This window comes from Paenarthrobacter sp. 10L412, assembly GCF_056395565.1.
In genome coordinates this window covers 57,672-114,278 of record NZ_JBFTJT010000015.1, presented here as the reverse complement: position 1 = coordinate 114,278, position 56,607 = coordinate 57,672, and the positions used below count along the sequence as shown (strand labels likewise).

Below are 56,607 nucleotides of genomic sequence, written 5' to 3'. Positions count from 1 at the left end.
GCCTTTTTGGCTTTTTCAGCATCCAGCGTGGACTTCCCGTTTGCGACCAATGCCGTGCCGTACTGGTTCAGGACCGTAGAGAGACGGTGCCCGGACTTATCCATCGCAAAGGCGTATTGTGAACCATTTGCCTTCTGCACCTTGGTAGCAGCGTCGATCATTTCCTCCCAAGTCCAGGGCTTCTCGGGATCGGGAAGGCTGACGCCGGCCTTCTTGAACATGTCAACGTTGACGAACGGGCCATTGAGTGTCAGGTCGGATGGGACGGCAAGCATCTTGCCATCCTTGCCGGTTGCGCCGACCACGGGGCCGGGGAGGAATTCCTTGGCATAGTCTTCGCCAAGGTAGCCTCGCAGATCCAGAAGGTCGTCACGGAAGTCAGTCAAACCTGTCAGCCTGACCACGTCAGGAGCGTTCCCACCAGAGAGTCTGGCTTGGACCGAGGTCACAAGGTCCTTGTAGGGCAAAGTCTCCAGATTGACCTTGACTTTGTACTTCTCCTCGAACTTCGAGATAAGCTGGGCGGTCGCGGCCGCGTCCGGCCCATCGGTGAAATAGACGTAGTTCAGGGTCTTGCCCGCAAACTCTGCCGGGTCCACGCTTTGCACAGCCGATGGAGATGCGCCCGAGCCCTGGCCATCGACCTGTCCCGGCGCACATGCGCCCAACATGGCAACTGCGGTGAGTGCTACCAGCAGACGAGCTGTTGTTCGAATTTTCTTAGCCACTTACATCCTCCTTGATGGTGGTCGCCCTTTGGGCGATGCGTTCTTAGGGGCAATACTTTGTTGGGGGCGGCACACTTCAGTGCTGCCGCCGTTCTTTTCCGCAGAATGGACGAGCCGCCTTCTACGAAGCACTAAAACCCGGTAGTACTTCGGCCTCGTCTCACTTTCCGGTCATGTCAGCATGTTTAGGTAGAATTGCAGACGGTAGGCAAGCGGTTGCCAAAAATTGCCATAATATTGTCCTTTCCGCAAGAATCGGGCACGGGGCGACGAAAGCTGATCGCATTGTTCACTTGGCCCCCGTGAGTCTGGAGGCGTCACGTGCCAGGTTCGTCATCTGTTCCCAGTCGTCGTGCTCCATTGCTGAGCGCGGGGTCAGCCAGCTGCCGCCAACGCAGGCGACATTTTTCAGCGACAGGTATCCAGGCGCGGCTTCAAGGCTCACCCCACCCGTCGGGCAAAACAGCACCTCAGGGAGGGGTGCTCCGATGGCGGCGAGGTAGTCCGGCCCGCCAGCTGGGCCCGCGGGGAAAAACTTCATGGCCTTCAGGCCACGCTCACGGACTGCCATCACTTCGCCAACTGTCGCCACCCCGGGAAGCACAGGGATCTTGAGCTGCAGCATGTGGTCCAGCAGGAACGGCGTTACGCCAGGACTGACTAGGAACTGCGCACCGGCGGCAACCGCGGCGTCCGCCTGACCGGGAGAGAGGATCGTGCCGGCGCCCACCAGGATGTCCGGCACTTCGTTGACGATGCGCTTGAGCGATTCGAGGGCGCTGTCCGTCCGCAGGGTGAGTTCGATGACGCCGACACCGCCGTCAATCAGTGCCCGGGCCACAGGAACCGCATGCTGCGGGTCGGCGATGGTGACTACCGGGATGACAGGGGACACGTGCAGGACGCTGGTTGCGTCAGCCATGGGTAATCTCTTCTCTCAGGCCGTCCAGCCCGGTGTCGATGATGTGGTACCAATGCATTAGCAGTTCTACGAAGGCGGCGTTGGCCGCGAGCTCTTCATCGAAAATGCTGCGCACGCCCAGGAGTGCCGGAACCACGGTGGCAGCGGACCGCTCCTTTGGCAGGGCCGCCTGGAGGTCCTCCGCGAGTGGATCGTTCAGATCCGTGGCACGGGTGGCGGCCACGTGGTGCATCCAAGCGGCCACCGCCAGCGCGGCCCAGCGCGGTTCGTGTCCGGCGTCGAAGGCGGCCCGGACAGTGGTCAGCAGCCGGAGGCCGATTTTCTGGGACCCATCGCTGGCCACCTTGGCGGTGGTGTGGCCCAGGGCCGGGTTGGCAAACCGATCGAGGACCTGGGCGCAGTACGTTTCACCGTCCAGGCCCTTGGGGAGGCGGATGGTGGGTAGCGCGTCCTCGGCCATCATCCGTTGGCATGCAGTGCGGAAGGCGTCTTCACCGACCGCTTCGCTGATGGTCGCCTTGCCGCTGACAAGTCCGAGGTATGCCAGCATCGAATGGCTGGCGTTGAGCAGACGCAGCTTCGCCGCCTCCCACGCTGGCACATCGCTGCTGAACAGCGCCCCGGCCTGCTCCCAGGCGGGCCGGTCCCCCGCGAAGTTGTCCTCGATGACCCACTGCATAAAGGATTCGGCCACTACGGCGGCCTCGTCCCGGAGCCCGAGTTCCCGTTCGACGGCGTCAAGGTCACCGGCGGTGGTGGCCGGTACCATCCGGTCCACCATGGTGCTGGGGAAGGTGACGTGGTTCTCCATCCAGGCAAGCAGCGGCCGGGATTGGTCCTCGGGGAGGGCGGTTGCGAACGTCCGGACCAGTGTGGCCGTCAGTTCACCGTTGCCTGGCAGGTTGTCGCACGAGACCACGGTGAGCGGTCCCTTGCCGGCCAGAGCCCGTTTCTGGATACCGCGGGTGAGCTGTCCGATGGCGCTCAGCGGCGGGTTCCCGGCAAGATCGGCCTGGACCTGCTTATCCGCGAGGTTCAGGGACCCGGTATGCGGATCGATGCGATAGCCCTTTTCGGTCACTGTCACCGTTACCACGCGCGTGCTGTCCGCGGCGATCCGGTCCACCACGGCATCCGGCTGGTCCCGGCCGGAGATGGCCTCCACGATGCTGGATACGACACGGAGCGGCTCCGTGCCACTCCCACGCTCAGCGACGCAGAAGAGCCCGTCCTGTGGCGCCAGCTGGCGTGCCACGGTGTCTGAACGCTGGGTGACCCCGATGATCCCCCAGCCGGAATCGCCGGTCGCGAGCATCGCTTCTTCAGTGAAAACCGCGGTGTGGGCGCGGGCAAACGCACCCAGCCCCAGATGGACGATTCCGGGCTGCAGCTTTTCCCGCTGAAGCGCAGGTGTCCGGCCGGCAGCCGCGAGGGATGAATTGCTCAGGCGTTCGATGGCACTGTCCCTTCAACCAAAGTCCCGGCGGCGTGCGCCCGGGTCTGCTCAAAACTTGGAATGAAGCCCGTGCCGCCCCTGCCGCCCACCACCAGGGAAGATGCGGCAGCGCCGAACCGGGCCGCCGTCGGGAAGTCGTTGCCGAGCACCAGGCGGGCCGTCAGGGTGCCAACAAACGCGTCGCCGGCGCCGGTCTGGTCCACGAGGGCAGGCGCCGGGATGGCTGGAACCCAGGCCGACACGCCGTCGGCTTGGAGCTGGACGCCTTTGGCGCCGCAGGTGACCGCAACGTTCCGGGCACCCAGGGTGCGCAGTTTCGCGGCTGCCTCAACCGGCGTCGAGCAGCCCAACAACGCCGAGGTCTCGCCTGGGAAGGACGGTGTGACCAGGAAGGCGCGGGGCGCCAGCTGCTGTAGTGCCGCCGTCGCCTCCCCCACTGAGGTAAGCCGCGGGCGGAAGTTGGGATCGAAGACGAAGTGTTTGGCGACGACAGCTGCCTTGAAAACCGCCGCCCGGGACGACTCGGAGATGGCGCAGGCGATGCCTCCCGCCACCACGGCGCCGGCAGTGGCGAAAACTGCCTGGTCGACGTCGTCCGGGCCCAGAGTGGAACCGACGCTCCCGGTGCGGGCGTAGGAAAACTCGCGTTCGCCGTCGGGATCGCTGTGCACAAGGTAGACGCCCTGCTGGCCCTTGCGGAATTTCAGGAGGGCGGTGGAGATTCCCAATTCGGTGATCCGGGCGGCAATGGCCTGGCCGAGGTCGTCGTCGGTCAGCACGGAGAGCAGGCCGACCTGGGCGCCCGCAGCGGCCGCAGCGGCGGCGACGTTCAGCGCGTCGCCCGAAATGCCCAAGTGCGCGGGCACACCGTGGCCGAAAGGCTGGTCGGTGGCGACTTCGACGAGGATCTCCCCCATCACCACCACGTCAAAGGATTCTTGGGCTGCAGTGTTCACCAGTCGTGTACCGATCCGTCGAGCCGCCGGTTCACCGGCAGGTACTTGGGGTCGAACGGGAACCGGGCGGCGGCTTCCTCGTTGAACTCAACGCCGACGCCGGGAGCGTCGCCGGGATGCATGTAGCCGTCATTAAAGGTGTAGGAGGTGGTGAATACCTCGTTGGCGGGGTCCCGGTGGCCCATGTATTCCTGGACGCCAAAGTTGGGAATGGACATGTCCACGTGCAGCGCGGCGGCGAAGGACACCGGCGAGAGATCGCCGGCGCCGTGCGAGCCGGACCGGACGCCGTAGAGATCCGCGAGGGAGAAGATCCGGCGCAGGTGCGTGATTCCGCCGGCGTGCGAAACCGAGGTGCGGATGTAGTCGATGAGCCGTTCGGTAATGAGCTGCTGGCAGTCCCAGATGGAGTTGAACACCTCGCCCACGGCGATGGGCGTGGTGGTGTGCTGGCGGATCAGGCGGAAGGCGGACTGGTCCTCGGCCGGCGTCGGGTCTTCGATCCAGAAGGGCCGGTACCGTTCCAGTGAGGCGCCCAGCCGGCCGGCTTCGATGGGGGTCAGGCGGTGGTGGACGTCGTGCAGGACGTGGACGCCGTAGCCGAATTCTTCCCGGATGTGGGCCATCATCTTCGGCGCGAAGTCCAGGTAGGCGGTGGTTTCCCAGGTGTCTTCCTGCGGAACGTTGCTGCTGGCCGGCTCGTAGAGCTTCCCGTCCACCGGAGCGATGCCATAGGTCTTGTCCAAGCCAGGCACGGCGGCCTGGGCACGGATGGCCTTATAGCCGAGGTCCAGGTGGTGCTGGAAATCCCTGCTGAGATCCTCCAGGGTGGTGCCGCTGGCGTGGCCGTAGACCATCACGCCCTCGCGGGCGGCTCCGCCGAGGAGTTCGTAGACCGGCATGCCCGCGGCCTTGCCCTTGATGTCCCAGAGCGCGACGTCGATCGCGGCGATGGCGGTCATGGTCACCGGGCCGCGGCGCCAGTACGCGCCTTTGTAGAAGTACTGCCAGGCGTCCTCGATGCGGCGCGCGTCCCGGCCGATCAGCAGCGGGCAGAGGTGGTCGCTGAGGTAGGACGCCACGGCCAGCTCGCGGCCGTTAAGCGTGGCGTCGCCGATGCCGGTGACACCGTCCTCGGTTTCAATAACGAGCGTCACGTAGTTCCGTCCGGGCGACGAAACCACAACCCGTGCGTCGGTGATCTTCATAGGTCGGTCCTACCTACTTCTGAGAGACGTGGCTGAGGTTGAAGGCACGGTCAGGCGACGAGCCCCACCGGGCGCCACTGTGTCCGGGGTCGATCATCGAGCTGCCAGTCGCACGGCGGCGGCAGTGAGGTCACGGGCAAGCATCTGCGCCTTGACGCTGATTTCCGCGGCTTTGAAGGCGTGGACCTGCGTCATCGCGGTCTCGGTCCGGTCCAGGCAGTCACGGATCAGTGCGCCGAAGAACGGGTACCCGACCCGACCCGTGGCGTTGATGTACTGTTCGCCGTCCTTATTAACCAGGAACAGGTGGTCGGCGCCGTCGTCGGCAGCGATGTTAACGTACTTTCGCAATTCGATGAAGCCGTCGGTGCCGAGGATGATTGTGCGCCCATCACCCCACGTGCGCAAGCCCTCTGGGGTGAACCAGTCAACGCGCACGAAGCCGGTACTTCCGTTGTTCATGACGATGTGCGCGTCACCGAAATCTTCGAACGCGGGGTATTCGGAATGTGAGTAATTGGCAACGGTTGCGCTGACGACTTCGGCGTCAGTGGCGCCCGTGAAATACAGCATCTGCTCAAAGTTGTGGCTGCCGATGTCGCAGAGGATTCCTCCGAACTGATCCTTGTCAAAGAACCAGTCTGGTCGGGAGTCGGGGGCGCCGATCCGGTGCGGGCCGAGGCTAGTGACCTGCAGAACGGTGCCGATGGCGCCCCGTTCAATGAGCTGCCCGGCGAGGACGGCCGCTTCGACGTGGATGCGCTCGGAGTAGTACACGGCATATTTCCGCCCCGTCCGGTCTGTGGCTTCACGCACCGCGTCGAGCTGCTCGAGCGTGGTCAATGGTGCTTTGTCGGTGAAGTAGTCTTTTCCGGCATCGATGACGCGCAGTCCGATCGCAGCGCGTTCGGAGGTAACTGCAGCGCTGGCGATTAACCGTACGTCCGGGTCGTTGAGGATCTCGGCCTCGCTGGCTGCGACCCGGACATCGGGGAACTTTGCACGGAAAGCGGCAACTCTGGCTGGATCGGCGTCGTAAACCGACTTCAGCGTGCCTCCGGCGCCGAGCAGACCTTCGGTCATTGCGTAAATGTGTCCGTGGTCCAGGTGTGCAGCCGCGAAAATGAATTCTCCGGGTTTGACCACGGGTTGGGGCATGGGTGCGGGCGCGTAGGTGGCGCCGTCGGAGTTGGGCATCTTGAACCTTCTCTTGTTCGGTCAGTCGGAGACTGCGCTTGTTGCGGCGCCCACGATGATGTCGCCGGCGAGTTCCTTTACGGACTCTCGTTTTTCGTAAAAGTGCGGGGCTCGTTGGAGAAGACCGCCCGCCCGGTAGTAAGGGTCGTCTGCGCGCAGCGGCAGGTCGACGACTTCGTGCTCGATGCCGGCTTTATAGATGGCAGTTACGATCTCGATGGCATTGCGGCCGTCGACCCCGTCCGCGGTGGGTGGGTGTCCGGCGCGGATAGCCGCCATTACGTCCCCGATCTGCCCAGCGTGGCCTTGATGAGGGAGCGGGACATGCGCGTTAGCCAGCGCGTTCAGTTCGTCGACAAGTGCAGGGTTGCCGCCTTCACGGGGGAATCCGTTGGGCTGGGATACTTCCGCAGTGACGCGCCATGGCTGTGAGATGCGCGCGTGTTCACCCTGGATAACGATTTCCTGCTCCTCGCCGTGGTGCACGACAGAGCTGGTCAGCTGCGCCAACCCGCGTCCGTACTTGAGGATCGCGACGGAGAGATCCTCAACCTCGGCGTTGTCGTGCTGCGCATTGGCGATCATTGCGACGGCCTGGCTGGGCTTCCCCATCAGCCACAAGGTGAGATCAATGTGATGAATGGCATGGTTGAGCGTGCACCCGCCGCCCTCCGATTCCCACGTTCCCCGCCACCACAAGTCGTAGTACGGCAGGCCACGCCACCAGGCGGAGTCGATGCGCACATGCGACACGGACCCGATCATGCCTGACACGACCGCTTCCTTGAGGATGACCATATCGTCACGGAAGCGGTTTTGCGCGACCACGGACAGGACCTTTCCGGACCGCTTCTGCGCGGCAAGCATCGCGTCGCATTCTTCCAGAGACGGTGCCATAGGTTTTTCGACCAGTACGTTCACGCCCGCGTCCAACCCCGCAATAGAGAGTTCGGCATGGCTGCTGGGCGGGGTGGCAATACTGATCAGGTCGACCCCGCCGGCAGCGATGAGTTTTGCCGGGTCATCGTAGGTGGCCGCGTCAGTCAAGCCGAACGCTTCGGCCTTGCTCGCCGCCTTCCCGGGATGGATGTCCGCCAATGCGACTATTTCGCACTCGTCAGGGAACTCCAGATACCCGCGAATGTGGGCATCCGCGATTCCTCCGGTGCCGATGATTCCGATTTTGAGCATTCGCTCGTCTCTCTCTCCATGAAGCAAAAAGGGTGGGAGGGGCCCACGAGGTGCCGTGGGGACCCAGGTGACGTCAGGCGGCCTTGTTAACGGAGGCTTTCATTGCTTCCGCAAGCATCGTTCTGTTCTTCTCAAGGGCAACCCAGTTCGAGTCCGCAGCAGGTTGCAGTCAGCAAGAGTCCCACACAAGGACGCAAGGATGGGTCCGAGGTTGAAGACCAAAGCGACACTCGCTGGCACACATCCTCCTCGATGGCTGGGACACTGAACACGTCCATGTAATACGTATTAGTAATACGTATCTGCTAGTATGAGACGCAGATCACCAGGCGTCAAGTGACACCGAACTAAAAACTGGCAGGAGAAGCGGCATGGGTAAAGTTCCAACCAGCCGTGACGTAGCGGCCCGCGCGGGCGTATCGCAGTCCACTGTGTCAAACGTCCTGACCGGGCGGCCTGGCATTTCCCAAGCGACCCGTGAGCGCGTACTTAAAGTCGCAAAAGAGTTGCGCTATCGTCCGAACCTGGCGGCGAGGTCCATGCGGACACAGCGCACCGGTCGATTGGCATTGGTGCTGCCGATCACCACCTGGTTCGCATCCAAAATACTTGCTGGCGCAACCCAAGCAGCCCAGAAGGCCGGCTACACCATCGAGGTCCACACCCTCCCAGGCGACTTCCATGCGAGGCAACAACGCCTTGATGAGATCGTCAACTCCGGGCAATTTGAAGGAGTCCTGTCCTTCGTGCCGATGCCACCATGCCCGTCCGGCGAGGGCGGAGCGACCGTCTTGTCCCTCGCCGAGTTTGATGACGATATGAAAGTGTCCGGGGACCTCACTGATCCCGCACCCCTTGTCACGATGATCGAAGAACTGGCCTCGCGCGGCCACCGGCGATTCCTCCACATCACCGGAGCGCTGGCCTACCCTTCGGCCAGGGCCCGAAGGGATGCCTACGTAATGACTATCGAGAAACTCGGATTGCATTCCCTAGGAGTCATCGAGGGAGATTGGACCGGCGAGTCAGGACTCAACGCGATTCGCAGTCTTCCCGATGACGCCCCTCCGCTGGCAGTCGTAGCATCCAACGATTTAGTGGCCACCGGGGTCGTTCGTGGCGCGCTGGAGCGGGGGTGGACTGTACCCGGCGATCTCTGCGTCACGGGGTGGGACGACCTGGTCTCCAGCGCACTCCAAGTGCCGTCAATCACCACCGTCTTCCTGGACTACCAGAGGCTCGGTGCCCGATCAGTTCAGCGACTAGTCGCCGCCTTGCGTGATGAACCAGAACCGCCTTCCGACGGAGGACTGCAGCGAATCATCTGGCGTGAGTCAACTGGTGACCTCATCATTGCTAAGACGCCTCATGGGAATGATTGATGCGGACTATGTACTGCTACCTGGCCGAGGGAGGGCTTTAATACGTACTCTCGACGTGGGCCTCGACCAACCGGACGTCTTAAGCCGGCCCTAAACAATGGCGATCATGACGTTCCAGCCCTGCCCTACCTGGACGCGTGGCATCCAGCCGTAGTCACCGGCTTCCGGATAGAGCCACAGCAGGCCGTCATTATCCCTTGCGAGCACGTCCGGCCTACCGTCACCCGTAAAGTCACCGGGCACCGTGATGGCGTCCATGACGTTCCAGCCCTGCCCCGACTGGAACCGCGGCAGCCAACCGCCGGCACCGTCGCCGGGGTACACCCACAGCAGCCCTGCCGAATCCCTGGCCAGGACATCAGGTTCCTCGTCCTCGTTCAGGTCACCGGCGCCAAGGACCGTCGTCATGCCGTTCCACCCCTGACCGACCTTGATCCTGGGGAACCAGCCGCCGGTCCCGTCGCCTGGATATAGCCACAGCACACCGCCCGGGTCCCGGGCCAGGAGGTCGGGGAAGCCGTCGCCGTCGAAGTCCCCCGCACCTAAAAGGGCCGTCATAGACTGCCAGCCTTGCCCGACTTGAACAGGTGCCAGCCAGCCAGCATCCCCATCCCCCGGATACAACCACAGCAACCCAGAAATGTCGCGGGCCAGCACGTCGGCCCGGCCGTCGGTGTTGAAGTCACCACCGGCGATGATGGCTGTCATGGCGTTCCAGCCCTGGCCAACACGTTCTGAGGCCAGCCACCCGCCTGAACCATTCGTGGGGTACAGCCAAAGCGCACCGTTGCCGTCACGGGCCAAAACGTCAGTTCGACCGTCCGAGCTGAAGTCCCGGTTTGAAGGGTCCCGGATGACGGCCACTGCTCCGACTGGCGAGGGGACATAGACAGAGTGTGATACCGGGTCCACCACGGGTCGACCGGGTTTGTGGAACGAAACAACAGAGGACACCGCGCTGCCATGAATTACGGAGACCGTGTGGAGCCCGGGACTTGTCACGTACGCGGTGTGGGTTGAAGAATCCACCGCAACATCCTGGGGAAAGGGAACATCAATCGTCCGCACGACCGCTCCGCCGTTGATCACTAGGACTTTCTTGTTGAACTCGCTGGGAACGTAGACGTCATGGGTTACCGAATCGACAGCAATTGACCAACCGCTGGCGGCCGGGATGGTTTTCGTGACGGCGCCATCGACAATGAGCGAAACCGTGGACTTGGAATAGTTGCCTGCGTACACGGCGTGGGTGGAGGTGTCCACGGCGATCGACCACACGTATCCTTCATCCTTCAAGGCGATCGTGCCAGTGACTTTATCCCCCTCGATGACTGTCACACCCGCCATTCCGTTGGCGATGTAGACCTTTCCGGCACCGGGGTCCAGTGCCAGCTCCTGAGACCCCTCAGGAACCGGAATGGTGGCCGTCACGGTTGTTCCGTTGATGACCGTGACAGTGTCGCTTGTTGAGTCGAGGGCGTACAGCGTGTGCGTCAGAGGGTTTACTGACATAGTCTTTGCAGCCACGGCGATCTTGCCCACCGTGACACTGTCCTTCACAACGGAGATGGCTCCGTCGGCTCCCACAAAGAGAGTCCGTGTCGTCGGGTCGTAGGCAACCGCGGACGCGGAGTCGCCAACTTCGAGCCAGTCGCTCACCTCCGGAGCTGCCACGGCAAGATTACTGCCCCCAGCAGCAGCGACAGAGAAAGAGAGGGTGATAACCAGAGCAATGCCAATACGACCCAGATGCCTAGCCAACATCATGCGACATCATTCCCCCAAGGATTTCGCACAGATTCATCCTGCTCAGACAATATGTCCAGACCCGCTGTCCGGCAAGCCGTTTGGACATTCATCGGGGAAATATCGGCGTCTTCGCTGCCCGTTTTATATCGGGCTCTGTCCGCATTCCGGTGCCTGTCATGACGAGCGGGATGCTCTCTGGCTCGCCGCAGGTCCAGCCATGCGCGAACGGCTTCTACAGCTCCGCGCGACCGATGACTACACGTATCTGTCTCTTCAGGAAATAGCCCTTCTGCAGGCATCCCAGGACGAAGAGCAGAGCACGTAGCATTCCTGTTGCCGCTGATCTGTCCGCTCGGCCGTTAATGGTGTCCCGTTTCCTTGGACAAGGAGCGGTTCGTCCCGCGCTCTCGGCCGTGAAGGGGCCAGGGTCAGGGAAGGTGCGTCTGGAGTAGCCAGGACATGGCCTCATCGCGGGAAGTGAAAAACCGAGTGGGGCACGGGAGCGTCCGCCGTGCCATTGCGAAGTTGGCAATGACACGAGTGACCGGACTTGAGCCAAGCAGGGCAATCCGTGAAGCGGCGCACTTGACGCTGAAAACTGACCTGGCCTGACGGGTCACCGCCTGAGTGTTCGCTATGTCGATCAACATCGGGTACTCGGCACCGGCGGCAAGCTCATTGACCGTTGCCATCGCCGCATGTACGTCGTCGGCCTCCAGAACAGTCCCCGGTTGCCACACCAGGTGGAGAACTTCTTCGGCATCGAGTTCCAGTGTGCCCTTGCCGCCATCAACGGTGATTGGATTCATTTTCTCCCCCAGAGTCTTGTGGAGCTAAGACTAACTGCCTGCTTGGATATGGGCACGGTGGTGTCAGGAAACGGGTGCCTGGAGAAGCCAGGACATCGCCTCATCGCGGGAGGTGAAATACCGAGTGGGACACGGGAGTTTCCGCCGTGCCATGGCGAAGTTGGCAATGACCCGATTGAGCGGGCTTGAGCCAAGCAGGGCAATTCGTGAAGCGGCGCACTTGACGCTGAAAACGGACTTGGCCTGAAGGGTCACAGCTTGAGTGTTGGCTATGTCGATCAGCATCGGGTACTCGGCACCGTCGGCAACCTCATTGACCTTTGCCATCGCTGCATGTACGTCATCGGCCTCCAGAACAGTCCCCGGTTGCCACACCAGGTAGAGAATTCCTTGGGCGTCGAGTTCCACTGTGCCCTTGCCGCCGTCGACGGTGATTGGTTTCATCTCTTGCTCCCCCAGAGTCTTGTAGAGCTAAGAGTAACTGCCTGTTTAAAGATGCGCAGCCAAACGACCGGTCAAATTTCGCGGCGTCCCATTTCCTTAGAACCCGGACATCCGTGGGCTCCGGGGACCTCTTGTGGACACGCGCAAATTCATGTCATTCTCTCGTGTCAACGAGTAGGGCGCCGGGAAGCTCCTATGACGTGACCTGACCGAGCGCCGGCTCTTGAGCGTCCGGGTACCGAAGCGGATACTGGTTGGGTCAACGGGCTTAGGCCGTTGTAAAAATACCGACAAGGATGACGGGGTGTTCGAAATGGGAGCTGCAGAAAACGCTGAACTCGTTCGGCGGGGGTACGAAGCCTTCAACACCGGGGATTTGGCGACCCTTGGCGAATTGTTCGCGGAGGACGCAGTCTGGTACGCGGCAGGAAGCGGCGTGCTGTCAGGCAAGAAAGACGGACGCGAAGCCATCCTGGCCTACTTTGGCGAGCTGGGCGCACGCTCCCAGGGGTCGTTCCAGGCGAATGTCCAGGACATCGTCGGCGGGGAAAACCACACCGTGGGGATCCAGCAAAGCCACGCGGAAAACAACGGGAAGACTTTGGACGTGGCGTCAGCCATCGTGTTCGTGCTCCGCGACGGAAAGGTTGTCGAGGGCCGGGAGTTCTTCGAGGACACCGCCAAGGCGGACGAATTCTGGACCTGAGTTCTGGCCCTCGAAGCAAGGATCCTCTAAGGCCATAAAGTGACCCAGAGGCTGGACTTTCGATGCTTGAAGACCTCAGTTCCGGCGGCCGATAGAAACTTGCGTTGGGGACTAGTCGGCCAGTACGGTGCCATAGCTGGCTTCCAAAGTCCGCATACGGTCATCGGCCGCCGGCCCAAGTTTGACGTGGACCGCAGCGATGAGGGCTTCCACCAACACCGTTGCCGGCACGATGCTGTCGAAGGAACCCGCCGCCTCCACCCGCGCCGGCAGAACGACGTCCGCGACAAATGAAACCGGAGAGAGCCACGGGTCCGTGATGAGGACAATCTTTGCCCCCTTCTCACGGGCTGCCTTTGCCAGGTCAACGGTGTCTTTCTGGTAGCGGCGAAAATCGAAGAAGACGCAGACATCGCGTTTGCTGAGGTCAGCTATGAACGTGGAGTCATTGTTAGGATGCTGGGCGTGCACCACGGTGTTGGGTCGCATCAGGCGAAGGTGCAAGTCCAAGTAGGTGGCCAGCAGGTGAGAGAACCTGCCACCGACCGAAGTAATGTCCAGTGACGTATTGCATAGAAGGGCAACGGCACGGTCGAACTCGTGCTCCGGAAGCGAGGCGACCGTGCTCTCGATGCCCTCGACCGCCGTCTCTGCCACTGACTGAGCCAATTCTGGAGCGGCTGAATCAACTCGTATTTTGCCTTGGAGGGTCAGCGGCGATGCCCGCCGCGCCTGCACTTCTTCGCGCAGGGCATCCTGGAAGTCCCGGTACTTGTTGAAGCCCAATCTGCTGACGAACCTGAGCACCGTGGGGGCACTGACATTTCCTTTCTTGGCAAATTCAATGGTGGACTCAAGCCCTGCCGTCGGGTAGTTGGCGAGGAAAACGCGGGACAGCTTGTGCTCTGCCGGGGAAAGCGAACCCTGAATTTGACGGATTCGGTCCGCCAGGGTCAACCGGGCAGATTGGTTCTCAGACTGTTCATATCGTCCGGACTGCGTCATGGCGTTCCTTTCTTGCATAGACGGCAAAGCTGGAAGTTAGTGTGAACTCCCCGCTTTTATCCCCATTCAATCAGGAAACCCAGAACGGGTTGACCGGTGCCTGCCGTCAGCTTGTTGGGGCAGCGACCAAGGGCAGGTCATGGACGGGCAGTAACGTCCTGGCGGCGCCAACGTATCCAGCCAGGAGCGCATGAGCTACATCATGGACGTGAGAGTCATGGGGCACGAAAGTGCTTGAGTGCAACCGTTCCCCGGTTCCGCTGGTACCCACGAACATCATCAATGAAGGCATTCTTTCCGAAAAATACGAAAAATCGTCGGAGCCTGCCGACCTGAGATTGCTGTCCACTTCCAAGCCCAGAGCCAGCAGTAGAGGAGCAGTCGCCTTAACGATGTGCGCATCATTTTCCAGGACGGGTTCGCCTTCGGTGACGCTGACTTCACCGCTGCAGCCGTGCGCAGCTGCAACCAGGTGCACTGTCTCGGCAAGACGCCGTAGCACTTCCTCCCTCACAGGGGTGGCCATGGTGCGGACAGTTCCCCGGGCAGCGGCAGTACCCGGTATGACATTGGCGGCGGTACCGGCCTGAAGGGTAGCAATGGTGAGAACGACCGAATCCATGGGATCCACGTTCCGGCTCACGATGTTTTGCAAAGAGACCACAACGTGGGATAGCGCCAGAACAGGATCCGCTGCAATGTGCGGGTAGGCAGCGTGTCCACCCCTACCATGAACGTTGATGACGAACTCGTCCGATGAGGCATTCACGGCCCCCGGTGTGCACGCCACTGTCCCTCCGGGTAGCAGGGGCTGAACATGGGCCGCGACTGTGGCACGCACGTCTTCCTCCGCGAGCATCCCTGTTGCGCAGATGTCCCTTGCCCCGGACGGGTAAGTTTCTTCCCTGGGTTGCAAGACCAGTGCCATGGGAGCTGCGCCCGGCGTTGAGTGGACAGCCCGGGCCAAGGCAACGACGGCAGCCAGATGGATATCATGCCCACAGGCGTGCATGACACCCGGCCTTTGGGAAGCCCAATCGACTTCGGAATCTTCCATGGCCGGCAGCGCATCCAGCTCAGCCCGGACAGCGACCGCCTTGCCGGGGCCGCCGATTCGCAGTACTGCCCCCGTTCCGGCCACAAACCTGGTTTGCAGGTCCCCAGGCAATGCGTTCAAGACCAGATCAAGGGTGGGCCCCTCGGAACCGGATAAATCCGGCAAGCTATGCAATCTATGGCGCAGTTCTATTGCACGCGGAATTTCCTCGTCGATGCGTCTCCTGAGCACCTCAAACAGTTCAGAGTTCACTTCTCCCCCAGCTCATAGACGCGCACTGCGTTATCCCTTCCGACCATGTGAACCACTCGAATGGCATCCTCCTCAGCCCAGTCCCCATCGCGAACCCAAGCCCCCAGGACCTTGCCCATTCCTTCGCGCCATAGTCGAGCCCCGAGGTAATGGAGCTCCGGAGGTCCCCATGCATCCGTTGAAAACAGGATCTTGGAGAACGGTGCCAATTCGAAAGACTCTTTGATCAGTTCCAGAGACTGAACGCCTGTGTAGTTGGTCCCAAGCCCGACATCGAAGTAGACGTGCGGGAATACCTGCGCAAGGTAGCCCGCGTGACGATGGAACGGGTAGCAGTGGAGAAGGAGTACGTCCACCTTCAATGATTCAATCAGCTTCAACCAGGGAACCAGCAGCAAGGGGTCGCAGCGGTCCAGACGCAAATCGGGATCACCGTATCCAGTGTGCATTTGAATGGGCAGGCCACGGTCGACGCCCGACCAGAGAAAGAAGCGCAAAAGCACAGGATCCGAAACACGGAGCGAGTAGCCGGCTGCTACCAAACGGAGCCAGGAAGCGGCCGCCTTCACCACTTCTTCTTTGGACGGCCGGATTGGATCAAAGTCGAACCCATGTCGGTAGGCGATGATGCTCTTGACTCCCACGGCGTTCTCCGTTGCCAGCGCTAGCCGGGCCGTATAGGCGTTAGCGAAATCTGCGGCTGATACGCCTTCCCACGCCAAAGACTCCGCTACGGATTCGAGTCTGACAACCTCACCTACGGTGGCTGAGCTGATGCGCTCCATCCCCGAAAGGCCGTGGATTTGATCACCGCGATATCCGGTTTCGACCAGGAAATGACCTATCCCCGCAGACTGGAGCAGACGAGAGGTTACTTCCGACGTCCCGAGCCCCACACGCCGTTCAAAGTACGCGTCGGCACTCGCATGTGCAGATAGGCCCAACAACGGCGCACACCAACGACGAATCGCGAATCCCAACTGCGAATCGAATTGCGTCATCCATTCAGGAATGGGCCTGTCCGACTCCGTCAGAAGTTCCTCCAGCGAGGATCGGTCAACGTCATCCTTCAACGCTCCATGGACATGGTGGTCCACCAAGGGGATTTCCTCGATGGTGGTCAGGAGATCTTCTACGGAATTAGTAGACATCAGATACCGCTTTGACTCGGGCAGCATCGTCGAGAGTGGCCACATGGGCGAGCTCATGCCGCTTGACCGCCAAATACGTTGCCAACAGATCAGGATGGAACCACGACGTCACGGTCTGGTCCTTTTCCAATGCCAGAAGTGCGTCCTCGAGTGTACGAGGCAGTCGAGGTACGTCGTTCAATTCAGCCGGGCCTGCCGTCTCGGGGAAAATATCAGGTTCGGGGTACTCGTCACCGCCTACGATTCCGGCCAGACCGGCCCGGAGCAGGACACCAAGCGTGAGCCACGGGTTGGCGGTTGCGTCAGCTGCCCTGTACTCAAGATTGAACTGGTGGTCCGGAGCAGATCCACCTGCCGAACTGGTCGGGCAGATTCGTAGAAGAGCCTCCCTGTTTCGTTCCGCCAGGAAAATTCCCCCTACACTCCATCGATCCGGCGCCAGGCGCATGAAGGAAACCGGGCTTGGCGCTGTCCAGGCCGTCAGCGCTTCGGCGTGGTGCAGGATTCCTGCGCTGAATCTTGATCCAACCTCGGAAAGGCGCCCCGGACAGGTGGCGTCGAACAGAACCGGAGTACCGACGTCGTCGACCAAACTAATGTGGACATGGACGCCGGTACCGGTACCGTTTGGTTCCTGAAGCGGCGCGAAGGAAGCTCTGAGGCCGCGTCGGATTGCCAAATCGCGGACCAATTCGCGCAAGAGCACCGCCCTGTCTGCTGCAGTAAGGGGGTCGCTCGGTTCCACCGTGATTTCAAACTGGTTCGCCCCATATTCGGGCAACCAGTTCTCGGGTGCGAGACCACAATCCGTCAAGAGGCGCAGCAGGTCCATTCCGAACGGATCGGCGTCCAGGTGCCTGCGCAAGGAAAACGGAGCCGATTGAGGCAGGCCCTCCACAACGAATTCGTGTTCGAAGGTGGCGATAACGCGCAGGCCCGTTTGCTCTCGAAAGTCGCTGATGGCTCGGCGCAGGAAGGTCCTCGGACAGCAGTCCCAGTCGGTTCCGTCAGGTTGTGTTTGGTCGGCGATCAGAATCCTGAGTCCGGCCTCTTTGGGGCCATCGGCCACGGTGATTTCCGTGGCCTCGTCCGGCATAAGGCGCAGGTCGCCGGTTGAACCGAAGGCGCTGCCCGGCGCAATGCTGCCGAAAGCCGAAATGCCAAGGTTGGCCGGCACCCAGCCCAGACCGGAGCGAAGGACGGAGCCGTAGGCTTCGCCGGGTGCGCCTCGTCCTTTGACCTGACCAGCGAGATCGCAGGTAGCAACGAATATATCGGGGGTGTTCACGGGCGCCTCCGGCCAGTCGTGGGTGGATTGATGCTGGATTCAGTACCCGAGACGCCGCAATAATCCATTGCAGATAGGGCGTACGTCTTTACTGCGGTAATGATCTGGTGGATTGGCACGAACTCGTTTTCCGCGTGCGCGGTTCGGCCAACCCCAGGACCGTAAACTAGCCCGTCGATGCCTTGGGCATCCATCCATGTGAGATCACAGACACCGAGGAACCCCTCTTGTTCAGGAGGGGTGGCCAGGTCAAACCCGCCGACGGAATCACTGTGGGCCTTCATGACCGCGGGGATGAGTTCATGGCTGGCCGGCGCGGTGTACGGCGGCCATAGGAGCTTCCAGTCGAATTCGGGTCGGTGGGCGCTCAGCCAGGGATCGTTGGCACAAGCTTGACGCACGGTTCGTTCGATCTCGTCGATGACTTCGTCGTTGCTTCGCTCAGGGTGGTGGTAGACGCAGTATTCCACTGTGAGCGTGTCGGCGAGGAAGAACGGGACCAGGACGCCCTCCGGGTTTCCACGGATCACCCCGGGCAAGAGATTGAAGTAGCCCGGCTGGAACAGGGGGTGCCTGTCACGCCGCGCCCAAGTATCTTCCAACTGCCGCAGGGCGTGATAAATGATCCAGAACTTATCGATGGTATTGACGCCTAAAGCTTCGCCTTCAAGGGTTGGATGGATGGTAAGACCCCGCAGTCCGGAGTGCGCAGCTTTGCCGACAAGGGACAGCGAGAACCACAGCAGCCCCGGCGTGGTGGGAACCAGATTGGGGGCTGCATCCGAGAAGTTCGACGGTTCGCAGACGATTGCGGCGTCGGCCCCGTATCCAGCCTGTAGGGCTGCCGTTGTACCCGAGAGGTGGTCACCGACTTCTTCTCCGACGACCGCCTGCAGTACGAGGTCTCCTTTGAGCCGGATACCTGCGCTGGCTAATGCGATGGCAGCATATGCCGTGGCGACTGTGCCGGCTTTGTTATCCGTAGCTCCCCTGCCATGAACCGCGTCATCGGTAATCAACCCGGAGAACGGCGCCTGGTCCCACAGACCTTCCCGGTTGGGCGGAACAACATCGACGTGCCCGTTGAGCAGCAGCGAGCGGCCACCGCCCGTCCCGGCAATCCGCCCGCAAGCATTGTCCCGGCCCTTCTCAACTGTGACGAGTTCCGTGGAGGCCCCGGCTTCGCGATGAAGATCGTTCATGAGGGCGCTCACCTCACCCTCGCCGCCCACAAGCTTCTGGTAGTCCTGACCGGGATACTTGGGGTTTATGCTCGGGATCCTGACTGCGTCGGCGACGGACTGCACGATCCTGGGCGCCAGACGATCCACAGCGTCCAGGACCGCCTTTCGCTGGTTCTGCTCTGCCCGGGCAGTGGCATCAATGGACATGCGTGCTCTCCTCGACTTCCATAGTCCGGCTTGCGGGTTTTTGGAGTGCTCTATGGGCGGATTTGTTCGGGTTTCCCGGAAGTAGCCTCCGCGCTCTGGTCCATACGTCTTCGAAGAGCCCGGAAATGCCGCGTGGAAGGAAAATGAGAACCAGAAGGGTTCCAACGCCGATGATGATCGCACGCACAGGCCCAAGGTCAGTGAGTTGGCGGTCGATGACGGTGACTATCAATGCCCCCAGGACCGGACCCCAGATGTGGCCGGTACCGCCGAGGAAGATCATGCTCAAGCCAAGGGTGACGAATCCGAAACTGAAGAGTGTGACGTCCGCAACGCGGAAGTACGCAACATAAAGGGCTCCTGTGACGCCGGCGACTGCTCCGCTGAGGATGAAGGCCAGGAGATGCTGCCTTATTCGGTTCATTCCGCGGCTCACGGCAAGGTTTTCATTGTCGCGCAGCGCGATGAGGCTCTTGCCGAACGGTCTGCTCAGGGCGGTCCGGAGCAGCGCCAGCAGCAGGACCACTGCTCCGCCGAGCAACCATAAATAGCCCAATCCCGAGTACTTTGCGAAGGAAAAATCCCCAACGCTCAGGGCAGGTACGCCTGTCAGTCCGCTGGATCCGCCGGTGATTCCGGGAATGGCCAACACCAGGTAGTAGCAGAGCTGCACGAAGACGAAGGTGATAAGTGCGATGTAGATGCCTCGCATGCGTATCACCGGGATATAGGCCAGGGCACCAGCCAGCCCACCGGCAACGGTTGCCAGTATGAGCCCAAGCCATGGATTCATATCCCATGTCACGGTGGCAACGGCCATCGCGTAGCCACCGACCCCGAAGAAGCCAACGTGTGCGAAGTTGAAGATACCGCCGATACCCAGCGTCAGGTTCCAGCTGGCCGCGAGCAGGGCGTAAATGAGCGCTGTCGCGGCCAGCAGGCGTGCAGAGCCGCTGATGACGACATACGGCAGCAAGGCGGCGGCAAGCAAGAGCAACGGCCACGTCGCGAAGCGCTTGAGGGATCCAAGAATGTTCATCACGAACGTCCTTTCACTAGACCTTGGGGGCGGACCAGCATGATGAGGACCAGCACGAGGAATACGGCTACAGGGCTCCATTGCAGACCGAGCCAGTACGTTGTGCCCGCCTCCAACAGGCCTATGGTGAAGGCGCCGACCAAGGTTCCCCACAAAGTCGCCGACCCGCCGAAGACCAGGACGACAAAGGCAGTCAGCAGGGGTTCAAAGCCCTTGGTGGGCGTAATGGTGGTGGTCGTTCCGTAGACGAAGGCAGCGGCGCAGGCCAGAATTGACGCCACCGCAAATACGCCGGCGTATATGCGCGCTGGCCTGATTCCGACGAGCATTGCCATGTCCCGGTTTTGTTCCACTGCCCGGACGGCCATCCCCCACTTCGTCTTGCGCAGCAACGTAATCAGTCCTACGACTAGAACTAATGCCAGGGCCAGGGCAATGAGGGTGGAGCTTGCGATTTTTACGTCGCCCAAGGCAAATGTTGAGGTGCTCACGGCCTTTATCTGCTTGTTCTGCGGTCCCCAGATTAGTTGTGCAGCACCTTCGACGGCGTTGGCGATGGCGAGGGTCGAAACCATGACCAAGAGAGTTCCGTTTGCCCTGCTGATGAACGGCCGGACCGCGACGAGGTCCAGGAGCATACCCAGTAAGGCCAGCAAGGGAATCGCAGCCGCGAAAGCGAGAAGTACCGGGAGCCCGACCTTCTCTGAGAACGTCCAGATAAGGTACGCGCCCAGCAGCAGGAGCGCGCCGTGAGCGTAGTTGAAGACCCCCAGCGTGGACCAAATGAGGGACAGTCCGCTTGCCATCAATGAGTACAGCGACCCGAGCACGAGGGCTGAGACGAGGATGGAAAGGAGCGCGTCAGACATGCTTGTCTCCCTCAATGTCGTTGATAGCGGATGACGGGTGGGAGCCGACGTACATATCCATGACTTCCTCGTGGCTGGGCTTGATGTCGGTGGTCCCGCTGGAGACGATCCGCCCGAGCTCCACGAGATGCCACCGGTCCGCGAGTTCGAAGAGGAACTCAATATCGCCATCGGCGACTATCAGGGATAGGCCCAGTCGTCGGACTTCGTGAAGTGTCTCAAGGATTTCGTACCGGATCTTGGGTGCCAGCCCGAGAGTTGGTTCATCCAGCACCAGAAGCTTGGGCTTGGCCATAAGGCCCATTCCGATGGCCACCATTTGGCGTTCGCCTCCGGACAGCGTGCCCACAAGTTGCCCTCGACGTTGCAGGAGCTTGGGAAACAGTCCCTGGACCATTTCAAGAGTCTCTTCCCGCTGGCCCCTGGCCGCCGGGATCCCACCTGCCAATAGCAGGTTCTCCCTGACGGTGAGCCTGGGAAAGAGCTGATTGCCTTGGGGCACATGCATCATTCCCTGGTTGACTACCTTATAGGCGGGCATCCCGGTGATATCGCTGCCATCGAAGACAATCTGACCCGAAGAGATCCTGCCAAGGCCCGAGATGGCGCGCAGGGCGGTCGTCTTTCCATGACCGTTGGGACCCAACAAGGCCAGGGCTTCACCCGGGACGACCTCCATGGAAAGTGATCTGACGACAGGCAGGCGTCCATATCCGGCCGCCAGGTCACTGACGCGGAGCAGGGGGCCAACCGTCTGCTGTTCGGCGTTCATGCTGCAGCCTTCCCCAGATATGCCTCCATGACCCGCGGATCCGAAAGAACGGCGTCGGGGGTTCCTTCAACCAGGACTTCGCCGGATGACATGATGACCATCCGTTTGGCCAGATCGCGGATAAGACTGAGTACATGCTCAATGATCAGCAGTGTCAGGCCGCCCTTCTGAAGTTCCCGCAAAAGCAGGATTAGTTCAGCCTGATCTTCATCGTTGAGGCCCCCGGCTGGTTCATCCAGCATCAAGAGCCGCGGCTGTGAAACGAGGGCGCTGGCGATCATTAGCTTCTTTTTTGCCAGCAGTGGTATGTCCGCCGCGGGATCATCTCTGTACTTGGTGATTCCGACTGTCTCCAAGGCAGTTTCCACGTCCCCTTTGGTGCGCCGCCCGCCGAGGTAGTGGTTGGCCACGGCGATGTTGTCCGAAACGCTCAACGACGGGAACAGCTGTTCCGCCTGGAAGGTTCGACGCATTCCCGAACGAGCGATTCTGTGCGCGGGAAGCCTGTCAATCCGCGTACCGTCAAAGAAAATCTCTCCGGCTGTCGGGCCGAACGGCACCCCGGAGATCAGGTTGAAGAGAGTACTTTTTCCCGCGCCATTGGGACCGGCAATTCCCAGGATCTCCCCCTCGTGAACATTCAGCGTGACGTCGTCCACTGCCACGAATCCCCCGAAGTGTCGACTGACCTGCCGTACTTCCAGGAGGTGCCCTGTGGACGGGCCGGCGACTGGTGACTTGGCGATCCTCATTTCATCCACTCGGGTCTCTGGAACTTGCCGTCGGCGAACTCTTCGGGAGCGATGTTCAGGCGTTTGCCGTTTTGGATTTGGTAGTACGTCATCGGGATACCGTCCTTGCCGGCTACCGCCAGATGGGTTGTTGGATCAAAATGGACACGCCCGAGGGTGGTTTGTTTGTCCAGCTTGCCCAATGCAGCTCCGACTTCCTCGCGTTTGTCGGGATCCCCGACTTCCTTGACGGCGTCGGCCCACAGATGGACCTGTTCGTAGAGGCCATAGCTATAAAGGCTCGGTTCGTTCTGGTATGTCTCCGTAAGCTTCCGGGTAAGGTCCTTGGTTTCCGGCAATGCCGGCAACGGGGCAAACGGCAGGTTGTAAAGCACGCCATCAGCGTTCTTCCCTGCAAGCTCAGTGAACTCCGGGACGCTGGGGGCGTACTGCGAAAACACCAGTGACTTCGTGGGGTTCTGGCGGAATTGAGTGAGGAACTTTGACGCATTTGCAGTCAGGTAGTCGAGGTTGATGATTACAGCCGGATCGACCTGCCGAATTTTGGTGATCTGCGTGGTCCAGTCGTCCACTTCCCCAAACGGAACAGTGTCAGGACCGGTGACTTCCCAGCCTTTTGTCTTGAAGTTCTTGTCCAGACCTGACGCTATGCCATTGGAATATGCATTGTCGCTGGAGATGATGTAAACCCGGCGGTTAGTGAGCGGGAACGTGCCATCGGCGTTCCATGCATCCAATTGTTCAGGAATTCCAGTGCTGTAGCCCTCGTATGAAGGGGCAACGGACCAGACACCGGGGTACTTTTCGGGATTCTTGGAAATGATCTCCTGCGTTTGGCCGCTGTTGCCGCTGAGCAGGTACGGAATCCCGGCTTCTGCGAGCTGATCGATTTCGAAGTTCGTCGTGCTGGCGTAGCCGGTGATCACTGCCGCAACATTGGGGTCTGAGGTCAGTTGTGTCACAGCGGCCGAGACCGCATCTGACTTCTGGTCCCGCACGTCAAGGGCTTTGAGTTCAACCTTCCTCCCATCGATGCCGCCCTCGGCATTGATTTCATCGACCGCGAGTCGTGCACCTTGTTCCATGAGCTTGCCGTCGGCAGCGGCCACGCCTGTGAGCGGGGCCAATAGACCGAGCGTGATGGCCTCTCCGGATCCCCCGGAGACACCACCTTCGCCAGTGGGAACGGTACAGCTCACCATCGACATGGCCACGAGGGCGGCGACCGAAAGAAGAAGGGAAGAACGTAAGTGGGGCTTGATTGAGGTGGGCATAGCGCTCCGTAGGAGATGGGGATTTTGGTCCGGGTTTGGGAGTCATATCTGGATACATTTGCTGGATGGAGACAACGATCGAGTCAGTCACCTAACCAACGGGCGATAAAGCACCAACAAGACCGAACAGGTCTTTGGGGTCGTCGGGATTGGCAACGAGATCGATATCTTCAAAGAACTCGGAACCATCCACGGAGTCCCGTACATAACGCAGGGCCGAGAAGTCTTCCACGGCAAATCCGACGGAGTCGAAGATGGTGACTTGATCTTCTGATGTACGCCCAGGTGCGGCGCCGAGGAGGACCTTCCAGAATTCGGTAACGGCGAAGTCGGCCGGCATCTGCTGGATTTCACCTTCGATCCGCGTCTGTCCCTCGTACTCGACAAAGACGTCACCCATCTCCAGGATCAACGGATCCAGTTCCGTCTTTCCGGGGCAATCTCCGCCAATCGCATTGAGATGGACGCCAGGAGCAACGTGCTGAACGCTGAGGATCGTGGCCTGGGCTTTGTCCGCAGTGCAGGTCGTGATGACGTCGGCGCCCTGAACCGCTTCCAGAGCAGATGCAGCAACATCTATTTCGAATCCAAGCGGAACCATGTTCCGGATGAACTTCTTCACTGCGGCGGAATCGGTATCCCAAACCCGCAGCTTCGCAACGCCCAATGCTGTTCTCATAGCCAGTGCCTGGAATTCTGCCTGGCTTCCGGTTCCAATCATGGCCATGACCCTGGAACCGGGCCGGGCCAGGGCCTTCGCAACCATGGCGGACGTGGCGGCGGTGCGCAGCGCGGTAAGGATCGTCATTTCTGCAAGGAACGTTGGATAGCCGTTGTGGACATCTGCGAGAACGCCGAATGCCGTGACGGTTTGGTAGCCGCGTGCAGGATTGGAAGGGTGCCCGTTCACATATTTGAATCCGTAGGTCTCATGATCGCTGGTGGGCATGAGTTCTATAACGCCATACGGGGTATGACTGGCTACCCGGGGCGTCTTATCGAACCGCGCCCAGCGGCGGAAGTCATCCTCTATGTACTGGATCAGATCTTTGATGATCGTCTCCGGCCCCTGGGATCTGACCCAGCTGATCATGTTGTGTACATCAACAAAGCGCGTCATCTGCGCTCCCTTCTGGTTCGTGCCGTTCACGTCCTCGGGATCGGCTGCTTCCATAATGCGTTACAAACCATCCAAAGTCACTAGTTTTGCGAAGTTTGTTACATTTCGTTCAAGGTCGACAGGTGTACCCGAGTGACATTCCTATTCCGGCTTCCCGCTCCACTTAGCACGAGCGCGAGCGAACGCTCGATAGGCTGTGCCCATGAACCCGATAACCACCTGGGCGCTTGGCATCGACTTACTGCTCTTGCGGGACGGCGGTCGGCAAAGCCCCCTCTTGGGTGGCAATGCTGTCGAGAACAGGTTCACCTATCGGCCTAACTGGGGCCTCCCCGGCTGGCCTTCCGGGGAGCAGACCGCAGCCCCGGTGTTGGGTTTCTCCCGGGAGAATATCCGCCCCGGGGAGTCGACACTCGCGGTGATAGTGCCGCTCTTTCTCGAGCACGTGCCCGGATGGTCTGATGTACGACCCGGCGACGAGCTGCGAATGTACGAAGGCCCTCGGGTCTGCGGGATGGGAACCGTCCTCTGGATCGACCAGGCGATTTGGCCTGTACCCGCAGATGATCAGGAGCGGCTGGCGGCTTGGCTCTCTGCGCCATTGGGCGAACGACGATGAAGGTCATGTGCATGCAGCTCCTCACCCATGACAGGCGGGGAACACTGGAATCCAGTCCCTGGCTGACCCTCGACGAGGAGTATCACGTACTCTCATTGACGGCGCACCCTGACGGTCGCGTAGAACTGGCAAGCCCGCATCGGCGAGGGCGGCGTGCTGGAGTTCGCACCGGCCAGCTGGCAGGTGCCCGGCTTCTGGGAGGACTACTACGACGGTGATCCCGCTGCCGCCGAGATCGTCAAGACTGAACTGAGCAAGATTCTGGGCACCCAACGCGACTCCAGCATGCCTGATCTCAGCGGCCCAATGACTTCGCTGGAGCTCCAGGCGGCGGCTGAGCAGCTGGTGACCGCACAAGGAACAGATCCGTGGAAGGGTCTGATGCTGGTGCTGCTGCACTACATCAAGGAATTATCTGTGCCGAAGGAGCTCTCGGACGTACTGGTCTCTGTGGATGCGTACTGGAGCTCGGGCAAGGGAACCCCGGAGACGCTGGAAGCAGCCAAAGGAAAATGCAGGGACTTCCTGAATGAGTTCGAGATGCACACGCACTTGGACAGTCCCGACACCCAAATGCGTGCCGTCCTCCGCGGCGCGCTGTCTAATTGCTTACTTGATGCGGCATTATGGGCGAACGGAGGACCTGTCCAGCTGCGGCTTTACGAACAAGAGCCTGATTGTCTGAACGCAGATTCCCACATTCAGGAACAACATAAACAGACTTGGAATCCTGCCGCTGGTCGCCGCGAAGTCAAGGATGTTGATAACAGTGAACGTCAGCGCGAGGCACGACAAGACAAGCGCAGCAATGAGCGGCAGCTTGTCTGTGCTGCGCCTGGCAGCGATGTTCCAAATACCAACCGCAGCCAGCGCCATGAAGTAGAAGATGTTGAGGGTTACGAAGACTGCTTGTTCAGACCTATCGCTCTCGGTGAGGGTTGCCAGCCCAGCCCCATACAACGAATACAACCAAATCATTCCCGCCGCGCTGATCACGGCGACAGCGATGAGGCCGATGCCAATGGAAGTACGGGCTTTGCGGTTTTTCTTCGGGTCCTCGTCTGCCGTCGCTGTGGGTAGGTCGCCAGGGCGCGGAATCTGAAGGCTCATACGGGAACTCCTCGGCGTGCAGGAAGCACCCTTTGCACCCCCATCGGAAACAATGTAGCAGTGAGCGCAGTCACATACGGAGCTTCTCGCCCACCCCGGGTTCATGATCCACGTGCGATAGCGATCAATGCGACGCTCTGGGCGCAAAACGAAGAAACCCCCGGAAAATCCGGGGGTTTCTTTTGGTGGGCGATACTGGGTTCGAACCAGTGACCTCTTCGGTGTGAACGAAGCGCGCTACCACTGCGCCAATCGCCCGGGTGCAACCTGCATCAACTCGCTGATGCATACAGAAGACTAGCCCACCGTGGCTGGATTGCAAAACGCGCTCAGCCCACCTTTCCACAACTGAATGACAAGCCTGGAATTACAGCCGTGAAACTCCCGAAGAGCCGCGTAAATTCAAGGATCCGAGCCCCTTAAGAAGCCAAGGCAACCAACCGATTTGGAGTTTCAAGCAACCTCCTATAGAGTTTTTACTCGTCGGAAAGCGACGGAATGCCTACTGGGCAGGCCGGCGCAACGGCACTGCGGACGTAGCTCAGCTGGTAGAGCACCACCTTGCCAAGGTGGATGTCGCGAGTTCGAATCTCGTCGTCCGCTCGCAAGGCACTGTCAAGGCAAGAATTCCTCGGAATCTGCTTACACGGTGGGTTGGCCGAGAGGCGAGGCAGCGGCCTGCAAAGCCGTATACACGGGTTCGAATCCCGTACCCACCTCGGTGAAAACCATGTCTTCCAGTCACGGCTGGATGCATGGGCGATTGGCGCAGCGGTAGCGCGCTTCCCTGACACGGAAGAGGTCACTGGTTCGATCCCAGTATCGCCCACCAGAACAAGGCAACTTGTTTGTTGTTGAAGGCCAGGCATTCGCCGGGCAGACAACATGTGCGGACGTAGCTCAGCTGGTAGAGCACCACCTTGCCAAGGTGGATGTCGCGAGTTCGAATCTCGTCGTCCGCTCTCCTTTCATAAGGACCCGGAAACGGGCGATTGGCGCAGCGGTAGCGCGCTTCCCTGACACGGAAGAGGTCACTGGTTCGATCCCAGTATCGCCCACCAGAACAAGGCAACTTGTTTGTTGTTGAAGGCCAGGCATCCGCCGGGCAGACAACATGTGCGGACGTAGCTCAGCTGGTAGAGCACCACCTTGCCAAGGTGGATGTCGCGAGTTCGAATCTCGTCGTCCGCTCCAATGAAAAAGGCAGCTCCTCGGAGCTGCTTTTTTTATGCCCACACGCGGAGTCAAATGCCATTCATTATTTGAAGTAACTGATACACCTAAGAAAAAGTCGCTTTATCTAATGTGATTCGTCTCGCACAATGTAATGCGAGCTCATCACCGTTCCACGCCAACTGGCAGGAGTACCCCATGAATCAACAGACGGCTTCCCAATCCGTCATGAGGCGCAAGCCCATCGACGACATAGAGGAAGAAAGCAAGCACAGTGGACTCTTCAAGAGTCTTGGCCTCTGGCAACTGACGGCCATCGGCGTCGGCGGCATTATCGGCGTCGGCATTTTCTCGCTGGCTGGCCTTGTAGCCCATGGCGACGCAAACAATCCGGGCGTAGGCCCTGCAGTGCTCGTCTCGTTCCTTATTGCCGGACTTGCTTCCGGCGCCGCTGCTCTGTCCTATGCCGAATTTGCCGGCATGATCCCCAGGGCCGGCTCCGCCTACACCTATGGCTATGTGGCTTTGGGCGAGATCATCGGCTGGTTTATCGGCTGGGATCTCCTGCTTGAATACATCGCCATTGTTGCCGTTGTGGCAATCGGCATCTCCGGCTACTTCGATGCTTTCTTGTCCGGCATCGGAATCCACATGCCCACCTGGATGACGTCCACAGCGGATGAAGGAAAGGGCGGCATCATCAACCTTCCGGCAATCCTGGTGTGCCTCCTGGTGACCTGGATCCTGAGCAGGGGAACCAAAGCTTTCGGCCGCTTCGAGTTGGTGGCTGTCGCCATCAAGGTGGTGCTGATCCTGTTCATCATCGGGTTGGGCATTTTCTACGTCAACACCGAGAACTTCAATCCGTTCATGCCCAGCGGCTTCGGCCCGGTCTTCTCCGGTGCAGCCACGGTGTTCTTCGCTGTCTTTGGTTACGACGCCATGAGTACAGCCGCGGAAGAAGCCAAGGACGGCAAGAAGCACATGCCCAAGGCGATCGTCCTGTCCCTGATTATTGCCATGCTGCTGTACGTGGCAGCTACGCTCGTCCTGACCGGCATGCAGAACTACAAGGATATCGATCCCAAGGCTGGCTTCGCATCGGCGTTCACCGGGGTGGGTCTGCCTGTCATCGCCACCATCATTTCGGTTTTCGCTGTCCTGTCCATCCTGACGGTCATGCTCACATTCCTTCTGGGCGTTACCCGCGTGTGGTTCTCCATGAGCCGCGACGGCCTGCTGCCGGGCTGGTTCGCCCGTACCGACCGTCACGGCACACCGCAACGGGTGACGTGGATCGCGGGCATCGCCTCAGCGTTCCTGGCCGGCGTTTTCCCGATCAAGGAAGTGGCCGACCTCACCAACATCGGCATCCTGGCAGCATTCGTTGTGGTCTGCATTTCCGTCATTGTCTTCCGCTACAAGAGGCCTGACGCTCCCCGCACCTTCCGTTTGCCGTGGATGCCCGTAGTTCCCGCCTTCGGCGTGCTGGCTTCCGGGTTCCTGATGTCCCAGCTGCATTGGGAAACCTGGCTGCGATTTGTCGTCTGGCTCATTGTTGGCTTGATCATCTACTTCTCCTACGGCCGTAAGCACTCGCTCATGAATCCGAACAGCCCGCGTCACCTTGAGCTCAGTAAGCCCTTGGCGTAGCGCATCTGCAATCCTTGGCACACCCTGAATCTGGTGTTAGGGTCGGACGCGGAGGAGCGAACTGGCTCCGCGAAGGAAGGGAGGTGCCCGTGGGTTTAATTGACGACCTGAAGGGTAAGGCTCAGGGTCTCATTCAGGGCAACGAAGAAGCCATTCAGAATGGCATCGAAAAGGCCGGAGACTTCGTCGACCAGAAGACAGGCGGCAAGTTCGCAGGTCAGGTTGACGCGGTTCAGAATGCCGCTTCCGACTTCGTGGCTACAACAGACGCGGACGCCGCACAGGCTCCCGTCGCGGATGAGCCTAAGCAGCTGTAGCTGCCTGAGCCCGCCGTACCAGATACGTCAAGGGGGCACCGGTCCCGCCGAGAGGCGCCACCGGTGCCCTTGGCGTTTAACCGGCGACTGGCTTCCCGTCCGGTATTTTGGTCCTTATGCCATCAGCCTCTTCCGCAGTCCAGCGCCCCTCTCGCCAGGACACGTTGGGGCCGCCTATTACGGCTGGCATCGTCACCGCCCTCGTCGGTTTCACGTCCTCCTTCGCTGTGGTCCTTGCCGGACTGCGGGCTGTGGGAGCCAACCAGGCGCAAGCCTCCAGCGGCCTCCTTGCCCTCACACTGACGTTCGGACTGGGCATCTTGTGGCTGGCGTGGAGGTCGAAAATGCCCGTCACCCTGGCCTGGTCCACCCCGGGTGCGGCGCTCCTCGCCTCGGCAGGAATGGTCGACGGCGGGTGGCCGGCAGCGGTGGGTGCGTTCGTCGTCGTCGGGGTGCTGATCGTCCTGACGGGGTTACTGCCCAGCCTTGGCAGGCTCATGGCGAAGATACCCACAACGCTTGCGCAGGCGATGCTGGCGGGCGTGCTGCTCCCCCTGTGCCTGGCACCTTTCCAATCCTTGGGAGAACTGCCCTTGCTGGTTGGCCCGGTGGCCCTTTGCTGGTTGGTGATGATGAAGTTCGCGGCCCGCTGGGCGGTCCCGGCGTCACTCGTGGTCGCCCTCGCCGTCATCGGCATCCATATCGTGGCTAACGGCGTTCAGATTCCCGGAGACGACCTGTTGCCCCGGCTCGAATGGACTACTCCAACATTTACTGTGGAGGCAGCGGTGGGGCTTGCCCTGCCCCTGTTCATTGTCACGATGGCATCGCAGAACATTCCCGGCGTCGCCGTGCTCAAATCCTTTGGCTACACAACGCCCTGGCGGGCATCGATGGTGGTCACGGGAGCCGGAACCATCGCGGGCGCTCCGTTCGGAGGCCACGCCATCAACCTTGCTGCTTTGAGTGCGGCGTTGGCCGCGGGCGAGGAAGCCGGGAAAGACCACGGCAGGCGCTGGATCGCGGCATTCGTGGCTGGCTTGGCTTACCTGATACTGGCAGCGTTCTCCGCGGCCCTTGTCACGGTCGTTGCTGCTGCACCGGCGGGTTTGCTTGAAGCGGTGGCAGGTCTGGCCTTGCTAGGCACCTTGGCCTCAGCCATCTCCTCCGCATTGGCAGTCGCCGAAGAGCGCGTACCGGCGTGCATCACTTTCCTGCTTGCCGCCTCAGGGATCAGCTTCGCAGGAGTGGGTGCCGCCTTCTGGGCTTTGGCGGGAGGCATCCTGGTCCGCTGGTTACTGAAAGACCGGGAACCGCTGACGCCTTCACACAGATAGCGTCGGACCCGATTCAGGCAGGTTCGTGGTTCTGTCCCTCACGGGCAAGAGCCGTAAGCCTGGACACGGCACGGAAGTACTTCTTCATGTAGCCGCCCGTCATCATCTCTTCAGTGAAGAGTTTGTCGAACGGGACCCCGCTGGCAAGAATCGGGACATCTTTGTCGTAGAGCCGGTCAGCGAGGACCACGAAGCGCAGCGCTACTGCCTGCTCGGTAATCGTCTCGACGTCGCGCCACACCACGGCTTCGATGCCTGAGATCAACTGGCGGTAGCGGCTGGGGTGAACGCCGGCGAGGTGGTGCACGAGAGTGCCGAAGTCATCCACGGCAACTGTTTGTCCGTCGAACTCGGCGTGCATGCGGTGCTTGAGATCTTCAGTCTTCAACGGTGACGGAGCAGCGGGCAGGCCACGGTGGCGGAAGTCTTCGCCGTCAATCCTGACCACATCAAACTGGTCGGCAAGGACCTGGATTTCCCGTTGGAAGTCCACGGCTGCGAAGCGTCCTTCGCCCAAGGAACCCGGCAGGGTGTTCGAAGTTGCGGCCAGCTTTACGCCGGCGTCGGCCAGTTCACGCATCAGGCGGGACATCAACACGGTATCGCCGGGATCGTCGAGTTCGAATTCGTCAATGCAGACAAGCTTGTAGTTGCTGAGGGCTTCCACGGTTTTGCGGAACGAGAGCGCGCCTACGAGGTTGGTGTATTCAACGAACGTACCAAAGGCCTTGGGACCCGGAGACCGGTGCCAAAGGGAGGCCAGAAGGTGGGTCTTTCCGACGCCGAAGCCACCGTCAAGGTAAATGCCGGCCCGGGTGGCAGGAGCCTTCTTGGCGAACAACTTCTTGAACAGGCCACCGCCGTCATCGGCTCCAACACCGTCAGCGAAAGCCGACAGCAGCTTGACCGCATTGGCCTGGCTGGGCTGGGCAGGGTCCGGGCGGTAGCTATCGAACGATACCTCTCCGAATCGCGGAGACGGGTAGAAACCCTTGAGGAGTTCCTCCACGGAGACTGCCGGTGTGCGGGCAGCCAGTTGTTCGATCTGTACCACGGTGGTCCGTTCTTAGAGTATTTGGGTCCCCAGCAAGAATACCGGCATCCGGCGTCCCGAAAACGGCGACGTGACCAAGGCCATGTTTCACCATATGACCAGCGGGGAAGCATTCCTCGCGGCCCGTGGTTAGTGTTGGAGCACGCCGGGCCGGCAACTGATGCAGCTTCCAGGGCCTGGCTCCGCCCGTTGTCAGTGAAAGGCCATCATCATGTCCTACCCCGTTGAACAAAACGAAAAGTTCGCGTCCTACGCGAACCCTGAACGACTCGTATCCACGCAGTGGCTTGCCGCAGCACTTGCCGAAGGCGCTATCGCCGACGGCAAGCTGGTGGTTGTGGAGTCCGATGAGGACGTCCTCCTGTACGAAACCGGCCACATTCCGGGTGCCGTAAAGATCGACTGGCACACGGACCTGAACGATGAAGTGACCCGCGACTACGTGGACGGCGCCGCATTCGCCGCCCTTGCAGCGTCCAAGGGTATCTCCCGCGACACCACCGTCGTGATCTACGGCGACAAGTCCAACTGGTGGGCTGCCTACGCCCTCTGGGTGTTCACCCTGTTCGGACACGAAGATGTCCGCCTGCTGGACGGTGGCCGCGACAAGTGGATCGCTGAAGGCCGCGAATTGACCACCGACGTACCGACGCCGGCCCCGGGCACCTACCCCGAAGTAGAGCGCAACGACGCCCCCATCCGGGCCTTCAAGGAGGACGTCCTTGCTCACCTGGGCAACCCCCTGATCGATGTCCGCTCCCCCGAGGAGTACACGGGCCAGCGCACCCACATGCCCGCCTACCCGGAAGAAGGCGCACTGCGTGGCGGTCACATCCCCACGGCCGCTTCGATTCCGTGGGCCCGCGCTGCTGCTGAGGATGGCACCTACCGTTCCCGTGAGGAACTGGAAGCCCTCTACCTGGGCGAAGCCGGCCTGACGGCGGGCGACGACGTCGTGGCCTACTGCCGCATTGGCGAGCGATCCAGCCACACGTGGTTCGCGCTGAAGTACCTGCTGGGCTTTGAGACCGTCCGCAATTACGACGGTTCCTGGACCGAATGGGGCAACGCGGTCCGCGTACCCATCGTCAAGGGCGCCGAGCGCGGTTCCGTGCCGGCAGCCTTGGTCCGTAACTAGCGATACAACGTAACTAGCAATGCAATCAGGGCCGTTGTGCGTAAGCTGGAAGTGATGAGTACCAACACTTTGCCCGCCGCACTGGCGGAGATCGTCGATGACTTCCAGGCACTGACGGAGCCTGACCGCCTGCAACTGCTGCTCGAGTTCTCCCGTGGGCTGCCGGAACTTCCGGAGCGCCTCAAGGACCACCCGGAGTTGCTGGAGCAGGTTGTGGAGTGCCAATCGCCTTTGTTCCTCACCATCGAATCGGAGAAAAACAAGGACGACGCCGAAGGCCCCCGCGCTTACCGGTTGTTCTTCAAAGCTCCTCCGGAGGCTCCCACCACGCGTGGATTCGCCGGGGTACTGCACGAAGGACTCGATGGATTGACGGCCCAGGAAATTCTGGACGTTCCGGATGACATGCCGGAGTTACTGGGATTGACCAGGGCCATCACTCCCCTGCGCATGCGCGGCATGACCGCCATGCTGGGCCGTATCAAGCGGAAAGTGGCGGCCGCAAGCCGCTTGGAACACTAAGCCGTTTCTGCAAGGAAAAGCCACTTTCTGTACGGCAAAGCTGAGAGGCGTCCCGGCACATGGCCAAGAAGATGGCATCACAGGGAACGCCGGCCACTGCAGCACTCGCTGCGGCCGGCGTTCCCTTCGTGCTGCACCCGTATTCCCATGATCCCTCGGCCGCAAGTTATGGGTTGGAAGCTGCCGAAGTCCTGGGCGTCGATCCGCAGCGGGTTTTCAAGACATTAATGGTGGAAGTCGAAGGCAAACTCGCCGTGGGCATCGTCCCCGTTTCAGGAAACCTGGACCTCAAGTCCGTCGCGGCAGCCTTCGGTTCGAAGAAGGCAGCCATGGCCGACCCCAAGGCGGCCGAGCGCCGGACCGGCTACGTCTTGGGCGGGATCTCCCCCTTGGGCCAGCGCCAACCCTCCCCCACCGTGCTGGACGAGTCGGCTTTGTCCTTTGACACCATACTAGTGTCCGGTGGCCGCCGCGGGCTCGACATTGAAATTGCCCCAGGGGACCTGGTCCGGCTGACCAAGGCAGTGACGGCGCCAATCGGCACCAAGGGCTAGCGTCACCCTGGGGTGACGTCACCCAGCCTGCGCGTTACCTCTATTGACCAGCACCCTCTGATTGCCCAGCACCCTCTGATTGTCCGGGATTGTTCCGGGGAGCCAACTGACGCTGCAGCCATGAGCGAACCAGCCGTTCCCATTTCTCCGGGTCAACGTTCCACTCCTTCGTGTGCCGCGCACCGTGGAACGGTTCGAACGTCACCATGTCCGGGTTCTTCTCGGCAAGGCTCGCAGAAGGCTCAAAGGGGACGTAGTCGTCGTCGACGCTGTGGATCAGCAGGGTTGGGGTTCGTAACTCAACGGCTCGTGCTTCCCAGTCCATCGCTTTGAAATCCACGGGAGCGGAAAGTCCTGTGAGCCTGCGGCCCAGTGGATGTCCGAGCATCAACTGTCCGTATCGGCCTACGTTGTAGGGGATCCTGTTCATCTCTGCATGGTGGGCCATCACGTTGACCCAATTGATCACTGGCGCGTCCAGCACCAAAGCACGGATCAGGTGCCTGTGCTTGGACAGATCTGCTGTTTGAAGGCTGATCGCGCCACCCATGGACCAGCCGAACAGGACCACTTCCAGGGCACCATGTGCCGTCGCGTATTCGATCGCGGCTTCCACGTCCCGCCACTCCGTGGAGCCCAGTCCGTACCGCCCATCAAGTGCAGAGGGCGCAAGCCCGTCATTGCGGTACGAAATCAGCAGGCTGTCCAGTCCCAGCTCCCGCGCGGTCCGAACAGCCCTGAGGCCTTCAAGCCTGGTGGCACCGCGTCCGTGCACCATGATCGCCCAGATGGGTGCGTGGGTAGCTGGATCGGCCCGGACCAGCCATGCTGGAGCCTTTCCGACGTCGAGGTCAATCTCTACATCCTCGGCGGCTAGCCCGATGGCCGCGGGATCCGGGTACGTTGCGCCGCTCCACCATCCCCGGCGGGCTTCAGCCAGGTTGCCGCTGTAAACCTCTTCGACCTCGCGCAGCACCGTTTGTTCAGCTGGTGAGTAGGACACGATCCTGCCAATCCTGGCATGGCCTTTACCGCCCTCGAAGAAGAGGCTGAACACGCCATCGATGGTGGTGTCAGGGGTTGCCGCAAGGATGACCTGCAGTCCCTTGTCGCTGCGGATGACGGCGAGGACCTCCTGGTCCTCATGACGGGCAGCGGGTGTAATGACGCGGCGGGCAAAATACACTGCGAGCGCGGAAGATCCGGCACCGACGAGTCCTGCGAGTGTCCCTCCGGTGAGGATTCCGGCGATGGCCCATTTTGTGCGCAGGGACATTTTCTTCTCTGCAGCGTCGCTCGCTGACCGGGTATTCAATGCCATGGCTCCATTGTCGCCGTTCAGTGGCCGTGGTCCATGCACGTGGAGGCCGCGCGGCGGATTGGTTGCCGGGAAGAGCCCTGGCAGGAATTGACTGCCGAAAATCTGCGTCGTCTTGTTCGGCGGGACTACGCTGTAGCCATGAGCGATCCCATCGTCATCCTGACAGAAGAGCCCCTTGGTCCCGACGACCGCGTCAACATCGCCAAATTGGTCGACGGCGGCGACGCACCCTTGGTTGTCCTGGTCCCGGCCAATACCGAGCGACATCTCCTGGTTGATTTCCTGGAGAACCTTTCCATGCTCGATATTGCCAAAGCGTTCAGGGAACTTGGTGGCCAGTCCCCCAACCCGGATGTTGAGAGGGCGGAGGCGTCGGAAACCCTGGCCACTTCGTTGGCAGCGCTGGAAGGTTTGGGCGGCGGTGTCACAGGCGAGATCGTCGACGGCGGTGCCGTGGCCGGCTTGGTAGCGAAGGTCCGGGCCTTGGATGCCGCGCAAGCTGTGGTGGTAACGCGTCCGCACGCAATCGCGGATACTTTTCACACGGATTGGGCCAATAAGGCGCAGGACCAGTTGGGGCTTCCCGTTCTTCACTTGTACGCGGGTTCGGGATTTATCGGCGACTCGTGAGCGTTGCATAAGACATGAACACTCCTGAGAACATCAGCAAGACCACGGGCGTGCCCATGGAGAAGTCCGATGCCCAGTGGCGTGAAGAGTTGACTCCGGATGAGTACCGCGTGCTGCGCCAGGCCGGTACTGAGCGGCCTTACACCGGCGAGTACTGGGACACTCATACGGAAGGCGTTTATCAGTGCCGCGCTTGTGGCAGCCAGTTGTTCACCAGCCACGAAAAGTTTGATTCCCATTGCGGTTGGCCGTCCTTCTGGGCTCCGTTGGCTGAGGGCACTGTGCGTTATCTCCATGACCGCACGATGGGGATGGACCGGGTGGAAGTCCGGTGTGCGAACTGCGACTCGCATTTGGGTCACGTGTTTGAAGGCGAGGGCTACGGCACTCCCACGGACCAGCGGTTCTGCATTAACTCGATCTCGCTGCGGCTTGTGGAATCGAAGGAGCCAGTTGGGTCCAAGGAACCAGCCGAGTTCCAGGAGCCCGCTGAATCCGAGAGGAAGTAGGCCCTTTCCGGGGCGGGCGCGCATGCGGTGCCCGTCCCGGAAAGCGCAGCTGCTGCATCTCGGACACTTCCAAACAACCCTTTGCACCAGAGTTTCTTATGCTCAACCCTTTTTTGGATTAGCTAAACTTTTCGGTTGCTACGCTCACATCAGAAGCATGAACGACTTCTGAAAGGACGAGCATCAATGACCATCACCGCCACCGCCGCCCTCCTGCGTGTCACTGCAGACAACCCGGAGTGGACTGCGCTCAAGGCCGCTGCCACCGCACTCCAGGCCTACCAGGAGCAGGACGGTTCCATTACGGATCCCGCCGCCCACGATGAAGCCGCGCAACTGGTAGCAACGATTTCGGACGCCATCAACACGCTGGCCCCCCACTTCCCGCATGACGCCCGATACCTTGAACTCTTGGTGGAAGACTTCAGCCGCTGGGTCCAGGGCGGCTTTGAAGTTCCGGATTTCCTGGACTCCCTCCAGGCCTTCCAGCCGCAGGAACAGCGGGTGGATGGACTCCAGCATCTGGTGGTCTTCCCGATGTACACCCAGAACGGCAGCACCAACCGGCTGGTCGAAGCTGTCTTGATCGAGGTCATTTGGCCGGAGTTCATTGGCGGATTGGAAGCCGGCGAGTACTCCAACAAGCTGTTTGTTCCGATCCGTTTTGTTGATTTCACACCGGGCTACGACACCAACTCGGCAGTCCTCTTCCCGGAGACAGTGGCTGTCCGCCAGACGCCGACGTTCACGTGGGGCGCCATCTTTGCAGACCGCGAAGCGGCCCGCTTCCGCCGCGTACTCAAAGCTGCGGCTGCCACCACGTCACTTGAGCTCCCTGCGGACGCCGCGGAGCTCCTTGAAGACCAGGAACTCACCCAGCGCACCTTCGTCATGTGGGATTTGATCCACGACCGCACACACATGCGTGGCGACCTTCCCTTTGATCCGTTCATGATCAAGCAGCGCATGCCCTTCTTCCTCTATTCCCTGGAAGAGCTCCGATGCGATCTGACGGCCTTCCGCGAGTCCGTGCGCATCGAAAAGGACGAGAACGCCGATCCTGATGCCCGCAAGCACGCCAAGCTCGTGCAGTACGCGGTGATTTTTGACCGGATCTTCCGGTTCGCCATCACAGGCAGCCGCGTCCGCAATTACGACGGCCTTGGTGGTCAGCTCCTGTTCGCATGGATGCACCAACACCACGTGCTGCACTGGACGGACAGCAAGCTCAGCATCGACTGGGATGAAGCAGCAGAGGTAGTTGTGGAGCTTGGTGCCAGGATCGAAGAGCTGTACTGGCGTTCCATTGACCGCCCGAAGGCCGCCCACTGGCTTGCTGCCTATGAACTCATTTCCGGTACAGTAACTCCACACCCGGCGTCGATCTGGGCCAAGGGCCCTGAAGCCCTGCCTTTGAACGGTGCCCCCCGCGGCCTTACCGATCAAGTCCTGGACGATGAGTTCCCGTTGTCCATGTTCTACGAAGCATTGGAGAAGAAAATGCGCCCTGTTATCGAATCCACCACCGGCATCACTGGCGCGACGGCGGCCTGATGAGCCCACTGACAGTCCTCGTGACCGGCGGCAGCAGCGCGTCCGGCGTCGCCACAGCGCGCGCTTTGGCGGCCGCCGGTCACAGGGTTTTCACCATCGGTTCAGACGATGTCCGCATCAAGACCGCGGCCTTGGAGGCCGGAGATGGCGTGACTCCGCTGGTTTGCGATCTCGCAAGCCTTGAAGCCGTCCACGAACTTGCAGAGACGATTCGTCAGCTCGGCAGCGAGCGGGTAGACGGCGTCGTCCATCTTGTGGGCGGCTGGCGCAGCGCGGCCGGCATCGAGGACCAGTCCGACGACGACTGGGCCTCCCTTGAAGAGGGCGCGATTACCACCCTGCGCAACGTCTCGCGCGTCTTCTATCGCCAGTTGGAAGAGTCACCCCATGGCCGCTTTGCCATGGTCTCATCCACTACCGCGTCTGCGCCGACCGCCGCGACAGCCAGCTACGCAGCTGCCAAGGCCGCGGCGGAAGCCTGGACCCTCGCGGTAGCCGACGGTTTCCGGCAAGACCAGTCAGGAAACAAGCAAGCCCCCGCACCTCAGCACAGTGCCGCTGTGATTTTCGTGGTCAAATCCCTCGTCGATGCCGCCATGCGGCGCGAGCACCCGGAGCGGCGCTTCCCCGGCTACACGGACGTCGAAGAACTGGCTGCTGCCGTCGTCGAACTCTTTAGCGAACCGGCGGACACCCTCAACGGCCAGCGCATCCTGCTGGCCAAATAGACTTGAAAGCGTGAATGAACAAGTGACGAGCACAACAGAGGCGCTCCATAGCGCCCCCGCCACAACCGGCCACGGCCAACTCCACGACCCCTCGGTTCGAGGCTTTGCGTCGGACAATTATTCCGGAGTCCACCCTGAGGTCCTCGCTGCTCTGGCTACCGCCAACGGAGGCCACCAGGTCTCCTACGGTGAGGACGTTTACACCGCCCGGCTCCAGGAGGTCCTGGAACAGCAGTTCGGCAGCGGCATCGAGACCTTCCCGGTCTTCAATGGCACAGGCGCCAACGTCCTGTCCCTGCAATCGCTCCTCCCCCGCTGGGGTGCCGTTATTTGTGCTTCCACGGCGCACATCAACATGGACGAGAATGGTGCGCCCGAGCGGGTTGGCGGAATCAAGCTCCTGCAGGTACCCACCGAAGACGGAAAGCTCACGCCTGCGCTGATCGACCGTGAAGCCTGGGGCTGGGGGGATGAGCACCGCGCTCAGCCCCTGGTTGTCTCCATCACCCAGACCACGGAGTTGGGCACGTGCTACACGCCTGAAGAAGTGCGCGCCATCGCCGATCACGCCCATGCCAAGGGCATGAAGTTGCACATGGACGGAGCGCGGCTGGCAAACGCGGCAGCACACCTTGGCGTACCCCTGCGTACGTTCACGCGCGACGCCGGTGTGGACATCCTGTCGTTCGGCGGAACCAAGAATGGACTGCTTTTTGGTGAAGTCGTGGTTGCCCTCAACCCTGAAGCCGCCGACGGCCTGAAATTCCTTCGCAAAATGAACATGCAGCTGGCTTCGAAGATGCGCTTCATCTCGGCGCAGTTCATCGCCTTGCTGGAGGACGGCCTGTGGCTGCGGTCAGCTGCCCACGCCAACGCGATGGCGGCACGCCTGCGCTCGGCCATCGAGGGTATCGACGGCGTGGAGCCCACCCAGGCCACACAGTCGAACGGCGTATTCGCGATTCTGCCCGCCGGAGTCGCCGACCGCCTGCGCTCATCCTTCGCCTTTTACGATTGGGACGCTGCCCGCGGTGAAGTCAGGTGGATGTGTTCCTTCGATACCACGGAGGAAGATATCGACGCCTTTGTCGCCGCCATTAAGCGGGAGCTGGCCACCGATTTGGCGGCCAGCTAACAAGTGAACAAGGAATTGTCCGGGGCGGCGAGCCTACAGGGATTCGCCGCCCCGGACGCATAATCTGCGATGGTGAACGCCCTCGCCCAGGTTCCCTCGGAATTTCTTTTCGCCTTGGGAACGCTACGAAAAGCACAATGCCGCAGCGAATTGCGGTTGGACGAAATCCCCGCGCCCGCCCGTCTGGCACCATATGCTGTGGCCCTTGGAGCGGAAGTCTTCAGCCCCACGGCAGCTACCCGGCAAGTACCGGTCCATGGCCCTGCAGCCAAAGCCTTCGCCGAAAAGCAGAAAGCCGGCCCTCCGGATGAAGAAGACGAGGAGCTGGCCACGGGCCGTTTCATCCTGCTGTACGATCCCGATGGATCAGCCGTATGGGAAGGCGAATTCAGGATTGTCACCTACATCCGTGCCCAGATGGATGCCGAAATGGGAAACGACACCATGCTGGGTTCCGTCGCCTGGACCTGGCTGGTGGAAGCCCTTGAAAACCATGCAGCCCAGTACCGCGCTGCCGGAGGGACTGCAACGAGGATTCTCTCGGAGAGCTTCGGCACCCTGTCCGATCGCCCCGACACGATAGATATCGAATTGCGCGCGTCCTGGACACCTGCCACGGCCAATGTGCAAGCGCACCTGGAGGCCTGGTCTGACATGGTTTGTACGTTCGCCGGACTGCCGCCCCTTCCGCCAGGCGTCACTGGACTACCCAACAGGAGGCTCAATTGATTGCCCTGAATTCGTTCGCAAGGGCCTGCAGCAGCAGGAATCGGTAAGCTTAAGCCACCATGACCCCTGAAAACCTGGATAAAACCACAGCCGGCGATCCGGTTGCTGATCCCACGACCCACATCAAAGTTGAAGGCTTCGACAGCCACGTCCCTGAAGTCATCGATCTCGATACCCCGCGCGAAGGTGTGCCCCTGGTCATCGATACCCTGGCAGGCCTGGAGCGATGTGCCGCGGCCATTGCGGCCGGAACCGGTCCCGCCGGCGTCGATGCCGAACGCGCTTCCGGATTCCGCTACGGCCAGCGCGCCTTCCTGGTACAAATCCGGCGCGAAGGAGCCGGCACCTGGTTGATCGACCCCGAACCTTTTGACAACCTGGACGTCGTCAATGACGCTCTGCGGGGTGTCGAATGGATCCTGCACGCTGCCACCCAGGACCTTCCATGCCTTTCGGAGCTGGGCATGTGGCCGGACAAACTCTTTGATACCGAACTCGCGGCCCGTCTCGCCGGACTCCCTCGTGTGGGGCTCGCTGCCGTCATCGAACAGCTCCTGGGGTTCGGTCTCGCCAAAGAACATTCCGCCGCAGACTGGTCCACCCGGCCGTTACCGGAACCTTGGCTGCGCTACGCAGCACTCGACGTCGAAGTCCTGGCTGAACTGCGCGAGGAGCTCATCGAACTTCTGGAGGCCGACGGCAAGCTCGGATTCGCCGAGCAGGAATTCGCGGGGATCCTTGCTGCGGGTGTTGCACCGCCCCGGGTAGATCCATGGCGGAAGACATCAGGGCTGCACCAGATCCGTGACCGCCGCCAGCTGGCCGCCGTCCGGGAACTGTGGCAGGAGCGTGATCAGCTTGCCCGCAAGCGTGATGTCGCTCCCGGGCGGCTCATCCCGGATTCCGCTCTTGTCGCTGCAGCCAAGGCGCTTCCCACCACCGTTCCCCAGCTTCTGGCCACCAAGGGCTTCCACGGCAGGTCAGCCCAGCGCGAAGCCCCGAGATGGCTGCGCTGCATAACGATAGCCCGCACGCTCACAGACTTGCCTCCCCTGCACCTGGTCACCAACGCCCCGCCCCCGCCGCGCGTATGGGTGGACAGGGATCCGGCAGCTGCGGCACGTCTTGCCACAGCCCGCCCTGCGCTCCAGGAAAAGGCTGACGAGCTCAAGCTTCCTATCGAGAACCTGCTCACCCCGGACTACCTCCGGCGCGTTGCGTGGCGGCCGCCGTCGGACGTTTCGCTGGAATCGATAGCCGATGAGCTACGCACGCTGGGTGCGCGGGAATGGCAAGTATCCTTCGCCGCACCCATCTTGACCGAGGCATGCCTGAACCCGAAGCCACTCCCCGGCAAGGAGTCCAAGTCGAGGGAAACACAGCAATCCAAGGACTCCGACTGAATCACTGCCCCGCCTCTAGGCCCGTTACCCGAACTTCAGTTCGAGGTGGCGGGCCTTTTGCGTCCCAGGAACACGCTTGACGACCACAACACCTTGCACCCTAAGTTACTCACGAGTAACATTGCATCAATGCCAACCGGAGATCCTTTCTACGGAATCCGTACCATGTCTCAACGAGGAGTTAACCCATGAGTCCATCACGCAGTGCTCAGAGGAGCGTCCGCGACGTCGTGTTTGTGGATGGTGTACGGACACCCTTCGGTAAAGCCGGCGAGAAAGGCATCTATGCGGGTACGCGGGCTGATGACCTCGTCGTGAAATGCATCCGGGAACTGATGCGCCGCAATCCGTCGTTGCCTGCTGACCGCATTGACGAGGTAGCCATCGCCGCGACAACCCAGACAGGCGATCAAGGTCTCACCATTGGCAGGACGGCTGCCCTCCTGGCAGGCCTTCCCCGCACGGTGCCCGGCTTCGCAATCGACCGCATGTGCGCCGGGGCAATGACAGCAGTAACGACGACGGCGAGCGGCATCGGCTTCGGCGCGTACGACGTCGTCATTGCCGGCGGCGTGGAGCACATGGGCAACCACCCCATGGGCTCAGGCGCTGATCCCAATCCGCGGTTCATGTCCGAGCGGCTCGTGGATCCAGCAGCGCTGAATATGGGCAACACGGCCGAGAATTTGCACGACCGCTTCCCGTCCATCACCAAGGACCGAACGGACGCCTATGCGGCCGCGTCGCAAGCGAAACTGGCCGAAGCCTATTCCCGCCAGCAGATCCAGGAGGACCTCGTCCCGGTGGCCACCATGAAGCCAGGGCAGGGTTGGGCACTGCACACCACAGATGAGCCGCCCCGCCCAGGAACCACGGTGCAGGATCTTGCCGAACTGCGCACCCCGTTCCGGGCCCATGGGCGGGTTACGGCGGGCAACGCAGCAGGCTTGAACGACGGCGCCACAGCTGCGGTACTCGCTTCGGCAGAAGCCGCGGCAGAGTTGGGCCTGCCAGTGAAGATGCGCTTGGTTTCCTATGCCTTCGCGGGAGTGGAACCGGAAGTCATGGGAATCGGTCCCGTGCCAGCCACGGAAAAGGCCCTCAGGAACGCGGGCCTCGCCATTGAAGACATCGGATTGTTCGAGATCAACGAGGCCTTCGCCGTGCAGGTCCTGAGCTTCCTTGACCACTTCGGCATCGCGGATGACGACCCCCGGGTCAACCGCTATGGCGGGGCGATCGCCGTCGGACATCCGCTCGCTTCCTCGGGAGTTCGGCTGATGAACCAACTGGCCCGTCAGTTCCAGGAAGACCCGTCGGTCCGTTATGGCATCACCACCATGTGCATCGGCCTGGGCATGGGTGCCACAGTGATCTGGGAAAACCCGAACCACGCTGACTTCGAATCCCCTGACTTCGAATCCACCGTCCAGACTTCAGGCCAGACCACCACAGAAGGAGCCGCCGCATGAGCGCCACAGAATTCCAGAAGCTCGCCTCCCTCTTCCCCGACGAGATCGTGACGCATTCCTATGTCCAGGACATCCAGCTTCCAGGCGGTGCAGGCACCTTTGCCTTGATCACCCTGGACAACGGACTGGACCACTCCAAACCCACCACTCTGGGTCCCAACACCCTGGTGGAATTGGGCGAAGTCCTCGAAGGGCTCAAGGAGCGCGCCGCCAAGGGCGAAATCGTCGGGGTCGGCGTCACCGGCAAACCATACTTCCTGGTTGCTGGCGCAGACTTGTCCGCCGTGAAGACCCTCAAGGAACGCGAGCATGGGTTGTGGATGGCCGAGCTTGGACACGCGGTGTATTCCGCCCTGGCCAACCTCGGGGTGCCCAGCTTCGCCTTCATCAATGGATTGGCGCTTGGCGGCGGACTGGAGATCGCCCTGCAGTCCACCTACCGGACCGTTTCCACCGGCGCAGGTGCCCTCGCACTGCCTGAGGCGTTTATTGGCCTTGTTCCGGGCTGGGGCGGCGTGTACATTCTCCCCCGCTTGATCGGTCCCGAAAACGCCGTCAAGGTAATGATCGAGAACCCGCTCAGCAACAACCGTACACTCACCGGCCCGGAGGCGTTTGAGCTCGGTATTGCCGATGCCATCTTCGAGCCGGCCGATTTCATGGAGCAGTCCCTGGCATGGGCTGCCCGTGTCATTGCCGGCAAAGAAACACCAGCGCGGAAGAACGCCGTCGACCCCTCGGACGAGGGCGTCGCCCGCCGCTGGGCTGCAGCGGTCGCCGCGGGCCGCGCGTTTGTGGAGGCGAAGACCTCCAATGCCTCTCCCGCGCCTGCCAAGGTGCTGGACATCATGGAAGCAAACCGCACCATGAGCCAGGGCGAATCGGCTGAACTGGAATGTGAAACCCTTGCCGGCCTGATGCAGACGGATGAGTTCCGCTCCACCGTGTACGCCTTCCTGGACCTCGTCCAGAAGCGCTCCAAGCGGCCTGCAGGCGCACCGGACCGTAAGCTGGCCCGCCCGGTCACCAAGGTGGGCGTGGTAGGTGCGGGGCTCATGGCAAGCCAGTTGGCGCTACTTTTCGCCCGCCAACTCAAGGTACCTGTCGTGATGACAGACATCGATCAGGCCAGGGTGGACAAGGGCGTTGCGTACGTCCACGCAGAAGTCGACAAATTGCTGGCAAAGAAGCGCATCAAGGCCGACGCCGCCAACCGGACCAAGGCGCTCGTCACCGGTTCGGTATCCAAGGAAGTCTTCGCTGATGCCGACTTCGTCATCGAGGCCGTGTTTGAAGAACTGCACATCAAGAAGCAGGTGTTCGCGGAAGTGGAAGCGATCGTCTCCCCCGAGTGCATCCTCGCCACCAACACGTCCTCGCTGTCTGTTACGGCCATGGCCGAGGACCTCCGGCACCCGGAGCGGCTGGTGGGCTTCCATTTCTTCAACCCTGTTGCCGTCATGCCTCTCCTGGAGATCGTCAGGGCGCCAAACACTGACGACGCCGTACTTGCTACGGCTTTTGAACTCGCCAAGGGCCTGAAGAAGACCGCCGTCCTGGTTAAGGACGCGCCGGCGTTCGTCGTGAACCGCATCCTGCTCCGCCTCATGGGCGAAGTTATCGCCGCCTTCGACGAAGGCACCCCCGCCGAGGTTGCAGACACCGCTTTGCGGCCCATGGGGCTGCCGATGACTCCCTTCACCTTGAGCGCCATGGTGGGGCTGCCGGTGGCACAGCATGTGCAGGAGTCCCTCCATAATGCCTTTGGACCCCGTTTCCCCGTTTCACAGAACCTGCAGAAGCTCATCGACAACGGCGTGAAGTCCCTCTGGGTCCCCGGTCCGGATGGAAAGCCACTCATCCCGGCTGAGACCCTGGCCATCATGTCCTTCGGTAACACTCCCTCCACACGCGAGGAAGTGCTGCGCCGAACCCAGGATGCACTGGCCGAAGAAATCGGATTGATGCTTGAAGAAGGTGTGGTTGCCGGGCCTGAGGACATCGACCTCTGCGTCATCTTGGGAGCGGGTTGGCCCATGTTCCTGGGCGGCATCACTCCATACCTGGACCGTGTTGGCTCCTCTGAACGCGTCAATGGCAAGCGTTTCCTGGCACCGGGCGTCGCCTCCGCCCCAGCCTAAGCGGCAAGAAAGAAGGGCAGTGGCCGGAGCGAAAGTCCGCGCCACTGCCCTTCCCCATTAATGAGGCTTTGCGGTCTAGAAGAGTGCCACCTTGGGAGCACGCGGGAAGATCTCGTCCAGTTCCTCGCGCTCCTCCTGGCTCGGGACCCAGCACACTGCTTCCGCGTTCTCACGAGCCTGCTCCGGACGCGTCGCGCCAGCGATGACACTGCCGACGCCGGGTTGGGCTGCCAACCACGAGAATGCCAGCTGGAGTTCGGTGATGCCCCGCTCCTTGGCGAACTGGCCAAAGCGGCCCAGCTGCTGCCAGTCGGCATCATGCACCAGATTGGTCCGTGTGTGGCTCAGGCGGGAGCCCTCGGGGGCATGACCTGCGGAGTACTTGCCGGTGAGCAGGCCGTTGGCCAGGGGGAAGTAAGGAAGCACGCCAAGCGAGAAGGCGCCTGCAGCCGGAAGTACCTCGAGCTCGGCGCGGCGGTCCAGCAGGTTGTAGTGGTTCTGGGTTGAAATGAAGCGAGCCCCGCCAGACTGCCGCCCAACGTACTCGGCTTCGGCGATCTGCCACCCTGCGAAGTTCGAGTGTCCGATGTAGCGGACCTTGCCGCTGGTGACCAGGACATCCAACGCTGCAAGGGTTTCCTCGATGGGCGTCTGTGGGTCCGGGGTGTGGAACTGGTAGAGGTCGATCCACTCCGTGCCCAGCCTGCGCAGTGAGGCTTCCACCGCCTTGAGAATGTAGCGCCGGGACCCGCGCGCGCCAAAGTCGTTGCCATTGGCTCCGTGCATATCCATACCAAACTTGGTACCGATAACGACGTCGTCGCGATGCCCCTTCAGCGCTTTGCCCAGCATGGTCTCGCTGAGGCCAGGCTCCCGGCCGTACACATCTGCGACGTCGAAGAACGTCACCCCGGCATCGATCGCGGCGTGAACAACGGCATCCGTGCCTTCCTGCGACTCCGTGGGAGTGTTGGCGCGCCCCAGGTTGTTACAACCCAGCCCTACAGCTGAGACGGTCAGTCCGGAGTGGCCAAGGCGTCGATATTCAGTCATGGATCCCAGCCTATAACGCTCTTCCGGGGACTAAGGCCGACGTTAGCGCGAGCCGAAAGTGATGCCGGATTCCTCCATTGCTTCCTCGAGCTGGGCAATGGCTACCGGCCCCATGCCGTGGAGCTTGGAGGCCTTCTGTTCGCCAAACTCGGCCAGCTGTTCCAAAGTTTCGATGCCTTCGTGGGCCAGGGCGCGTTTTGCCGGCGCCGCAAGGCCCTTGGGTAGCGGCGTATGTCCGGGCCAATTGCTCTTGGACGACATGGAACATCCCTCCTGAGTGCGTTAGGTCCTACTTAGAGGGTAAAGCCCACACCTTGCTTGGGCGAGTGCTTCAGGCGGAATGCGGTGGGGTCGCTGTGTGGAGCCGCCGCGATGGAGAGTTTGGTGAAATCAAGGTCCTCATTGCGAACGCAGATCTTGATGGCATTGACAGCCTTGTTGACGTCCGGGCAAAGGCAAAAGACGTTCAGGCGCGAGTTTCCGATCTCCGTGCGATCCACGATTCCCAGTCCTCGCCAAGCCAGTTCACCCGTGAGCGCGGCCTTTGCCTTGCGCTCAAAATGACGGTCACGTTCGGTGCCGTCCTTGGTCTTCAGAGCGAACTGTGCCACCACCCAAAACTGCTCGGACTCGGGGACCTCGGCGAATCCGTCCTCTTCACACTGGGCAGCGAAAGCCGCCATCAAACCATCTACGGAAGAGTCGTCGTCGACGTCTGTTTCATCCGTCTTGCTTTGGTGGCCCACCACGCCGTGATTGATCACGAACTGGTGGTCGTCGTCGTCGTACCAGGCTTCACGGAAGTGAAGTACTCCCTCATCGTCGCGTTTGTATGCGCGGATAATGCCGCTCATGTTCGTCCTTTCCTGAACCACTCTGCACTGGTGTTGCTGGTGCCCTCGACGTCGAATGGAGCCTTCATGGCGTCCACTGCTTCACGAAGGGCTGCGCACTCCGCACGCATGGTTTCCACGGTTTCTGCGGGATATCCCATGCCTGCCCTGTGGTCCTCAAACTCGTCTTCGTCATCGACAAACACACCGTGAAGGGTGGAGCGGATGACGTCCAGGTCCATATCGATCATGTGGAACTCGGTAACGCCTGGCCTGATGGTGTTCCATCCATGACCGGTTGCCAGGTCTACGTAGATCCGGAAGTCACCCGGGTACGTGTCGTCATAGAAAGTGGCTACGAATTCGCCCGTCCGCGGTACCAGCAGGACGGCATCCGAGGCTGTGTAGAAGGCAGCACCGGGACGCGAACAGAACTCCCCCGCGCCCTGGAAAATCCACCACCCGTGGATGTCCTCACCCAAGTAGCGGCCGGGCACAACCCAGTGCGCCTTGCCGTTCCATTTCCTGTTTCTCGCCACCACGAGGTCACCGGGCTGCAGGGAGCCCGGTTCGCGATCGGGACTCACAGCTTAGGCAGACTGCCGGTGGTGGGGTGTTCCTGACCTGGCAGGGGCCGTGCAAAGGGGACCTTTGTCCCCAGGACCTGTGCCACGACGTCGTGGGCTATTTTCTGGGCCGTAAGCCCGACGCGCTCCAGGACCTGGCTCCTGGATCCGTGCACCAGGAACTCAACAGGCAAGCCCACCTCGTTCAAAGCCGTATCAACGCCGGCTGCGCGCATTTCCTGGCGGATGCGTGAACCCACGCCGCCGGCGCGGACGCCGTCTTCGATACAGATGACCAGGCGGTGCCGGGCGGCAAGGGCGATGATTGACCTGCGGACGGGCAGGAGCCAACGGGGATCAACCACCGTTGAGCTGATTCCCTGGGCACCAAGACGGCCGGCGACATCAAGGGCGAGCTCGGACATCGCGCCAACGCTGACGATGAGGACGTCGTTTTCGGTGGAACCCTCGGGACGGCGAGCCAGGATATCCACGCCGTCGTGGAGCCGCTCAATGGCCTCCACTTCAGAGCCAACGCTGCCCTTGGAGAACCGCACCACGGTGGGGGCGTCATTGATGGCGACCGCCTCACGCAGTTCTTCCCGGAGCCGGGTGGCGTCGCGCGGGGCGGCTAAATGGAGTCCCGGGACAATCTGGACCATCGCCATGTCCCACATGCCGTGATGGCTGGGACCGTCAGGCCCTGTAACACCTGCACGGTCCAGGACAATGGTGACCCCTGCCTTGTGGAGTGCGACATCCATCAGTAGCTGATCGAAGGCACGGTTCAGGAACGTTGCATAAACCGCCACCACTGGGTGCAGGCCACCGTAGGCCATCCCCGCAGCAGACGTGAGTGCATGCTGTTCCGCGATACCGACGTCGATAACGCGTTCAGGATGGCGCTCCGCGAACTTGTGCAGACCGACGGGTATCAGCATTGCCCCGGTGATACCGACAATGTCAGGACGCTCATCAGCGATGTCGGCGATTTCCTCGGCGAAAACCGACGTCCAGGATCTGGCGCCGGGCCTTTCGGTCGGCTCACCTGTCTCTGGATCAATGATTCCCACAGCGTGGAACTGATCGGCCTCGTTGGCAAGGGCGGGAGCATATCCGTGGCCCTTTTCGGTCATCGCATGCACGATCACCGGGCCGCCGTAGGCTTTGGCCGTAGTGAGGGCGTGCTCCATGGCCTGGAGGTTGTGTCCGTCCACCGGCCCGATGTACTTCATGCCCAGGTCTTCAAACATGCCCTGGGGCGCCCACCAGTCCTTGATGCCCTTCTTCATGGCGTGCAGGCTCTTGTAGGTGAACTGACCTACGGGACCGCCGTTCTGGAGCTTCTTCTTCCACCAGTCAAGCATCCGCTCATAGGCCGGGGTGGTTCGCAGCGTGTCGATGGTGGGGCGAAGCGATGCCAGGTAGTCGGCAAAACCGCCCACGGTCGGTGCATAGGAGCGGCCGTTGTCGTTGACCACAATCACCACGCGGCGCCGCTTATCAGCGGCGATATTATTGATGGCTTCCCAGGTCATGCCACCAGTGAGCGCACCGTCACCTACAACCGCGACGACGAACCGGTCACCTTCGCCGGTCAGCTGCCGGGCGCGGGAGATGCCGTCCGCCCAGGACAACGACGAGGAAGCGTGGGAGCTTTCGACGATGTCATGTTCGGATTCATCGCGGTCGGGGTAACCGGAGAGGCCACCCTGTTGCCGCAGCGTACTGAAGTCCTGCCTGCCCGTGAGGAGCTTGTGGACATAGGACTGGTGCCCGGTATCAAAGACAATGCTGTCCCGGGGCGACTCGAAGATGCGATGCACAGCAAGCGTGAGCTCCACGACGCCGAGGTTGGGACCCAGGTGTCCACCCGTAGCGGCTACGTTGGTGATCAGGAAGTTCCTGATCTCGCCGGCCAGCTGTTCCAGCTCTTGGCCGGACAGTTTGGCCAGGTCCTGTGGATCCTTGATGGTTTCCAAGAGTCCCAACGGCCCTCCTTAGGGTGAATGACGTGCTTGTTAACTCTAGCGCGTGCCCGGGGCCAGCGTTTTCGCGCCCGCGTGAGTAATGAATACGCGCCCCGGGAACGCAACAGCCCCGGCTGGTCGGGCGACCAGATGAATTAGGCAGGCGGCAACACTCCGTCGAGATCGGTTTCGACCAGGGCTACCAGCTTGTCCAAGGCCTCCTCGCTTCCTGGACTCTCGGCGCGGAGCACCACGATGTCGCCGTGGCTGGCACCCAGGGTCATGAGGGAGAGGATGCTGGAGGCGTCCATGGCCTCGTCTTCGGGGGTGCCGTCCAGGGCGATGGTGACCTCGATGTCCAGGTCCGCGGCGGCCTCGGCGAAGACGGCGGCGGGACGGGCGTGCAGGCCGGAGGCGCTGGCGACGACTGCTTTGCGTTCGGGCATAGGGTTCTCCTTCAGGATCTTGTGTTTCTTTTGGTTAAGGGAATGGAGATTTGCTCGGCTTTTCAGCTCAAGCACAATATGAGTCTGTCTCTGGTTCAGACTGCCGGTTGTGTCAGACCATTGAGGAACGCGGCCTGTTGTTCATCCAGGGTGAGGATGTAATCTTCACTTCACGACTCACGCGCCGATGGCTCGCCATGCCGGATTGACTCCGACCCCCTGAAACCTTGTGGTTCCTGCTAATTTCAGCGCCATGGCTTCCATCGAAGTTCTCTTTCGTCTGTATCGGCTCAACCGCCGCGGGGCACGACGCATCTGGGCTTTAGCGGTATTCACTCACGTCCGCTACCAGGCGTGCGACGTGCAACGCCAGGTATGCCACCTCGTCCCGGGTGAGGCTGGTGTCCAGTCCCATTTCAAGGAGGTACTGGATCTTGGCGGCGCACACCACGGCCTCCGGGTGGCTCTGAATGATCGCGTCCACCAGCACGGAGGACTTCTCTGAGATCTGTTTGCCCGAGGCGACTCGGCTGAACAGGTATCTCAAATGGGTGACGAAGCGTGCCGCGTTCATGGACTGCTGGTCCACGGTGAAGCCGAAAGTCTTATCCACCAGCGCGAATGCCTGCGCGATGACACCGGTCATCTGCATGGCCTTCTCCATGCCGGGCGTGGCGAACTGAGCGTTCACGAAGTGCATGGCCAAGGCCACCGCCTCGTCGTCATGCAGCCTCACCCCCAGGGACGCCTCCACCAGGCCCAACGCCTCGCGTCCCGTGGCCAGCTCCTTCGGGTAAAGCTGGGAGACCTCCCACGCCAGCGGGAACTGGGCAGGGATCCCCTCTTGCAACCGTTCGACGGCGAAGCTGAGGTGATCCGCGAGCGGCGCCACCAGGGCTTGGCTGACCCGCAGGTCGAGCCGCTTCTGCGCCAGCTCCGCGACCTCGCCGGCTGCATTCAGACAGTCCAGGGGGATGTCATCCAGGAAGCGGGCGAGCCGTTCCAGATTGGCGTTCTCCGCCGCAACGAAGACCTGATCCGCCACCTCGCGGGAGATCTCGTCACCTGGCCTGCGGCCGTGCCCGAGGCCGCGGCCGATCACCACGAGGTCCTTGCCGTCGTCATCGACCGCCAGCACCGCGTTGTTGTTGAGCACGCGCTTGACTTGCACGTCTCACCGTTCCTTCCGTCAAAAAATCATGGTGGTGATGCGGGGCGGATTCTGCCCCGCACCACAGCCCGGCGGGATCCCGCCGGAGCCTCAGGCGGAGAGCGACTCGCCACCGGAGGCGATGACGCCCTGGTACCAGAAGAAGCTGTCTTTCCGCACGCGCGCCAGATCCTTCAGATCATCCTCCGTGCGGTCCACATAGATAAAGCCGTACCGCTTGGAGATGCCCTGATGCGTGGACACCAAGTCGATCGCCGTCCACGGGCAGTAGCCGAACACGTCCACGCCGTCGCTGATGGCCAGCCGGATCTGCTCCAGGTGCAGGCGCAGGAACTCGATCCTGTAATCGTCCCGCACTCTGCCGTTCACCAGCTCGTCAAAGGCACCCAGCCCGTTCTCGGTGATGATGAGCGGCAGCCGATAGCGGTCCCAGAGGCGGCGCATAGTGGTGCGGAACCCCACCGGGTCGATCTCCCAGCCGAAGGCATTGACGGGCAGATGCTCATTCTTCACCGCACGGTAGAGGCCCACCTCGCCCCGCACGATCTGCTGGTCCCCACCCCGCACTTGGATGTCCGATGAGTCCCCACGGGACGCACCGACCGTCTGAGTCGAGTAGTAGTTGAACGCGAGGAAATCCGGCTTGGCCGCAGCCAGCAGCTCAAGATCACCATCCAGGATCTCCGGCTCCCAGCCCTTGGCACAGAGGTAGGCCCACGCCAGATTGTGGTAACTGCCCCGGACGGACAGGTCCACATAGAGCAGGTTGCGAACGGCATCCCAGTCATCCGCCGCGATGATATCCTCCGGCGCGCAGGTGGCCGGGTAGACGGACACGATGTTCGGTGCCGGCCCGATCTTCGCCTCTGGCAGCAGCTCATGACAGAGCACCATGGCCCGCGCCTGCGCCAGGAACATGTGGTGGTTCTGCTGATAGAGCTCCTTTCCTCCCACCTGGCCACTGCGTCCGGTGGTCCCGATGGCGCGACCGTGCAGGATCATCATGTTCTGCTCGTTGATGGTGAGCCAGTACTTCACCTTGGAGCCGTACTCCTGAAAAAGTACCCGGGCGTAACGCTCGAAGGCGTCGATGGTGGCCCGCTCCGACCAGCCGCCCTTGGCGTCCAGCGCCGCGGGGAGGTCAAAGTGGTACATGGTCACGACGGGCTCGATGCCCTTGGCCAGGAGCTCGTCAATCACCCGATGGTAATGCGCTACGCCGGCCGGGTTCACCGCGCCGTCGCCGTCCGGGACGATCCGGGTCCATGCGATGGAGAAGCGGTAGGCGTTCAGACCCATCTCCGAGAACAACTCCACGTCCTCGGCGTAGCGGTGGTAGTGGCCCGCCGCCACGGTGAAGTCCGTGACGCCGTGCGGCCGGTGCATGTGGATGTCGATCACGGACGGGCCTTTGCCGTCGGCGTCCCAGCCGCCCTCCACCTGATAGGCGGAGGTGGAGGCTCCCCAGAGGAAGTCCTCGGGGAACGGGGTGAGCTGCTCGTGCTGCATTCTGCGGTTCCTTTCGTGGCTTCCTGGTCAGCGTCCGACGACGGCGATCGCCGCGCCTGCCACCACGGAGCCGCCTTCAAGCTGCTCCACCGGCGCGTCCTTGGGTCCGTTGGTCACGACCACCAGCACGGTGGCCGGATGGCCGGCGGCGCGAATGGCGTCCAGGTCGGCCGTGACGAGCGGCTGCCCTGCCTCCACGCGTGTCCCGCGTTCCAGCGCGCCCTGGAAACCCTCACCCTTCATGGTCACCGTGTCGATGCCCACGTGCACCAGTACCTCTACGCCGTCGTCGGTCTTGATGCCGAAGGCGTGGCCGGTCTTCATGGCCACGGCTACTGTTCCGCTCACCGGGGAGACGATGACGCTCTCGGACGGTTCCACGGCGACGCCCGGACCCATGGCTCCGGAGGCGAAGACCGGATCGCCGACGTCGGCCAACGGAACAACGGTGCCGGCGCACGGCGCAGCCAATTCGATGGTTTCGGTCCGCACCAGAGTTGCTGTGCCACCGGCGACGGCGGCGGTCTCGTTGGCAGCAGGGCGACGGCTGGACGGGGCCGCATCGTCGTCCGCTGCCGAGGCCGTTTCGACGGCTGGCTTTTCGAACTTGAACGAGAGGACAAAGGTCAGCACGGCGGAGACGACGGCGGAGATAACCAGGGCGATAATGATGTTGATCATGTTCACCAGCGTGTTGTCACCGATGTAGAGCAGAACGGCGGGCAGGCCGGAGGAGCCGGTAGCAAAGCGGTGCGTCTGGGTTAAGCCCGCGTACAAGCCGCCCGCGCCACCGCCGATCATGGCCGCGATGAGCGGGTAACGCTTGGGAAGGGCGATGCCATAGAGAATCGGTTCCGTGATGCCCATCAGGCCTGTGATGCCGCCTGCGGTGGCAATCTGACGCGTCTTCTTGTCTTTGGTTCGGAAAGCGACCACCAAGGACGCTGCGCCCATGGCGATGTTGGAGACCAGGGCACCGGGACCGAAGATACTTTCCTTGCCCGTCTGGGCGAGCTGGACGACACCGAGCGGGGCGATGCCGTTGTGCAGGCCGAACATGACCATGACCGGAAGTGTCGCACCGACCAGCAGGGCCGGGGCCCAGGCTGCGTTGGTGCTCAGGAATGTGAAGAAGGAACCAAGGTAGCCGCTCAGAATGCTGCCAATGGGTCCGAGCACACCGAGGGCCAGAGTACCCATGATGAGGAAGGTCAGCATCGGCACGAACACCAGGTTCACGGACTTCGGGACCACCCGGGTCAGACCACGCTCCACGTAGTACTGGGCGAACACGACCAGGATGATCGGAATGACCGCGCCCGAGTAGTTCACCAAGGGGAACGGCAAGATGTCGAAGAAGGTGACCGGGTCCTTCTTCGTCACCAGGGCGACCCAGTTGGGGTGCAGCATCATGGCAGCGACCGCGGCTGCCAGGATCGGGCTGATCTTCAACTTCTGAGCCGCACTAAAGGCCAGCAGCACGGGGAGGAAATAGAACACCGCATCTGCGAAAAGGTCGACCAAAGCGTAGGTCTGAGATTCCCTGGACACGAGATTCAGCACTACGAGCAGGGCAAGGAGCGCCTTGACCATACCAGCTCCAGACAATGCTGGGATGAGGGGCTGGAAGACACTGGAGACGAACTCGATCACCGCGCTGCCCACGTTTTTGCGCTTGCCCTTGGCTGCGCCGCCGTCGTCCTTGGCGTTGACAGACAAATCGCCGAGCTCGCGCTCCACTTCGTTGAACACGTCCTTGACGTGCATGCCGACCACAACTTGGAAGACCCCTCCCTTGGAGAGGGTTTTTGCGATGCCTTCAGTGGCGTTCAGCTCGTCCAGCGCGACGGCGGATTCATCCTTTAGGGCGAAACGAAGCCGGGTCTGGCAGTGGTAGGCCTCGGTGATGTTGGCTTTGCCGCCAACGAGCCGCACGATGTCTGCGGCTAAGGGAGCGTATTGCTTGCTCATGATTTCCTCGCATTCTCAGATCCGCCCTTCATTGGGCGGAGGTGTGAGGTAACGCGGCTTGAGCTGTTTCAGGTGATCCTGTTTCAGGGCACGAAAAAGGCCCAAGCCGGTTGACCGATGAAGGTCGCAGAGCTTGAGCCTTGCCTCGCCCGAAGCGAGTTACATACCCAGGTCTCGAAAGAACCAGAAACCATCATGGCAGGTGACATGAGTCACGTCAAGCCGTCCAGATGGCCGGACGATCGGGGACGTAACGGCGTCACCGGTTCCACGCAGTCATGCTACTTCGTCCTCCTGCGTCACTTGCCGCTGTAGACGTCGATCGCGCCCTCGTAGTCCTGATCTCCGCAGCGAGCTTCGTGGAGACAAACAGTTCGTCCCGGGGCACGCCGGAGGCGCGCACACCCTCACCGACGCCGCGCTCATTTCCGCAGGCCTGAGCAGTGTCAAAAGTTCCGGTAACCGACCCCGACAGCTGCGAGGACCGCGCCAGCTGCCTTGTCATCGTCGATGAACCACGTGCCGAGCCCCAGCTTCGGGATCTCGATGCCGTTGGACAGGGTGTAGCTCTCGTTCAGGATGCTCATGCGTTCCCTCCGTTGGTCGGAAGCGCGCCGTACACCTCGTCGGTGACGGGCTCCAGCCATTCGTTGCCTACGCCTTCGCCCGGGGTGATGAAAGCAAGGTGGGAGAACCACGAATCGGCCTTCGCACCGTGCCAGTGCTTCGTGCCGGCCCGGACGTGGATCACCGTTCCGGGCTCCAGGCTGATCGGCTCGGTGCCCTCTGCCTGGTACCAGCCGCTGCCCGCAGTGCAGATCAGGATCTGGTCTCCTCCACCATCGGTGCCGTGGTGGATGTGCCAGTTGTTGCGGCATCCCGGCTCGAAGGAGACGTTGCTGACCGGAACACTTCCCGAGGCGAGCGGGGCCAGATAACTCTGGCCGATGAAGTACTGGGCGTAGGCGTCGTTCTTTTCCCCGAGCGGGAAGATCTGGTCGAATTCGTTGTCAGTCATTTTGCTTTTCCTTTTGTTCCGTCCAGCGGTTGACGTAAGCCATATGCCGGGGATCGGCACGATCATCGCGGAGACCTCAAGCCCCTGGCCAAGTACTCTGGTGTGCAAGGTCAGTCCTTCGTAGTGGTGGTGTCGTCGAGTACGGGGTGTGACGGTGTCGCGGTTACGGTGGCGGCGAGGCTTGCCAGCAGCTGCAGCCGTTGATCGCTCGGCGAACCGGGCTCGGCGGTGTAAATGAGGAACGAAAGCCCCG

Annotated in this window: 54 protein-coding genes and 7 tRNA genes (2 of these 61 running past the window's edge); 25 read left to right on the top strand and 36 right to left on the bottom strand. The window is 61.4% G+C overall.

What is annotated here, in order from left to right; all coding sequences use genetic code 11:
• The 7 genes from AC1DD7_RS19900 to AC1DD7_RS19870 form a co-directional block, all read right to left on the bottom strand.
• Positions 1-728, bottom strand: the 5' portion of a protein-coding gene (locus AC1DD7_RS19900; protein WP_477516291.1) for an ABC transporter substrate-binding protein. The gene continues 592 nt to the left of window position 1, outside the view; 728 of the gene's 1,320 nt are visible here — the first part of the coding sequence; the start codon lies at positions 726-728; its stop codon lies off the left edge, out of view.
• 289 nt (positions 729-1,017) lie between these two features.
• Positions 1,018-1,650, bottom strand: a complete 633-nt coding sequence (eda, locus tag AC1DD7_RS19895; RefSeq protein WP_477516290.1) for a bifunctional 4-hydroxy-2-oxoglutarate aldolase/2-dehydro-3-deoxy-phosphogluconate aldolase — start codon at positions 1,648-1,650, stop codon at positions 1,018-1,020.
• Entirely contained in the window at positions 1,643-3,019 is a 1,377-nt protein-coding gene (locus tag AC1DD7_RS19890; protein ID WP_477516302.1) for a mannitol dehydrogenase family protein, read from the bottom strand. Before AC1DD7_RS19890 ends, eda begins: the two co-directional genes overlap by 8 nt.
• A gap of 74 nt (positions 3,020-3,093) precedes the next feature.
• On the bottom strand, positions 3,094-4,062 hold the full coding sequence (locus tag AC1DD7_RS19885; RefSeq protein WP_477516289.1) for a sugar kinase: 969 nt from the start codon (positions 4,060-4,062) through the stop codon (positions 3,094-3,096).
• Positions 4,059-5,270: a D-mannonate dehydratase ManD gene (manD, locus tag AC1DD7_RS19880; protein WP_477516288.1), complete on the bottom strand. Its 1,212-nt coding sequence runs from the start codon at positions 5,268-5,270 to the stop codon at positions 4,059-4,061. The genes AC1DD7_RS19885 and manD overlap by 4 nt, the downstream gene beginning before the upstream one ends.
• Before the next feature lie 93 nt (positions 5,271-5,363).
• Entirely contained in the window at positions 5,364-6,467 is a 1,104-nt protein-coding gene (locus AC1DD7_RS19875) for a Gfo/Idh/MocA family protein (RefSeq protein WP_477516287.1), read from the bottom strand.
• 21 nt (positions 6,468-6,488) lie between these two features.
• Positions 6,489-7,658 carry a Gfo/Idh/MocA family protein gene (locus AC1DD7_RS19870; protein ID WP_477516286.1) on the bottom strand — a complete coding sequence of 390 codons (1,170 nt, stop codon included), beginning with the start codon at positions 7,656-7,658 and terminating at the stop codon, positions 6,489-6,491.
• A gap of 371 nt (positions 7,659-8,029) precedes the next feature.
• On the opposite strand from AC1DD7_RS19870, the gene AC1DD7_RS19865 reads away from it, so the two are divergent.
• On the top strand, positions 8,030-9,040 hold the full coding sequence (locus tag AC1DD7_RS19865; protein ID WP_477516285.1) for a LacI family DNA-binding transcriptional regulator: 1,011 nt from the start codon (positions 8,030-8,032) through the stop codon (positions 9,038-9,040).
• Between the two features lie 90 nt (positions 9,041-9,130).
• Here AC1DD7_RS19865 and AC1DD7_RS19860 read toward each other — a convergent pair whose 3' ends face one another.
• From AC1DD7_RS19860 to AC1DD7_RS19850, 3 genes are all read right to left on the bottom strand, one after another.
• Entirely contained in the window at positions 9,131-10,807 is a 1,677-nt protein-coding gene (locus AC1DD7_RS19860; protein WP_477516284.1) for an FG-GAP-like repeat-containing protein, read from the bottom strand.
• Positions 10,808-11,217: 410 nt separating this feature from the next.
• Positions 11,218-11,598: a DUF7793 family protein gene (locus AC1DD7_RS19855; RefSeq protein ID WP_477516283.1), complete on the bottom strand. Its 381-nt coding sequence runs from the start codon at positions 11,596-11,598 to the stop codon at positions 11,218-11,220.
• Between the two features lie 63 nt (positions 11,599-11,661).
• Positions 11,662-12,042 carry a DUF7793 family protein gene (locus AC1DD7_RS19850; RefSeq protein WP_431119850.1) on the bottom strand — a complete coding sequence of 127 codons (381 nt, stop codon included), beginning with the start codon at positions 12,040-12,042 and terminating at the stop codon, positions 11,662-11,664.
• A gap of 313 nt (positions 12,043-12,355) precedes the next feature.
• Here AC1DD7_RS19850 and AC1DD7_RS19845 point away from each other — a divergent pair, with 313 nt between their 5' ends.
• On the top strand, positions 12,356-12,748 hold the full coding sequence (locus tag AC1DD7_RS19845) for a nuclear transport factor 2 family protein (RefSeq protein WP_477516301.1): 393 nt from the start codon (positions 12,356-12,358) through the stop codon (positions 12,746-12,748).
• A gap of 111 nt (positions 12,749-12,859) precedes the next feature.
• Here the strand turns inward: AC1DD7_RS19845 and AC1DD7_RS19840 are convergent, their stop codons facing one another.
• The 11 genes from AC1DD7_RS19840 to AC1DD7_RS19790 all read right to left on the bottom strand — a co-directional run bounded on the left by AC1DD7_RS19840 (position 12,860) and on the right by AC1DD7_RS19790 (position 24,718).
• Complete coding sequence (locus tag AC1DD7_RS19840; protein ID WP_477516282.1) at positions 12,860-13,753, bottom strand: MurR/RpiR family transcriptional regulator; 894 nt, start codon at positions 13,751-13,753, stop codon at positions 12,860-12,862.
• 106 nt (positions 13,754-13,859) lie between these two features.
• Positions 13,860-15,041, bottom strand: coding sequence for a M20 metallopeptidase family protein (locus AC1DD7_RS19835; RefSeq protein WP_477516300.1), 1,182 nt, complete (start codon positions 15,039-15,041; stop codon positions 13,860-13,862).
• A 17-nt stretch (positions 15,042-15,058) separates the two neighbouring features.
• Entirely contained in the window at positions 15,059-16,213 is a 1,155-nt protein-coding gene (locus AC1DD7_RS19830) for an amidohydrolase family protein (protein ID WP_477516281.1), read from the bottom strand.
• Positions 16,203-17,501, bottom strand: coding sequence for a type I glutamate--ammonia ligase (locus AC1DD7_RS19825; RefSeq protein ID WP_477516280.1), 1,299 nt, complete (start codon positions 17,499-17,501; stop codon positions 16,203-16,205). Before AC1DD7_RS19825 ends, AC1DD7_RS19830 begins: the two co-directional genes overlap by 11 nt.
• The gene (locus tag AC1DD7_RS19820; RefSeq protein ID WP_477516279.1) at positions 17,498-18,892 is read right to left on the bottom strand and encodes a M20 family metallopeptidase; all 1,395 of its coding nucleotides are present in this window, start codon (positions 18,890-18,892) and stop codon (positions 17,498-17,500) included. The genes AC1DD7_RS19825 and AC1DD7_RS19820 overlap by 4 nt, the downstream gene beginning before the upstream one ends.
• Positions 18,882-19,931, bottom strand: a complete 1,050-nt coding sequence (locus AC1DD7_RS19815; protein WP_477516278.1) for a branched-chain amino acid ABC transporter permease — start codon at positions 19,929-19,931, stop codon at positions 18,882-18,884. The genes AC1DD7_RS19820 and AC1DD7_RS19815 overlap by 11 nt, the downstream gene beginning before the upstream one ends.
• Entirely contained in the window at positions 19,931-20,800 is an 870-nt protein-coding gene (locus tag AC1DD7_RS19810) for a branched-chain amino acid ABC transporter permease (RefSeq protein WP_477516277.1), read from the bottom strand. The genes AC1DD7_RS19815 and AC1DD7_RS19810 overlap by 1 nt, the downstream gene beginning before the upstream one ends.
• Positions 20,793-21,572 carry an ABC transporter ATP-binding protein gene (locus AC1DD7_RS19805; protein ID WP_477516276.1) on the bottom strand — a complete coding sequence of 260 codons (780 nt, stop codon included), beginning with the start codon at positions 21,570-21,572 and terminating at the stop codon, positions 20,793-20,795. The genes AC1DD7_RS19810 and AC1DD7_RS19805 overlap by 8 nt, the downstream gene beginning before the upstream one ends.
• Complete coding sequence (locus tag AC1DD7_RS19800) at positions 21,569-22,324, bottom strand: ABC transporter ATP-binding protein (protein WP_477516275.1); 756 nt, start codon at positions 22,322-22,324, stop codon at positions 21,569-21,571. The genes AC1DD7_RS19805 and AC1DD7_RS19800 overlap by 4 nt, the downstream gene beginning before the upstream one ends.
• Entirely contained in the window at positions 22,321-23,598 is a 1,278-nt protein-coding gene (locus AC1DD7_RS19795; protein ID WP_477516274.1) for an ABC transporter substrate-binding protein, read from the bottom strand. The genes AC1DD7_RS19800 and AC1DD7_RS19795 overlap by 4 nt, the downstream gene beginning before the upstream one ends.
• 91 nt (positions 23,599-23,689) lie before the next feature.
• A complete protein-coding gene (locus tag AC1DD7_RS19790) occupies positions 23,690-24,718 on the bottom strand; it encodes an ornithine cyclodeaminase (protein WP_477516299.1) in 1,029 nt (342 codons plus the stop codon).
• Positions 24,719-24,920: 202 nt separating this feature from the next.
• Between AC1DD7_RS19790 and AC1DD7_RS19785 the strand changes: the two genes are divergently transcribed.
• Complete coding sequence (locus tag AC1DD7_RS19785; protein WP_477516273.1) at positions 24,921-25,337, top strand: hypothetical protein; 417 nt, start codon at positions 24,921-24,923, stop codon at positions 25,335-25,337.
• A 153-nt stretch (positions 25,338-25,490) separates the two neighbouring features.
• A complete protein-coding gene (locus AC1DD7_RS19780; RefSeq protein ID WP_477516272.1) occupies positions 25,491-26,417 on the top strand; it encodes a hypothetical protein in 927 nt (308 codons plus the stop codon).
• 213 nt (positions 26,418-26,630) lie between these two features.
• Here AC1DD7_RS19780 and AC1DD7_RS19775 read toward each other — a convergent pair.
• Positions 26,631-26,705: transfer RNA gene (locus AC1DD7_RS19775), tRNA-Val, on the bottom strand.
• 272 nt (positions 26,706-26,977) lie between these two features.
• Here AC1DD7_RS19775 and AC1DD7_RS19770 point away from each other — a divergent pair.
• The 9 genes from AC1DD7_RS19770 (at position 26,978) to AC1DD7_RS19730 (ending at position 30,927) form a co-directional block, all read left to right on the top strand.
• A tRNA-Gly gene (locus AC1DD7_RS19770) sits at positions 26,978-27,050 on the top strand.
• Positions 27,051-27,095: 45 nt separating this feature from the next.
• Positions 27,096-27,166 (top strand) — tRNA-Cys (locus AC1DD7_RS19765).
• Positions 27,167-27,204: 38 nt separating this feature from the next.
• Positions 27,205-27,279: transfer RNA gene (locus AC1DD7_RS19760), tRNA-Val, on the top strand.
• Between the two features lie 57 nt (positions 27,280-27,336).
• A tRNA-Gly gene (locus tag AC1DD7_RS19755) sits at positions 27,337-27,409 on the top strand.
• Positions 27,410-27,433: 24 nt separating this feature from the next.
• Positions 27,434-27,508: transfer RNA gene (locus AC1DD7_RS19750), tRNA-Val, on the top strand.
• Between the two features lie 57 nt (positions 27,509-27,565).
• Positions 27,566-27,641: transfer RNA gene (locus AC1DD7_RS19745), tRNA-Gly, on the top strand.
• Between the two features lie 177 nt (positions 27,642-27,818).
• Complete coding sequence (locus AC1DD7_RS19740; protein ID WP_477516271.1) at positions 27,819-29,273, top strand: amino acid permease; 1,455 nt, start codon at positions 27,819-27,821, stop codon at positions 29,271-29,273.
• Between the two features lie 83 nt (positions 29,274-29,356).
• Positions 29,357-29,590, top strand: a complete 234-nt coding sequence (locus AC1DD7_RS19735; protein ID WP_477516270.1) for an antitoxin — start codon at positions 29,357-29,359, stop codon at positions 29,588-29,590.
• A 116-nt stretch (positions 29,591-29,706) separates the two neighbouring features.
• Entirely contained in the window at positions 29,707-30,927 is a 1,221-nt protein-coding gene (locus AC1DD7_RS19730; RefSeq protein WP_477516269.1) for a benzoate/H(+) symporter BenE family transporter, read from the top strand.
• Positions 30,928-30,940: 13 nt separating this feature from the next.
• Here AC1DD7_RS19730 and zapE read toward each other — a convergent pair whose 3' ends face one another.
• Positions 30,941-31,981, bottom strand: a complete 1,041-nt coding sequence (gene zapE, locus AC1DD7_RS19725) for a cell division protein ZapE (protein ID WP_431119793.1) — start codon at positions 31,979-31,981, stop codon at positions 30,941-30,943.
• A 211-nt stretch (positions 31,982-32,192) separates the two neighbouring features.
• Here zapE and AC1DD7_RS19720 point away from each other — a divergent pair, with 211 nt between their 5' ends.
• Genes AC1DD7_RS19720 through ybaK form a run of 3 tightly spaced genes read left to right on the top strand, consistent with a single transcriptional unit; the run spans position 32,193 to position 34,195 of the window.
• Positions 32,193-33,119 (top strand): sulfurtransferase, encoded by a 927-nt coding sequence (locus AC1DD7_RS19720; protein WP_477516268.1) that lies wholly within the window; start codon positions 32,193-32,195, stop codon positions 33,117-33,119.
• A gap of 54 nt (positions 33,120-33,173) precedes the next feature.
• The gene (locus tag AC1DD7_RS19715) at positions 33,174-33,641 is read left to right on the top strand and encodes a SufE family protein (RefSeq protein WP_477516267.1); all 468 of its coding nucleotides are present in this window, start codon (positions 33,174-33,176) and stop codon (positions 33,639-33,641) included.
• Between the two features lie 59 nt (positions 33,642-33,700).
• Positions 33,701-34,195, top strand: a complete 495-nt coding sequence (ybaK, locus tag AC1DD7_RS19710; protein WP_477516266.1) for a Cys-tRNA(Pro) deacylase — start codon at positions 33,701-33,703, stop codon at positions 34,193-34,195.
• Positions 34,196-34,235: 40 nt separating this feature from the next.
• Here the strand turns inward: ybaK and AC1DD7_RS19705 are convergent, their stop codons facing one another.
• Positions 34,236-35,516, bottom strand: coding sequence for an alpha/beta hydrolase family protein (locus AC1DD7_RS19705; protein WP_477516265.1), 1,281 nt, complete (start codon positions 35,514-35,516; stop codon positions 34,236-34,238).
• A gap of 138 nt (positions 35,517-35,654) precedes the next feature.
• Here AC1DD7_RS19705 and AC1DD7_RS19700 point away from each other — a divergent pair, with 138 nt between their 5' ends.
• From AC1DD7_RS19700 to AC1DD7_RS19660, 9 genes are all read left to right on the top strand, one after another.
• A complete protein-coding gene (locus AC1DD7_RS19700) occupies positions 35,655-36,146 on the top strand; it encodes a hypothetical protein (RefSeq protein WP_477516264.1) in 492 nt (163 codons plus the stop codon).
• 14 nt (positions 36,147-36,160) lie between these two features.
• Positions 36,161-36,655, top strand: a complete 495-nt coding sequence (gene msrB, locus AC1DD7_RS19695) for a peptide-methionine (R)-S-oxide reductase MsrB (protein WP_477516263.1) — start codon at positions 36,161-36,163, stop codon at positions 36,653-36,655.
• A gap of 186 nt (positions 36,656-36,841) precedes the next feature.
• The gene (locus AC1DD7_RS19690) at positions 36,842-38,209 is read left to right on the top strand and encodes a DUF6421 family protein (RefSeq protein ID WP_477516262.1); all 1,368 of its coding nucleotides are present in this window, start codon (positions 36,842-36,844) and stop codon (positions 38,207-38,209) included.
• Positions 38,209-38,937 carry an SDR family NAD(P)-dependent oxidoreductase gene (locus tag AC1DD7_RS19685; RefSeq protein WP_477516261.1) on the top strand — a complete coding sequence of 243 codons (729 nt, stop codon included), beginning with the start codon at positions 38,209-38,211 and terminating at the stop codon, positions 38,935-38,937. Before AC1DD7_RS19690 ends, AC1DD7_RS19685 begins: the two co-directional genes overlap by 1 nt.
• Before the next feature lie 22 nt (positions 38,938-38,959).
• Positions 38,960-40,072: a threonine aldolase family protein gene (locus tag AC1DD7_RS19680; protein ID WP_477516298.1), complete on the top strand. Its 1,113-nt coding sequence runs from the start codon at positions 38,960-38,962 to the stop codon at positions 40,070-40,072.
• A gap of 69 nt (positions 40,073-40,141) precedes the next feature.
• Positions 40,142-40,801 carry a DUF3000 domain-containing protein gene (locus tag AC1DD7_RS19675; RefSeq protein WP_431119776.1) on the top strand — a complete coding sequence of 220 codons (660 nt, stop codon included), beginning with the start codon at positions 40,142-40,144 and terminating at the stop codon, positions 40,799-40,801.
• A gap of 59 nt (positions 40,802-40,860) precedes the next feature.
• Positions 40,861-42,204, top strand: a complete 1,344-nt coding sequence (locus tag AC1DD7_RS19670; protein WP_477516260.1) for an HRDC domain-containing protein — start codon at positions 40,861-40,863, stop codon at positions 42,202-42,204.
• A gap of 188 nt (positions 42,205-42,392) precedes the next feature.
• Positions 42,393-43,676 carry a thiolase family protein gene (locus AC1DD7_RS19665; RefSeq protein WP_477516259.1) on the top strand — a complete coding sequence of 428 codons (1,284 nt, stop codon included), beginning with the start codon at positions 42,393-42,395 and terminating at the stop codon, positions 43,674-43,676.
• Complete coding sequence (locus tag AC1DD7_RS19660; protein WP_477516258.1) at positions 43,673-45,817, top strand: 3-hydroxyacyl-CoA dehydrogenase NAD-binding domain-containing protein; 2,145 nt, start codon at positions 43,673-43,675, stop codon at positions 45,815-45,817. Before AC1DD7_RS19665 ends, AC1DD7_RS19660 begins: the two co-directional genes overlap by 4 nt.
• A gap of 75 nt (positions 45,818-45,892) precedes the next feature.
• On the opposite strand, the gene AC1DD7_RS19655 is transcribed toward AC1DD7_RS19660, so the two are convergent.
• The 12 genes from AC1DD7_RS19655 to AC1DD7_RS19600 form a co-directional block, all read right to left on the bottom strand.
• Positions 45,893-46,870, bottom strand: coding sequence for an aldo/keto reductase (locus AC1DD7_RS19655; protein ID WP_477516257.1), 978 nt, complete (start codon positions 46,868-46,870; stop codon positions 45,893-45,895).
• A 42-nt stretch (positions 46,871-46,912) separates the two neighbouring features.
• Positions 46,913-47,131, bottom strand: a complete 219-nt coding sequence (locus AC1DD7_RS19650; RefSeq protein WP_442006515.1) for a helix-hairpin-helix domain-containing protein — start codon at positions 47,129-47,131, stop codon at positions 46,913-46,915.
• Positions 47,132-47,163: 32 nt separating this feature from the next.
• The gene (locus tag AC1DD7_RS19645; protein ID WP_477516256.1) at positions 47,164-47,724 is read right to left on the bottom strand and encodes a hypothetical protein; all 561 of its coding nucleotides are present in this window, start codon (positions 47,722-47,724) and stop codon (positions 47,164-47,166) included.
• Complete coding sequence (locus AC1DD7_RS19640) at positions 47,721-48,290, bottom strand: DUF402 domain-containing protein (protein WP_224089625.1); 570 nt, start codon at positions 48,288-48,290, stop codon at positions 47,721-47,723. Before AC1DD7_RS19640 ends, AC1DD7_RS19645 begins: the two co-directional genes overlap by 4 nt.
• The gene (gene dxs, locus AC1DD7_RS19635; RefSeq protein WP_477516255.1) at positions 48,287-50,260 is read right to left on the bottom strand and encodes a 1-deoxy-D-xylulose-5-phosphate synthase; all 1,974 of its coding nucleotides are present in this window, start codon (positions 50,258-50,260) and stop codon (positions 48,287-48,289) included. Before dxs ends, AC1DD7_RS19640 begins: the two co-directional genes overlap by 4 nt.
• Before the next feature lie 134 nt (positions 50,261-50,394).
• On the bottom strand, positions 50,395-50,685 hold the full coding sequence (locus tag AC1DD7_RS19630; RefSeq protein WP_431119759.1) for an HPr family phosphocarrier protein: 291 nt from the start codon (positions 50,683-50,685) through the stop codon (positions 50,395-50,397).
• Between the two features lie 322 nt (positions 50,686-51,007).
• A complete protein-coding gene (locus AC1DD7_RS19625; protein WP_477516254.1) occupies positions 51,008-51,856 on the bottom strand; it encodes a PRD domain-containing protein in 849 nt (282 codons plus the stop codon).
• Between the two features lie 90 nt (positions 51,857-51,946).
• A complete protein-coding gene (locus AC1DD7_RS19620; RefSeq protein ID WP_431119755.1) occupies positions 51,947-53,365 on the bottom strand; it encodes a glycoside hydrolase family 1 protein in 1,419 nt (472 codons plus the stop codon).
• Positions 53,366-53,392: 27 nt separating this feature from the next.
• Positions 53,393-55,336, bottom strand: coding sequence for a beta-glucoside-specific PTS transporter subunit IIABC (locus AC1DD7_RS19615; protein WP_477516253.1), 1,944 nt, complete (start codon positions 55,334-55,336; stop codon positions 53,393-53,395).
• 446 nt (positions 55,337-55,782) lie between these two features.
• On the bottom strand, positions 55,783-55,923 hold the full coding sequence (locus AC1DD7_RS19610) for a hypothetical protein (protein ID WP_477516252.1): 141 nt from the start codon (positions 55,921-55,923) through the stop codon (positions 55,783-55,785).
• Positions 55,920-56,354 carry a cupin domain-containing protein gene (locus AC1DD7_RS19605; protein WP_477516251.1) on the bottom strand — a complete coding sequence of 145 codons (435 nt, stop codon included), beginning with the start codon at positions 56,352-56,354 and terminating at the stop codon, positions 55,920-55,922. Before AC1DD7_RS19605 ends, AC1DD7_RS19610 begins: the two co-directional genes overlap by 4 nt.
• A gap of 110 nt (positions 56,355-56,464) precedes the next feature.
• On the bottom strand, positions 56,465-56,607 hold the 3' portion of the coding sequence (locus tag AC1DD7_RS19600) for a helix-turn-helix transcriptional regulator (RefSeq protein WP_477516250.1). 754 nt of this gene lie beyond the right edge of the window; 143 of the gene's 897 nt are visible here — the last part of the coding sequence; its start codon lies beyond the right edge, outside the window; the stop codon is at positions 56,465-56,467.

Bases quoted from the DNA above. Each gene is read 5' to 3' on its own strand.
- eda (WP_477516290.1), bottom strand. From the start codon at position 1,650: ATGGCTGACGCAACCAGCGTCCTGCACGTGTCCCCTGTCATCCCGGTA.
- manD (WP_477516288.1), bottom strand. From the start codon at position 5,270: ATGAAGATCACCGACGCACGGGTTGTGGTTTCGTCGCCCGGACGGAAC.
- AC1DD7_RS19875 (WP_477516287.1), bottom strand. From the start codon at position 6,467: ATGCCCAACTCCGACGGCGCCACCTACGCGCCCGCACCCATGCCCCAA.
- AC1DD7_RS19870 (WP_477516286.1), bottom strand. From the start codon at position 7,658: ATGCTCAAAATCGGAATCATCGGCACCGGAGGAATCGCGGATGCCCAC.
- AC1DD7_RS19865 (WP_477516285.1), top strand. From the start codon at position 8,030: ATGGGTAAAGTTCCAACCAGCCGTGACGTAGCGGCCCGCGCGGGCGTA.
- AC1DD7_RS19860 (WP_477516284.1), bottom strand. From the start codon at position 10,807: ATGATGTTGGCTAGGCATCTGGGTCGTATTGGCATTGCTCTGGTTATC.
- AC1DD7_RS19855 (WP_477516283.1), bottom strand. From the start codon at position 11,598: ATGAATCCAATCACCGTTGATGGCGGCAAGGGCACACTGGAACTCGAT.
- AC1DD7_RS19850 (WP_431119850.1), bottom strand. From the start codon at position 12,042: ATGAAACCAATCACCGTCGACGGCGGCAAGGGCACAGTGGAACTCGAC.
- AC1DD7_RS19845 (WP_477516301.1), top strand. From the start codon at position 12,356: ATGGGAGCTGCAGAAAACGCTGAACTCGTTCGGCGGGGGTACGAAGCC.
- AC1DD7_RS19840 (WP_477516282.1), bottom strand. From the start codon at position 13,753: ATGACGCAGTCCGGACGATATGAACAGTCTGAGAACCAATCTGCCCGG.
- AC1DD7_RS19830 (WP_477516281.1), bottom strand. From the start codon at position 16,213: ATGTCTACTAATTCCGTAGAAGATCTCCTGACCACCATCGAGGAAATC.
- AC1DD7_RS19820 (WP_477516279.1), bottom strand. From the start codon at position 18,892: ATGTCCATTGATGCCACTGCCCGGGCAGAGCAGAACCAGCGAAAGGCG.
- AC1DD7_RS19815 (WP_477516278.1), bottom strand. From the start codon at position 19,931: ATGAACATTCTTGGATCCCTCAAGCGCTTCGCGACGTGGCCGTTGCTC.
- AC1DD7_RS19810 (WP_477516277.1), bottom strand. From the start codon at position 20,800: ATGTCTGACGCGCTCCTTTCCATCCTCGTCTCAGCCCTCGTGCTCGGG.
- AC1DD7_RS19805 (WP_477516276.1), bottom strand. From the start codon at position 21,572: ATGAACGCCGAACAGCAGACGGTTGGCCCCCTGCTCCGCGTCAGTGAC.
- AC1DD7_RS19800 (WP_477516275.1), bottom strand. From the start codon at position 22,324: ATGAGGATCGCCAAGTCACCAGTCGCCGGCCCGTCCACAGGGCACCTC.
- AC1DD7_RS19795 (WP_477516274.1), bottom strand. From the start codon at position 23,598: ATGCCCACCTCAATCAAGCCCCACTTACGTTCTTCCCTTCTTCTTTCG.
- AC1DD7_RS19790 (WP_477516299.1), bottom strand. From the start codon at position 24,718: ATGACGCGCTTTGTTGATGTACACAACATGATCAGCTGGGTCAGATCC.
- AC1DD7_RS19785 (WP_477516273.1), top strand. From the start codon at position 24,921: ATGAACCCGATAACCACCTGGGCGCTTGGCATCGACTTACTGCTCTTG.
- AC1DD7_RS19740 (WP_477516271.1), top strand. From the start codon at position 27,819: ATGAATCAACAGACGGCTTCCCAATCCGTCATGAGGCGCAAGCCCATC.
- AC1DD7_RS19730 (WP_477516269.1), top strand. From the start codon at position 29,707: ATGCCATCAGCCTCTTCCGCAGTCCAGCGCCCCTCTCGCCAGGACACG.
- AC1DD7_RS19720 (WP_477516268.1), top strand. From the start codon at position 32,193: ATGTCCTACCCCGTTGAACAAAACGAAAAGTTCGCGTCCTACGCGAAC.
- AC1DD7_RS19715 (WP_477516267.1), top strand. From the start codon at position 33,174: ATGAGTACCAACACTTTGCCCGCCGCACTGGCGGAGATCGTCGATGAC.
- ybaK (WP_477516266.1), top strand. From the start codon at position 33,701: ATGGCCAAGAAGATGGCATCACAGGGAACGCCGGCCACTGCAGCACTC.
- AC1DD7_RS19705 (WP_477516265.1), bottom strand. From the start codon at position 35,516: ATGGCATTGAATACCCGGTCAGCGAGCGACGCTGCAGAGAAGAAAATG.
- AC1DD7_RS19700 (WP_477516264.1), top strand. From the start codon at position 35,655: ATGAGCGATCCCATCGTCATCCTGACAGAAGAGCCCCTTGGTCCCGAC.
- msrB (WP_477516263.1), top strand. From the start codon at position 36,161: ATGAACACTCCTGAGAACATCAGCAAGACCACGGGCGTGCCCATGGAG.
- AC1DD7_RS19690 (WP_477516262.1), top strand. From the start codon at position 36,842: ATGACCATCACCGCCACCGCCGCCCTCCTGCGTGTCACTGCAGACAAC.
- AC1DD7_RS19685 (WP_477516261.1), top strand. From the start codon at position 38,209: ATGAGCCCACTGACAGTCCTCGTGACCGGCGGCAGCAGCGCGTCCGGC.
- AC1DD7_RS19675 (WP_431119776.1), top strand. From the start codon at position 40,142: ATGGTGAACGCCCTCGCCCAGGTTCCCTCGGAATTTCTTTTCGCCTTG.
- AC1DD7_RS19670 (WP_477516260.1), top strand. From the start codon at position 40,861: ATGACCCCTGAAAACCTGGATAAAACCACAGCCGGCGATCCGGTTGCT.
- AC1DD7_RS19665 (WP_477516259.1), top strand. From the start codon at position 42,393: ATGAGTCCATCACGCAGTGCTCAGAGGAGCGTCCGCGACGTCGTGTTT.
- AC1DD7_RS19660 (WP_477516258.1), top strand. From the start codon at position 43,673: ATGAGCGCCACAGAATTCCAGAAGCTCGCCTCCCTCTTCCCCGACGAG.
- AC1DD7_RS19655 (WP_477516257.1), bottom strand. From the start codon at position 46,870: ATGACTGAATATCGACGCCTTGGCCACTCCGGACTGACCGTCTCAGCT.
- AC1DD7_RS19650 (WP_442006515.1), bottom strand. From the start codon at position 47,131: ATGTCGTCCAAGAGCAATTGGCCCGGACATACGCCGCTACCCAAGGGC.
- AC1DD7_RS19645 (WP_477516256.1), bottom strand. From the start codon at position 47,724: ATGAGCGGCATTATCCGCGCATACAAACGCGACGATGAGGGAGTACTT.
- AC1DD7_RS19630 (WP_431119759.1), bottom strand. From the start codon at position 50,685: ATGCCCGAACGCAAAGCAGTCGTCGCCAGCGCCTCCGGCCTGCACGCC.
- AC1DD7_RS19620 (WP_431119755.1), bottom strand. From the start codon at position 53,365: ATGCAGCACGAGCAGCTCACCCCGTTCCCCGAGGACTTCCTCTGGGGA.
- AC1DD7_RS19615 (WP_477516253.1), bottom strand. From the start codon at position 55,336: ATGAGCAAGCAATACGCTCCCTTAGCCGCAGACATCGTGCGGCTCGTT.
- AC1DD7_RS19610 (WP_477516252.1), bottom strand. From the start codon at position 55,923: ATGAGCATCCTGAACGAGAGCTACACCCTGTCCAACGGCATCGAGATC.
- AC1DD7_RS19605 (WP_477516251.1), bottom strand. From the start codon at position 56,354: ATGACTGACAACGAATTCGACCAGATCTTCCCGCTCGGGGAAAAGAAC.